The following is a 56,072-nucleotide window of genomic DNA, read 5'->3' on the forward strand; positions in this document are numbered from 1 at the left end:
TGCCGGCCGACGTCACGATCCGGTCATCGCTGGTGAAGAGTACGTCACGCACCACCCGGGCCTTCGGGTAGCGCCTGGCCAGGGCGTCCTGCAGATCGTGGTGGGTGGTGCAGAGCCGGCCGTCGAGGAGACCGGCCTGGCCCAGGGCGTCGGCGCCGGCGCAGACGCTCGCCACCTCGCCCCCGGACGCATGATGGGCACGCAGGCGCTCGGCGGTCTCGGGGGTGAGCCGCGGACCGGCGACGAGGTCGTACGCCGCCTTCCAGCCCGGCACGAGGAGCAGGTCGCCGGGGTCGAGATCGGGCCACTCTCCACGGGCCGCCAGCGGCAGCCCCTGGGCCGAGAGCACCTCCCCCGGCCCGGCGCCCGCGACGTAGGTGAGGTCGTAGGGATGGCCCAGGTTGCCCGCGGCGTGGAACGCCTGTGCCGGCCCGGCGAGGTCGAGAAGATGTACGCCGGGCAGCAGCACGAACACGACGGCGCTCATGCCGCCACACCCGTTGAGGAGAAGAAAGGATACGGGCGTGACGGCATGATGAACACATTGTTCGCTCGCTGACGCTCGTTCACGCCGCAGATGCTGCCACAGCCTCCAGGTCCGCGATCGTCGCGATCTCGGCGAACCGGCCGCTGAGCACGAGTTTCGTACGCTCCACGATCTCCTCCGCCGACAGCCCGCCCAGCGGCTCGGTGGAGACGGCGTCGGCGACATAGGTCACCCGGTAGCCGAGGTCGGAGCCGATCCGGGCGGTGGTCTCGACGCACTGCTCGGCGCGGATCCCGCACACCACGAGCTCGGTGACCCCGTGCTCGGTCAGGATCTGCTGCAGGTTGGTCGTGGTGAAGGCGTTGTGCGAGGTCTTGCGCACCTCGACATCGCCCGGTTGCGGGCCGCTGAGCCCGTCGAGGTAGCGCACGTGACCCGAGTCAGGGTCGAAGGCGCCGCCGCTGCCGGGCTCGGTGTGCAGCACCCAGACGACGAGGTCGCCGGTGGCGCGCGTGAGACTCACCAGCCGGTCGGCGCGCTCGGCGATGTCGGGGTGGAGGGTCTGCTCCCAGGTGTCCAGCCGGCGGAAGGACTCCTGGATGTCGATGACGAGAAGGGCTCGGTTGCTCATACCTCCAGTGTGCGAGCTGCCCGCCCGATGCACGAGGCATCAAGCGGGCAGCATCCGGAACGATCCGGTCAGGCAGCAGCCACCGAGTTCTGCGTGGTGGCACCTCCCTGGGCGGGAGCCAGGGCGCCGCGTACGACATCCCTGACATCGCTCACCAGGTTGATCTTCAGCGCCTGCTTCACGTCGTCGGGCACCTCGTCCAGGTCGGGCTCGTTGCGCTGCGGCACGAAGACCTCGGTCAGACCGGCCCGCTGAGCGGCGAGCAGCTTCTGCTTGAGGCCACCGATGGGCAGCACCCGGCCGGAGAGCGAGACCTCACCGGTCATGCCGACCTCGCTGCGCACCGGACGACCGGTCGCGAGTGAGGTGAGCGCGGTGACCATGGTGATGCCGGCGCTCGGGCCGTCCTTGGGAACCGCACCCGCGGGCACGTGGACGTGGAGCGAGCGGTCGAGCACGGCCGGGTCGACACCGAGCTCAGCGGCGTGCGAGCGGACGAAGGAGAGCGCGATCTGCGCGGACTCCTTCATCACCTCGCCGAGCTGGCCGGTGATGTTCAACCCGGTCTGCCCGTCCGCCGCCGACGCCTCGATGAACAGCACGTCCCCACCGAGCCCGGTGACGGCCAGTCCGGTGGCGACCCCCGGGACCGACGTACGCTCCGCCGACTCCGGCGTGAACCGCGGCCGGCCGACGAGGTCCTTGAGGTTGTCGAGGTCGACCCCGACGTGCTCCGTCCCGGTCGCCAGCCGCGTCGCCGCCTTGCGCAGCGCCTTGGCGAGGAGCCGCTCGAGCTGGCGTACGCCGGCCTCGCGGGTGTAGTTCGCAGCCAGCTCACGCAGGGCGTCGTCGGAAACCGTGACCTCCGCAGGCGTCACCGCGGCCCGCTCGAGCTGCCGGGGCAGCAGGAAGTCGCGGGCGATGGCGACCTTGTCGTCCTCGGTGTAGCCGTCGATGGTGACCAGCTCCATCCGGTCCAGCAGCGCGCCGGGGATCTGGTCGACGACGTTGGCCGTGGCGATGAACAGGACGTCGGAGAGGTCCAGGTCGAGCTCGAGATAGTGGTCGCGGAAGGTGTGGTTCTGCGCCGGGTCGAGCACCTCGAGCAGCGCCGCGGCAGGGTCACCGCGGTAGTCGGAGCCGACCTTGTCGACCTCGTCGAGGAGCACGACCGGGTTCATCGAGCCGGCCTCCTTGATGGCCCGCACGATCCGGCCCGGCAGCGCGCCGACGTAGGTGCGCCGGTGACCGCGGATCTCGGCCTCGTCGCGGACGCCGCCCAGCGCGACCCGGACGAACTTGCGTCCGAGCGAGCGCGCGACCGACTCACCGAGGGAGGTCTTGCCGACTCCTGGCGGGCCGGCGAGCAGCACCACAGCGCCCGAGCCACGGCCGCCGATGACCTGCAGGCCACGCTCGGCGCGACGGGCCCTGACCGCCAGGTACTCGACGATCCGGTCCTTGACCTCCTCCAGGCCGTGGTGGTCGGCGTCGAGCACCTCGCGGGCGGCGGTGACGTCGGTGGAGTCCTCCGTGACCACACCCCAGGGCAGCTCCAGCACGGTGTCGAGCCAGGTGCGGATCCACGCGGTCTCGGGGTTCTGCTCGGAACCACGCTCGAGCTTGTCGACCTCGCGCAGCGCGGCCTCGCGTACGGCCTCGGGGAGGTCGGCGGCCTCGACGCGGGCCCGGTAGTCGTCGGAGCCCTCGGGCTCGCCCTCGCCGAGCTCCTTGCGGATCGCGGCGAGCTGCTGGCGCAGCAGGAACTCCCGCTGCGTCTTCTCCATGCCCTCGCGTACGTCCTCGGCGATCTTGTCGCTGACCTCGGACTCGGCGATGTAGTCCTTGGCCCAGGCGATCACCTTCTCGAGCCGCTCGGTGACGTCCGGCGTCTCCAGCAGCTCGCGCTTGGCCTCGTCGTCGAGGTAGGGCGCGTAGCCGGCCGTGTCGGCGATCTCCGACGGCTCGGTCAGCCGGTTGACCTGGTCGATGACCGGCCAGGCCTCGCGTCGCTGCAGCACCGCGACGACGAGCCGCTTGTACTCCTCGGCCAGCTCGGTCGCGTGCTCCGTGGTGGTCTCGGTGGCGGGCTCGACCTCGACCCACAGCGCCGCACCGGGCCCGGTCACGCCGGAGCCGATCTTCGCGCGGCCGATGGCCCTCAGCACCGCCGCGGGCTCACCACCCCGGAAACGGCCGACGCGCTCAATCGTGGCGACAGCGCCGTACGTCGCGTACCGGTCCCCCAGCCGCGGCGCCACCAGCAGCCGGCTCTCCGAGCCGGCCCGGGCGGCGTCGATCGCAGCCTGCGCGGCCTCGTCGAGCTCGATGGGCACGACCATCCCCGGCAGGACCACGGCGTCCGAGACGAACAGCACAGGAAGCTTGTCCATGCGGACCCTCCTAGAAAAGTTGAGTGATACTGGCTCAACTTCTCAGAGCATCCGGATGTTCCCTCCGGTTATCCTGTTCGCTGTCAGCGGACGGCGCCAGCTGTAACACGCTGTTACACCGACTATCCGGTCGTCCCAATAGGGCGAGTAGTCCTACGAACGACGTGTTACACCGCCGCTCACACCGCCACCGCATCAATCGTCAGCCGCCGCAGCAGCTCCAGCACCCCCTCCGGCCCGGCGACCTCGAGGTCGGCCAGCCCGGCGAGCGGGCCACGGTCGGGCCCGGCGTGGGAGTAGACGAGGAGGGTCGGCGACCCGGTGGTCTTTCCCCAGGCCCTGACGGCCTCGAACGCCTCGATGTCGCCCAGGTCGTCGCCGCCGAAGAGGATCGCGCCGGGCGAGACCTCCGCGATCAGCGTCTCGATCGCAAGACCCTTGTGCATCCCGGGGGCGCGCACCTCGATGACCTGCTTACCGGGCTCGATCATCAGTCCGTGCTCGGCGGCCAGCTCGGTCAGCGGCGGGAGCAGACGAGCGGCGAGATCGTCGGGGTCGGGGAACCGGCGGGTGTGGACACCGACGGCGAGGCCCTTCTCCTCGATGTAGGCCTCGCCGGCGCCGTACGCCTCGAGCACCGCCGGGAGGGCGGCCTCGAAGGCGGCCAGGCCCTCGGGCGGCGGCGGGCCCACGACGACGCGGTCCGAGCCGCTCCAGCGCTGGTTGCCGTACTGACCGAAGACATACAGCTCCTTGCCCAGCTCCGCGAGCGCGTCGGCGATCGCCGCCAGCCCGCCGAGCTCGACGACCTGCCCCGCCGGGCGGCCGGTGACGATGGCGACCGCCTTCACCCGGGCCGCGAGTGCGACCAGGGCCGAGGCCGCGTCAGGATGGATCCGAGCCGCAGCCGGGTCCTCGACGATCGGCGAGAGCGTCCCGTCGAAGTCGAGACCGACGAGGGTCTCGGCGGCAGCAGCCGCGACCGCGGCGTACTTCTGCTCTCCTGCAGTGCCATCAGGCTGGGGTTCGGCCATGCCTCAACTGTGACACGGCAACCACTTCGGAGCGGACCGGGAGGCATGGCCGTGCGACAGATCACACGCCGTCGAGAACGCCCGGAAGCCCTCAGAGAGCCCCGGTCAGGATCACCGTCAGCCGGTCGCCCTTCATCGAGCCTTCGACCGACAGATGGGTGCGTTTGATGCCGAGGTCATCGGCCAGCTGCTGGCCCTCGCGCTTCATCTCGCTCGGGTAGTAGACGGTGTTCTCCGGGACGGAACCCATCCAGTTGTCCTCACCGACGACGTTCCAGCCGACCGTGGTCGCCTTCGCCGCGACGTCGCCGGCAAGGCCGACGACGTTGGACTGGTTGTAGACCTCGACGCTGACCTTGGCCCGGTCGACGGGCGAGGGCACGGCCTTCGCCGGCTTCTTCTCCTCGGCCTTGGCCGCCTTCGGTGATGCGGACACGGAGGCCGAGGGAGTGCCACCGGCCTGGGCGATCTTCTCGTCCCGGCCGTCTCCGTCACCACCGGTGAACCAGAAGACGAGCACGGCGACGACGACGGCCACCACACTCAGCGCGATGACAGGTGTGGGGAGCGCGACGCCACGCTCACCCTTCGAAGGACGTACGCAGCCGGTCATTCAGACCTCGAAGCCCAACCGTCTCGCCGAGCGCTGACGCTGTCGGGCCGCGCGGAGCCTTCGCAGGCGGCGTACCAGCAGCGGGTCGGCCTCGAGGGCCTCCGGCTTGTCGATCAGCGCGTTGAGGACCTGGTAGTAACGGGTGGCGGACATGTTGAACGCCTCACGCACGGCAGCCTCCTTGGCTCCGGCGTACTTCCACCACTGGCGCTCGAAGTCGAGGATCTGCTTGTCGCGCTCGCTGAGGCTCGCGGGGTCCTCACCTGGGCCTGTGACCTGCACGTTGACAGCGCTCATTCCTCGTCCCCCGGTGTCGTCTGCATCTGCCCACAGACTAACGCGCCGAACTACACGGCTGTGGTTCACCCTGCGGCGTGTTACTCGACAGGTATTCCGGCCGAGCCCGGAAAATCGCGAGTGGAACGACTGGGCACCGAACCCGGATCCGGTCCGTTACAGTCGGAGATGTGCAGGCTGACCTGGTAATCGTGGCCAATCGGCTCCCCGTCGATCGAGTGGAGATGCCGGACGGCACGAAGGCGTGGCGACGCTCCCCAGGAGGCCTGGTCAGTGCCCTCGAACCGGTCCTGCGGGCCAACGACGGCGTGTGGATCGGCTGGCCCGGCGGCACCGACGAGGACCTCGAGCCGTTCGAGGACGACGGGCTCCATCTGCTGCCGATGACGATGAGCGCCCAGGACATCGAGGAGCACTACGAGGGCTTCTCCAACGGCACCCTGTGGCCGCTCTACCACGACGTCGTGGCCAAGCCTGAGTTTCACCGGGAGTGGTGGGACGGCTACCAGCGCGTCAACAAGCGGTTCGCCGAGAAGTGCGCCGAGGTCGCTGCCAAGGGCGCGACCGTGTGGGTGCAGGACTACCAGCTCCAGCTGGTCCCGCAGATGCTGCGCGAGCTCCGCCCCGACCTGCGCATCGGCTTCTACCTGCACATCCCGTTCCCGCCGGCCGAGCTCTTCCAGCAGGTCCCCTGGCGGCGCCAGCTCCTCGAGGGCCTGCTCGGGGCCGACCTGGTCGGCTTCCAGCTTCCGCAGGCGGCCCAGAACTTCGTCCGGCTGGTGCGTCAGCGCGTCGGCCACAAGACCCACCGTGACCTGGTCTATCTCCCCGACGGACGCACCGTGCACGCGGCCGCCTTCCCGATCTCGATCGACTTCATCGGCTTCGACGAGATGGCTCACGACGAGAGCGTCAACCAGCGTGCCAAGGAGATCCGCCAGCAGCTCGGCGACCCGAAGAAGATCATGCTCGGCGTCGACCGGCTCGACTACACCAAGGGCATCTACGCCCGGCTGCGCGCCTTCGGCGAGATGATCCGCGACACCGAGCTCGACGTGGAGGACGTGATCTTCGTCCAGGTCGCGGTGCCCTCCCGCGAGCGGGTCGAGCAGTACCGCAAGCTCCGCGACGACATCGACCGCCTCGTCGGCCGGCTCAACGGCGACCTCGGCCGCATCGGCCGTCCCGCGATCTCCTACCTGCACACCTCGCTCCCCCGCGCCGAGATGGCCGCGCTCTACCGCGCCGCCGACATCATGGTCGTCACCCCCTACCGCGACGGCATGAACCTGGTCGCCAAGGAGTACGTCGCCTGCCGCTACGAGGACGACGGCGCCCTCGTGCTCTCCGAGTTCGCCGGCGCGGCCGAGGAGCTGCGCCAGGCCTGGCTCGTGAACCCCTACGACATCAACGGGATGAAGGCCGCGCTGCTCGAGGCCTACGAGGCCGAGCCGAAGGAGCTCACCCGCCGGATGAGGGCGATGCGCAAGCAGGTCGCCTCCAAGGACGTACGTCACTGGGCCGACACCTTCCTCGAGGAGCTCGCCGCGGTGCAGGGCAGCCACAACAAGAGCGTCCTTCCGCCCAACAGCCATTAGCCCCTGGCAGGTGGCTAGAGTCGAGACGTGACCACCAACTCTGACCCGATCAGGTGGGGAATTCTCGGCACCGGCCGGATCGCCCACTCCCTAGCCACCGACCTGATGCTCGTGCCCGACGGCCAACTCGTGGCCGTGGGCTCGCGGAGCAAGGAGTCCGCGGAGACGTTCGCGAAGGAGTACGCCGCCAACAGCCCGGTCCGCGCGCACGGCTCCTATGAGGAGCTGGCCGCCGACGAGGACGTCGACGTCGTCTACATCGCCTCCCCCCACTCCCACCACCTCGAGCACGCCACCCTCGTGCTCGAGGCCGGCAAGCACGTGCTGTGCGAGAAGGCGCTGACGCTCAACGCCGCCGACTCGCAGACCATGGTCGACCTGGCCACCTCCAAGAAGCTGTTCCTCATGGAGGCCATGTGGATGGCGACCAACCCGATCATCCGGCGCCTCGTCGCCGACGTGAGGTCGGGCCGTTTCGGGGTCCCCCGTCACGTACACGCCGAGCTCGGTTTCGTCGCCGACCCCGAGCAGCACCAGCGCCTCCTCGACCCCGCCCTCGGCGCCAGCGCGCTGCTCGACATGGGCATCTACCCGCTCACCTTCGCCCACCTGCTCTTCGGCGAGGCCCGCTCGCTGACGGCTCAGGCCAACCTCGGGGAGGGTGCCGACGGCGGCACGTTCGACCTCGACCTGGTGATGACCGGGAAGTACGCCGGCAACGAGCTCTCGACGATGGTCTCCTCGGTCACCTCCTACTCCTCCCGCGCGGCCGCCATCGCGACCGACCAGGGCCGGATCGAGCTGACCGACTTCCACCACCCGTCCTCGGCGGTCTTCAAGCCCGCCAACGGGGACGAGCCCGTCGAGATCGTCGGCGACGAGCCCGTCATCGGCGCCGGCTACGGCAACGAGATCGCTGAGGTCCAGCGCTGCCTGCGCGAGGGTCTCCTGGAGTCCCCGCTGGTGCCGCACAGCCAGACCCTCAGCCTGATGCGCCAGATGGACATGATCCGCGAGTCCATCGGCGCCCGCTACGCCACCGAGTCCTGACGAGGCGCTCAGGCGGTGGTCGGCTTCTCGTTGAACGTGCGGTGCGGGCGCACGACGTCGAGGAGCTGGCCGGTCACCTCGGGGCCGAGAGCACCCCAGTGGTCCTTGTAGCCGTAGACGCCGGCGAGGGTGCGTGACTCGTAGTCACCGTTCATGACCTCGATGTCGTGCGGCGTGATCAGGCCGGGGTGGGCGACACCGACAGCGGCGGAGACCTTCATCAGCTCCCTGCGCAGGGTCCTGAGATAGCTGGCGCAGCGATCGCCCTTGTCCATCGGGTCGAGACCACCGGAGAGCCACTTGTTCTGGGTCGCGACGCCGGTCGGGCAGGTGTCCTCGTGGCACTTCTGCGCCTGGATGCAGCCGATCGACATCATCGCCTCGCGGCCGACGTTGACCATGTCGGCACCGAGCGCGAAGGCGACGGCGGCGTTCTCAGGCAGGCCGAGCTTGGCCGACCCGATGAAGGTGATGGAGTCGGTCAGACCGAGCTCGGCGAAGGTGCCGTAGACCCGCGAGAAGCCGATCCGGTAGGGCATCGCGACCGCGTCGGAGAAGATCAGCGGCGCCGCACCGGTGCCGCCCTCGCTGCCGTCGACGGTGATGAAATCGACGCCCCGCTCCCCCGACCGCATCGTGCCGGCAAGCTCCTGCCAGAACTCCATCTCGCCGACCGCCGACTTGATGCCGACCGGCAATCCGGTCTCGGCGGCGATCATCTCGACGAAGTCGAGCATCGAGTCGACGTCGCGGAAGGCCGAGTGCCGCGAGGGGGACGCACAGTCCTTGCCGACCTCGATGCCCCGGATCGCGGCGATCTCCGGGCTCACCTTGGCGGCCGGCGGCAGTCCGCCGAGCCCCGGCTTCGCACCCTGGGAGAGCTTGATCTCGATCGCCTTGACCGGCGCGGTCGCGACCCGCTCCTTCAACCGGTCGATCGAGAAGGTGCCGTCGGCGTTCCGGCACCCGAAGTACGCCGTGCCGATCTGCAGCACCAGATCCGCACCACCCTCGAGGTGGTAGGGCGAGATACCGCCCTCGCCGCTGTTGTGCATCGCTCCGGCCCGCTTGGCACCCAGGTTGAGCGCCTTGATCGCCGGCCCGGACAACGACCCGAACGACATCGCCGAGATGTTGACGACCGACTCCGGCCGGAACGCCTTCGCACGCCCGCGCGGACCCCCGAGCACCTTCGCCGACGGGAGCTCGGCGGTCGGGTCGTGGTCGTCGGGCAGGGCGTCGGCGAACGTACGGTGCTTGATGTGGATGTGGCCCTGCGCATGCTCGATGTCGTTGTCGGTGCCGAAGCCGAAGTAGTTGTTCTGTCCCTTGGCCGAGGCGTAGACCCAACGTCGCTGGTCGCGGCTGAAGGGTCGCTCCTCGTCGTTGTCGGCGACGATGTACTGCCGCAGCTCCGGTCCGATCTTCTCCATCAGGTAGCGCGCGTGCCCGATCACCGGGAAGTTCCGCAGGATCGCGTGCTTGCGCTGGGTCAGGTCGCGCGCGGCGACCACGCCGGCGGCGACCGCCGCTCCCCCGAGGAGGGTCGTCATCTTCATGTACGTCTTCCTACCGGCCCGCCACGGCGTTGTAAACGTCCGTGGCGGTGTCGGCAGGCGTCGCTCAGGCGAACTCGGGGAGGACCTGAGACTCGAAGAGCTCGATCGAGGAGCGGTCGTAGGCGGCGTCGCCGAAGTAGGTGATGGCGTACGTCATCCCCAGCTCCTCCATCGCCTTCAGCTTCTCCACGATCTGCTCGGGCGTGCCGGTCAGCCCCTGGCTGCCGCTGCGGCGGGCGTGCTCCGCGCCGGCGGCCTCCCCGAGCGACTTGGTGAGGTGGTCGGCGTACCAGTCGATCCTGTCCTGGACGTCCTTCTCGGTCTCGCCGATGAAGACGTTGTAGTTGGCGGAGCGGGTGATCTCGGCGAAGTCGCGGCCGAGGTTCTCGCAGTGCGCCGCCAGGATGTCGGACTTGGCCGTGAACGTCTCCGGGTCGCCGGCGAAGTTGGTGTAGTCGGCGTACTGAGCGGCGATCTTCAGAGTCACCTTCTCGCCACCGCCCGCGATCCACAGCGGGATCCCGGAGCGACCCTTCTGGATCGGCAGCGGCTGACAGATGGCGCCGTCGACCTGGTAGTACTTCCCGTCGAGGGAGGAGACGCCCGTGGTCCAGGCCTGCTGGAAGATCTGCACGCCCTCGCGGAGCATCCCGAGCCGGTCGCGTGCCTCGGGGAAGCCGTAGCCGTAGGCCCGCCACTCGTGCTCGTACCAGCCCGCGCCGATGCCCATCTCGATCCGGCCGCCGCTGACGTGGTCGGCGGTCGCGGCGACCTTCGCCAGATAGGCGGGGTTGCGGTAGGACATGCAGGAGCACATCTGGCCGAGGCGCACCCGCGAGGTGACCGCACCGAGGCCCGCCATCAGGGTCCAGGCCTCGTGGGTGGCCTGGTCCGAGGGCTCCGGGGTGGTGTGGAAGTGGTCGTAGACCCAGACCGACTCCCAGCTCCCGGCGTCGGCATGGAGGGCCAGGTCCTTCATCGTGTTCCACTGGTCAGCCGGGTCGATCCCGACGAGGTCAAAGCGCCATCCCTGCGGGATGAAGAGTCCGAACTTCATGCACCACAACCTATCCAGCGTCCCTGACGATGGCGAACGATATGTTGGGGGACCATGAGCGAGCGACAGCGAGCGACAACCGGCCTCATGCCGCCACTTCCGTACTCTTCGCCTTGCCCTACGGAAGTGGCGGCATGAGCGCACTGGCAGGACTCGTGGACAAGGGCCTGATGGCTGCCGACTGGGCCGAGGCGCTGGCGCCGGCCGAGCCGCAGATCGAGCAGATGGGCCGTTTCCTGCGCGACGAGCTGGCGGCCAGGCGCCCCTATCTCCCCGACGGCGACCGGATCTTCAACGCCTTCCGGCGCCCGCTGCGGGACGTACGCGTCCTGATCGTCGGCCAGGATCCCTACCCGACCATCGGGCACCCGATCGGGCTCAGCTTCGCGGTCGAGAAGGACGTACGTCCGCTGCCGGCGTCGCTGAAGAACATCTATGCCGAGCTGACCACCGACCTCGACCTGAAGATGCCCGAGCACGGCGACCTCTCGACGTGGGCCGACCGCGGGGTGATGCTGCTCAACACCTCGCTGACGGTGCGGCCCGGCGCGCCCGCCTCACACTCGAAGAAGGGCTGGGAGGAGGTCACCGGGCGGGCGATCGACGTCCTCGGCCGCCGCGGCGGACCGCTGGTCGCCATCCTGTGGGGCCGGCACGCGCAGAACCTCGAGCCGAGGCTCAACGGGGTGCCCGCGATCAAGTCCGTCCACCCCTCGCCGCTCTCCGCACGCCGCGGGTTCTTCGGGTCCCGGCCGTTCTCCCGCGCCAACGCCCTCCTGGTCGAACAGGGCGGTTCTCCGGTCGACTGGTCCCTTCCCGATTAGGATCGGCGCCATCGGCCCATCGACGCGGTGAACGGGGGTCACGTGGGCGAGAACTTCACCGGACCGACGCTGTCGGTGTCACGCCGGCTCAAGATCGCCGGCACCATCGTCGTGGTCCTGCTGGCCGCCTGGGCGGCCCTGCTCGGCGGCAGAGTCCTGCTGGACCGCGCCGGTCCCCCGGAATACCCCGCTGCCGGCGTACGCGACTGGGCGACCTTCGCCGACCACCTCGTCCTGGGCACCGCCGCTGATGACCGGCTCGATGTCACCACCGTCCTGTGGAGCCGGCAGGGAGCCCACCCGATCGGCCGCCGGATCTCGATCGACGCCGACCTGACCGACGGCGAGGCGTACGCGGTGCCGGTGGCCTGGCTCGAGGACGGCGGCGGACGCTGGGTCGCGCTGGCGTCCGACGCGGTGCTCCCTCTCGACGGCGGGCGGATCACCGGGGGCGGTGGCACCTGGGCGGCCGACCACACCGGGGAGTCTCCCCGGGCACTCGCGACCGAGCTCTACGAGACCGGGCCTCACCCCGCCGCTGTCCCCTACCTCTACGGGAGCCTCGAGCAACGACTCGCCGCTGTGGAGCGGTAGGTAGGATTTCGGGCGTGAGCCAGGATTCCCCCACGTCGGCCAAACGCGCCAACTGGCTTCGGGCCGGCGTTTGGTCGCTCGGTTTCGTCGCCCTGCTGTGGGTGCTCGAGGCCACCGACTACATCAGCGGCCACCAGCTCGACTCGCTGGGCATCACCCCGCGCACCGACGCCGGGCTCCTCGGCATCGTGTTCGCTCCGGTGCTCCACTTCGGCTGGGCCCACCTCTACGGCAACACCCTGTTTGCACTCGTCCTGAGCTTCTTGGTGCTCGCCTCCGGATTCGGCCGCGGGATCGCAGCGACGCTGATCATCTGGATCGTCGGTGGCGTCGGCGTCTGGCTGATGTCGCCGCCGGGCAGCATCACCGCCGGCACCTCGATGCTGATCTTCGGCTGGCTGGTCTACCTCATCCTGCGTGGGCTGTTCAACCACCGCGTCGGCGAGATCGTGATCGGCGTGCTCATCTTCCTGGCCTGGGGCAGCCTGCTCCTCGGCGTACTCCCCGGGCAGACCGGTGTCTCGTGGCAGGGCCACCTCTTCGGAGCGATCGGTGGTGCGCTGGCGGCCTGGCTGCTCAACGACCCGCCCAAGAAGCAGGCCTCGAAGAAGGCCCAGAAGAAGGCCGCCTGAGCCGACTGTTGGAGACTGGTTCCATGCAGATCCTCTCCATCCAGTCGCACGTGGCCTTCGGCTACGTCGGCAACTCGGCGGCCGTCTTCCCGATCCAGCGCCTCGGTCACGAGGTCTGGCCGGTGCTCACGGTCAACTTCTCCAACCACACCGGCTACGGCGAGTGGCGCGGTCCGGTCGTGGCCGCCGACCAGGTCGCCGAGGTCATCGAGGGGATCTCCGAGCGCGACGGTCTCGCCACCGTCTCCGCCGTGCTGTCCGGCTACCAGGGCGACCCGGCGGTCGGCGCGATCGTCCTGGATTCCGTACGCCGCGTGAAGGCGCTCAACCCGCGGGCCCTCTACTGCTGCGACCCGGTGATGGGCGACGTCGGGCGCGGGATGTTCGTCCGCGAGGGCATCCCGGAGTTCATGCGCGACGAGGTCGTGCCCGCCGCCGACGTCATCACGCCCAACCACTTCGAGCTCAACTTCCTCGCCGGCGTCGAGTCGACCGACACCCTGCAGGAGGTGCTCGCCGCCGTCGACATCGTCCGCGAGTCCGGCCCGTCGAACGTGCTCGTGACCTCGGTGATCACCAAGGACCCCACCCACATCGACCTGGTCGCGGTCTCCGACGAGGGTGCCTGGTCGGTCACCACTCCGCTGCTCCCGATCTCCCCCAACGGCGGCGGCGACGTCACCGCCGCGGTCTACCTCTCCCACCTGCTCTCGACCGGCTCCACCCCGGCCGCGCTGGGCCGCACCGCGAACACCCTCTTCGCCATCCTCGACCGGACGCTGAAGTCGGGCCGCCGCGAGCTCGAGCTCGTCGCCTCCCAGGACGACATCGCCAACCCGCCGACGACGTACGAGGTCACTCAGCTCCGCTGATCAGTAGGACTTGCCGTCGGCGTATCTCTGCCGTCGCCATGCCCTGCCGCTCCCCCGGTTCTTGGCCTTGTACGTCGGGAGCTGACTGTCGCAGTTCGGGCAGACCAGCCTCAGGTTCTCGCGCTTGTTATTGCTGGCATCGCCGTCGATGTGGTCCAGCACGAAGGCGAGTTCGAGACCGTTCCACTCGGACGGGATCGCGCAGACCGCACAGAGGCCGCCCTGCTGCTGGAGGACGTAGTCGCGGATGTAATGGCGGCGTTTGCTCTGCGCTTTCCCGATCCCGGTGGAGAGCCACTCCTCGACCATGCGCTTCTGCTTCACCTGCATCTGACAGGCGTTGCTGCAGTAGATCTTCTGGTGGCGCTCGGTCAGCTCCCGATCGCATCCCAAGCATCGGCTCATGGCAATGACTGTATGGCCGACCACCGACAGTTCCTGGAGCCGGTGACAGGAGTCGAACCCGCGACATTTCGCTTACAAGGCGAACGCTCTACCAACTGAGCTACACCGGCATGCCGTACGTCTCCGCGACGGCGGGACAATCGTAGCCAGTCGTCCACCGATGTGCGCAGCCGACGCGGCTAACGAGCGGGATCGAGCGGGACGTACTCGTGGGCGGTGAGGACTCCGTTGGTCTCCAGCTCGACGGACTGGATGCCCACGGGCTGCCCGTCGGCGTAGGTGATCAGGCTGACCTCGGCGGTGCGGCGGATCTTCCCCATCGCGAAGGCGTACGCCGCGCCGCCGGTGGTGCCGTTGGTGTAGGTCCAGCCGATGTTGCCGTTCTCACCGGTGACCTCGCCCGGGCCCAGGTGCACGTGACGGTGGCCGCCGACGACGAGGGTCGCGCAGCCGCGGCGCAGGGTCTCGCGGCCGAGGGACGGGTCGTGGACGAGGAGGGTCGCGACCGGCTTCCCGTCCTCCATCGACGCGCAGGCGATGTCGGCCAGCTTCGAACCGGCCTCCTCGAAGCTGACGCTCTTCTCGTCGATCCAGTTGCCGAGGCCGCTGGTGCGCGGGTCGGGAACCCCGAGGAGCGCCGAGCCGCCAGGCCCCTCGACGACCTCGCCGTCGAGCATGGTCCAGCCCTTGTCGGCCAGGTATCTGCCGACCGTCGGCCCGTGGTCGTGGTTGCCGGTGACCGCCCACTTGTCCAGGCCGTCGCTGGCGTCGGTGAGGGAGTCGAGGGAGAAGGTCTCCCAGTCGGACCCCGTCGAGGTGTCGTCGCCGGCGTCGAGGATGCCGGTCGCGCCACCCTCGTCGGCGATCGCGCGGACGACCGAGTCCATACCGACGTTGTCGTGACGATCCGAGACCAAGGCCACCACGGTCTCGTCCTCGGCCGGCTCCCGCAGCGCCAGGTCCGGCACCTTGGCGACCACCTTCTCGTAGAAGGTGCGGCTGGAGTTGTAGGTGTCGACCGCGCTGGCCACGAGCCGGCGGGTCTGGATGGCATAGGCGTCGCCGCGTACCTCCACATCGGCCAGCTCGTCGGGCACGGGGATCTCCGGGCCGAGGAAGCGGGCCAACGGGGTCCAGTCGCCGGCGACCGGCTCACGCTCCTTGCCCGCGGCGGGCGCTCCGGACGCGCCCCAGGGCTGCCAGACCGCGGCCGCGAGCACCGCCGCCGTGACCGCACCGATGCCCGCGGTGGTGAGACCGTGCCGCGTGCGCGCCGCTTCGGCCACGCGTCGACGCAGGTCGGCGCGGCGTTGGGCGCCGGGCAGCCACCACAGCAGGACTCCCCCGGCGACGATCGCCAAGGAGACCGCGGCACCGCGGATCACGGCCGCGACGAGCATCGAGTCGACCTGCTCCACCACGACGGCGCGCTGGCCGTCGGGCGCCGAGCCGAGGACGGCGTAGCGCTCGAAGAGCTCGTCCATCGACCTCAGCTCGGTCTTCCCGAGGGTGACGTCGACACCGATCGGACCCCCGACGTCCAGACGTACGTCGGGCAGCACCGGTCCGGTGTGGATGATCGCCTTCCCCGACAGCGTCGGACGCAGGACCGAGTCGTGGCCGGCCAGGACCACCTGGCGTTCGCTGGACAGGAAGAGCCACGCGCTCGACCCGACGGTGAGCGCGAGCCACAGCACTCCTAGCCCCGCCCAGACGGCGAGGCCACGAAGCAGAGTCCGGCGAGAAGTCAGCGGCGCGCCTCCGCGACCGCGTAGAGCACGACCGACGCAGCGACGCCGGCGTTGAGGGACTCGACGGAGTTGGCCATCGGGATCGACACTATCTGGTCGCAGGTCTCCTGGACCAAGCGCGACAGGCCGTCGCCCTCGGCACCGACGACGATCACCAGCGGACCGTCGGCGAGGCCGTCGGGGGCGCCCAGCTCGGGCAGCGTGATGTCGCCCTCCATGTCGAGCCCGACGACCATGCAGCCGGCGTCCTGGTAGGCCTTCAGCTGCCGGGTCAGGTTGACCGTCTGAGCGACCGGGATCCGGGCCGCGGCACCGGCGGAGGTCTTCCAGGCGGCGGCGGTCATGCCGGCGGCACGCCGCTCCGGGATCACCACACCGTGAGCACCGAAGGCGGCGGCGGAGCGGACGATCGCGCCGAGGTTGCGCGGGTCGGTGACCTGGTCGAGCGCCACGATCAGCGCCTTCTCCCCGGTCTCGGCGGCGCGGTCGATCAGGTCGTCGGCGTGCGCGTACTCGTAGGCGGGGATCCGCGCGGCCAGGCCCTGGTGGCCGTTGAAGCCGGTCAGCCGGTCGAGCTCGACCTTGGTCACCTCGAGCAGCGAGATGCCCTTCTCGGAGGCGAGCATGAACGCCTCGCGCAGCCGCCCGTCACGCTCGGCACCCTCGGCGACGTAGATCCCGTTGACCGGTACGTCCTCGCGCAGTGCCTCGACCACGGAGTTGCGGCCGATGATCCACTCGGCGTCGCCGGCGGCGCGCTTGCGCGGGCCCTTGTGGGCCCGCTGCTCGGCGGCCTGGGCCGCCTTGTGGGCCTTGTGGTAGGGCCGGTCCTTCGCCTTCGGCGTCGGGCCCTTGCCCTCGAGCCCACGACGCCGGTTGCCGCCCGAGCCCGTCGTGGCGCCCTTCTTGCGTCCCTTCGCGATCGCTCCGCGACGCTGGGAGTTGCCTGCCATCAGTTAACGCTCCATTTCGGACCCTCAGGGGTGTCCTCGATCTCGATCCCGGCGTCCTTGAGCCGGTCTCGCAAGGCATCGGCGCGGGCCCAGTCCTTGGCGGCGCGCGCCTCGGCGCGCTCGTCCAGGACCCCGCGGACCAGCACGTCCAGCGCACCGGTCAGCTTCTCGTCCTCACCGCTCGCCGGGCCCCACGACGGGTCGGCGGGGTCCAGGCCGAGGATGTCCAGCATCGCGCGGACGCTCGCGGCGACCCCGCGCAGCGCCGGGCTGTCACCGTCGGCGAGCAGCTTGTTGCCCTCGCGCACGACCTCGTGCAGCGCCGCCACCGCGGCCGGGGTGCCGAGGTCGTCGTCCATCGCGTTGACGAAGTCGGCGCACGCGACACCATCGGAAGGAATCTCACCGATGGCCGACGCGGCGCGCTCCAGGAAGCCTTCGATCCGCTGGAACCCGGCGGCCGCCTCGTCGAGCGCCTCGAAGGAGAACTCGACGTGGGACCGGTAGTGGGCCGCGACCAGGTAGTAGCGCAGCTCGATGCCGCGTACCTTCTTCAGGACCTCCGGGATGACCAGCGAGTTGCCCAGCGACTTCGACATCTTCTCGCCGGAGGTGGTGATCCAGGCGTTGTGCAGCCAGTAGTTCGCGAAGGGCCGGCCGGCGGCGCGGGACTGCGCCTGCTCGTTCTCGTGGTGCGGGAAGCGCAGGTCGATGCCACCGCCGTGGAAGTCGAAGGCGGGACCGAGGTATTTCCCGGCCATCGCCGAGCACTCGATGTGCCATCCGGGACGTCCCAGCCCCCAGGGCGAGGGCCACGAGGCGGTCTCCGGCTCGGAGACCTTCCGCCCCTTCCACAGCGCGAAGTCGCGCGGGTCGCGCTTGCCCCGCGGGTCGGCGTCGGCGGCGGCCTCCATGTCGTCGACCTTCTGCCCGGACAGCTCGCCGTAGGAGGGCCAGGAGCGCACGTCGAAGTAGACGTCGGCCGAGCCGTCCTCGGCGGCGTACGCGTGCCCCTTGGCGATCAGCTCCTCGATCAGCGCGATGATCTCGGGGATGTGACCGGTGGCCAGCGGCTCGTAGGTCGGCCGGGCGACGTTGAGCGAGGCGTAGGCGGCGTCGAGCTCGCGGTGCATGGTGTAGCCGAGGTTGTACCAGGGGCGTCCCTGCTCGGCGGACTTCGCCAGGATCTTGTCGTCGATGTCGGTCACGTTGCGGATGAACGTGGTCTCATAGCCCGACGCCCGCAGCCACCGCTGCAGCACGTCGAAGTTCACCCCGCTGCGCACATGCCCGACATGCGGCTCGCTCTGCACGGTCAGGCCACAGACATAGAGCGACGCCTTGCCGGGCTGCAAGGGGGTGAAGTCACGTACTTCACGGGTCGCCGAGTCGTAGAGCCTGAGTGCCATGCCCCAAGTCTAGGGACGTACGCGTGTTCCCTACCTATCGCGACGCACGATGAGCGAGCGCCAGCGAGCGAACGACGGGTATTTCATCGGGCCATGTCGGTATCCTCGCGCTTGCGCTACCGGCGTGGCGCGATGAGAGCGGTTGCGACGGCGGCGACGCCCTCGCCGCGGCCGGTGAGCCCGAGGCCGTCGGAGGTCGTCGCGGTCACCGTGACCGGCGCGCCCGCCGCCGCGGAGAGCGCCTGGTTCGCCTCGTCCCGCCGCGGACCGATCTTGGGCCGGTTGCCGATCACCTGGACCGCGACGTTCCCGATCTCGAAACCGGCCTCACGGACCCTCCGCGCCGCCTCGGCCAGCAGAACCACCCCGGCCGCGCCGGCCCACTCGGGCTCGGAGGTGCCGAAGTTGGACCCCAGGTCGCCGAGCCCCGCGGCGGAGAAGAGCGCGTCGCAGCAGGCGTGGGCGGCCACGTCCCCGTCGGAGTGCCCGGCCAGACCCTGCGGCTCGTCGGGAAAGGCGAGGCCGGCCACATGCATCGGGACACCGTCGGCAAGGCTGTGTACGTCGGTCCCGATGCCGACCAGAGGAAGCTGCACGCCCGCAGTCTCCCAGATCCCGGCCGACCCGATGCCGTCAGGCCACCTTGCGGTGCCCGACGTGGATGAGCCCGTCGACCACCCGGACCTCATAGGCCGGAATGGTCACGTGCGGGTCGTCCAGGCACTGCCCCGTACGCAGGTCGAACCCGTGCCGGTGAGCCGGTGAGGCCACGAACGGCACCCCGTCGCGGACCCCGACGATCCCTTTGGCGATCACCGACGCCTTGGCGAAGGGATCGTGGTTGCCCAGGGCGTAGACGGCGTTGTCGGGCATCCGGAAGATGGCGATGGCCTGCCCATGGACCAGTGCCGTGGCGCCGCGCTTCACCTCGAGCGCGTCGACCGGGCAGACGGACTGCCAGTCTCCCTGATCGTCCCGCTGCATCGCCGCACTCATGCCGGCGCCTCCGTAGAAGAGGGCCACGAGTACGGACCCGCCGGTCTGAGGCCTGTGGTCGCTCGCTGGCGCTCGCTCATGACGTCGCCGGCCCGAGCCGCTTCGTCGACATTCGTCGGGTCCTCCCTTCGGTGGATTTTGAACGCTATGGGGCGTCGTGGTCACCTCCTGTTTCGCTCTGTTACGGGTGCGTAAACACCATCGCCCGGCCCATCGACCGGCACCTCCCGCCCGGGCGGATAGCCTCCTGGTGTGCCCGCCGCTCTCGTACTCCTGGCCGCCGGATCCGGCACCCGTGTCGGGGCCGCCACCAACAAGGTGCTGCTCCCCCTCGACGGCTCCGACGATCCGGCCTCCTCCGCCCTCGGCCTCTCCCTCCGGGCCGCCCTCGAGGTGGCCGATGTGGCCCGCATCGTCCTGGTCGTACGCAGCGGCGACGAGGAGGCGGTCGCGGCCGTCGCGCAGCCTCTTCTCGGCGAGCGTGAGGTCGCGATGGTCGCCGGTGGCGACACCCGCCACGCCTCCGAGCAGACCGCGCTCGGTGTGCTCCGGGCCGACATCGAGGCCGGCGGGATCGACGTGGTCGCGATCCACGACACCGCCAGGCCGCTGGCCGCTCCCGAGCTCTTCGCCGCGGTCATCGGCGTCGCCCGCGAGCACGGCGGTGCCATCCCCGCCGCGCCGCTCACCCACCTCTCGACGCGCGACCTGCAGCCGGTGCCCGGCGCGCTCGTCGGCGTACAGACCCCGCAGGCGTTCCGGGCCGCCGACCTGCTGTCCGCCTATGCGCAGGCCGCGGCCGACGGCTTCGACGGCACCGACACCGGCGCGACGCTGGAGCGCTACGCGTCCGGCGTACGCATCGTCGCGGTCCCCAGCACGCCGCTGAACCTCAAGGTGACCTTCGCCGACGACCTCGGCGCGGTCACGGCGCTGCTCACCTGATCGCGCCGGCCGAGAGCGCTTCGAGCAGGCGTACGTCCTCCGGCGATGCCACCCGGCGACCGACCGACGGCGCCTCGACCGAGACGACGGGGAACCGCCGGGCCAGCGCACCCGCGATGTCGGCGAAGTCGCCGGAGGGCCACGCGTCCAGGGCGGCGACGACGGCCGGGGGCAGGACGATCGGCGAGGCGACCGAGACCAGCGTGGACCGGTCGACGGTCGCGCCCAGCACCGGCACCCCGTCCTCGAGGGCGAGGTTCTTGACCGTGTCCGTGACCGGGCGTACGCCGACCACGACCGCCTCGCGGGCGAGCGCGGTCGAGACGCAGTGGGCGATGAAGGCCGGCGGGGTCATCGGGCACAGCGCGTCGTGCAGGACCAGGGGCTCCTCGGCGGCGACGATCCCTCCCCAGGAGGTGGTGAAGTCGACCGGCGTCACTCCGGACTCCCCCAGGGACCAGGTGGCCGCGGCGACCAGCGCCTCACCGTGGATCAGCGCGAACGGCAGCGATCCTCGGCCCTCGTCGGCGACGATCCCGAGAGCCGGCGGAACCTCGGCGGACTCGTCGATCTCGTCGTAGTCGGCGTAGGGGTCCTCCATGGGAGTCACCGTATCCGCCCCAGAACGCGAAACAGGCCCCGGGATGACCCGGAGCCTGTAACGCAGACCGAAACCAGCTTCAGCTGGCCAGCACCTCGTCGAGGAGGACTTCAGCCTTGTCTTCGTTGGTGTGCTCGCACAGCGCGAGCTCCGAGACGAGGATCTGGCGTGCCTTGGCGAGCATGCGCTTCTCCCCGGCGGAGAGGCCACGGTCACGCTCACGACGCCACAGGTCACGCACGACCTCTGCGACCTTCATGACATCGCCACTGTGCAGCTTCTCCAGATTTGCCTTGTAACGACGCGACCAGTTGGTCGGCTCTTCGACGTGCTCCGCACGAAGCACCTCGAAGACTCGATCAAGCCCGTCCTTGTCTACGACATCTCGAACTCCGACGAGCTCGAGGTTGTTGGCCGGAACACGCACCACGAGGTCCTGCTGAGCGATGATGCGGAGGACCAGATACTGCCGCTCCTCGCCCTTGATGGTGCGCATCTCGATGTCTTCGATGACGGCCGCGCCATGGTTCGGGTATACGACGGTCTCGCCGACGGTGAAAGTCATATTTTTAGGTACCCCTTCCTAGGGCTCTAAGTCTACCACGGATCTTAGAATTCGGATTCCACGTTTGCGCAGGTCAGGGGCTCAATCTGGGGTTGACAGATCGACAAGTTGTGTGGTTCCGCGCGCGCAGGCCGGTGAAGAGTGGCAGCATGGCTGATTTCGAAACGGGGCCGAAATCTCGTCGTAGCCAGCCTGTTGTCCTGCGCGGCTCGGCCGAGTGCCCGATACTGCCGCCATGGCGAATGCATCGCAGAGCGCCCCCAAGACCATCTTCACCGTGTCGTCGCACGCCCAGGATCAGGACCAGCAAGAGACGCAGCCCAGCGTGTCGGCCGTTCCTGATGCCTCGGCGGGCAGAGAGAGCGTCATGGACAAGATCGGTAACTGGGCCCCGTTCCTCCTCATCCGCTCCGCCCACCCCCGGCAGGCGGTGCTGACCGCCATCGGCCTCTCGGTGGCCGGCGTGCTCGCCGGGCTGACGACACGAGAGGTCACGCTGATCGCGGTCACCGTGCTCGTCGGCCAGGCCGTCCTCGGCTGGCACAACGACCTCGTCGACCAGGTCGTCGACCGTCGTCACGAGCGCGAGGGCAAGCCGATCTCCGACGGCCGCCTCGAACCGGGCGGCGTCTGGTTCGTGCTGTGCTGCGGCGTACTGCTGGTCATTCCGCTCTCGGTCACCTCGGGCACCGTCGCGGGGCTGTTCTACCTGGGCTCGCTGGTGATCGGGATGCTCGCCAACGTACTACTGCGCAGGGGCCTCTTCTCCTGGGTCCTGTGGGCGGCCGCCTTCGCCTGCTACCCCGGATATCTCTCGTACGCCGGCTGGGCCGGTGAGTCCGCGGGCGGACCGCCCCACTGGGCGATGGTCGCGCTCGCCGCGGCGCTCGGTGTCGGCGTGCACTTCCTGACCGCGCTGTGGGGCCTGGTCGCGGACAACCAGGACAGCTGGACGTACCTGCCGCTCAAGGCCGGACTCAAGCTGGGAGCCGGCAAGCTCCTCCTCGTCACGCTGGTCTACATCGGCGTGGTGGTCGGCGCGATGTTGTACGCCGGCAGCGTCGTCGGACTGCGTGCGTGACCGGCGCCTGACCTGCGAGCCTGACCCTTTTCCGAGATCGCCGGATCGGGCGGATAGAGTGTCGCGCGTGACGACCAAGGTTATGCAGAAGAGGCTCGCAATGGTGGGCGCCCTCGTGGCCCTCGGTGTGCCCGCGCTGAGCGCCTGCAACAGCTTCGACTACGCGACCGACCGGCCCAACGAGATCAGCCACGGCGGCTCGACGCTCGACGGCGCCATCCGGATCAACGCGGCTCGTATCGTGACCGCGCAGGAAGGCTCCGGCGTCCTGGTCGGCACCTTCTCGCTCGACCCGGCGATCAACCCGGCGGTCCACGGCAAGGCGCTGCCGTCGGTCACCTCGATCGCCACGGCGGCCGACGCCGAGGAGACGGTCACGCCGGAGTCGTTCACCCCGATCGAGCTGCCCACCGCCGGCATCATCAACCTGGCCGACCCGGCCAACGGTGGCATCGCGGTCACCGGTGACTTCAAGCCGGGCGACAGCATCCCGATGACCTTCACCTTCTCCGAGGGCGAGGAGAAGACGATCTCCGTCCCGGTGGTCACCCAGTGTGGTCCGTACGCCGAGGTCGTCGCCGCCGTCGACGAGACCGCGAAGCCGGGCAAGAAGGGCAAGAACGTCGAGACCCAGGAGTCCGAGGGCGCCACCGGCGAGGAGGCCTCGACGCTTCCGGCCGACACCGAGTCCGAGGGAGCCACCGAGGACGAGGCGCACGCCGAGTCCGCGGGCTCGATCAGCGAGGACCCCTACTCCTGCGAGTTCCCCACGGCCGCCCTGCCCGGCGCCGAGGAAGCCCACTGATGACCTACAAGCTCGTCCTCCTGCGCCACGGCGAGAGCGAGTGGAACGCGCTCAACCTGTCCACCGGCTGGGTCGACGTCGACCTCACCGACAAGGGCCGGGCCGAGGCGGTCAACGGCGGCAAACTGCTGGCCGAGGCCGGGATACTTCCCGACCTGGTCCACACCAGCCTGCTGCGCCGTGCGATCAACACCGCCAACATCGCCCTCGACACCGCCGATCGCCACTGGATCCCGGTGCGGCGCGACTGGCGCCTCAACGAGCGCCACTACGGCGCGCTGCAGGGCAAGAACAAGTCCGAGACGCTGAAGAAGTTCGGCGAGGAGCAGTTCCAGCTGTGGCGGCGTTCCTACGACGTCCCGCCCCCGCCGATCGAGGCCGACTCCGAGTTCTCCCAGGCCGGTGACCCGCGCTACGCCGACATCGACGTGCCCGCCACCGAGTGCCTCAAGGACGTCGTCGCCCGGATGATCCCCTACTGGGAGTCGGCGATCGTGCCCGACCTCCAGACCGGCAAGACCGTCCTGGTCACCGCCCACGGCAACAGCCTGCGCGCGCTGGTCAAGCACCTCGACAACATCTCCGACACCGAGATCGCCAAGCTCAACATCCCGACGGGCCAGCCGCTGGTCTACGAGCTCGACGAGTCGCTGAAGCCGACTGTTCCCGGCGGCACCTACCTCGACCCCGAGGCCGCGGCCGCCGCTGCCGAGGCTGTCGCCAACCAGGGCAAGCAGTAGCAACAAAATCCGCCGAGTCGGCTCGTCATGACGGGGCTGACTCGGCGGGTTTTTACGTCAGAACCAGCCGACTCGGGGCTCAGGAGTCGGCGGGGGTCTCGCCGGTCACCACGAAGACGACCCGGTTGGCCACCGTGACGGCGTGGTCGGCGATGCGCTCGTAGTAGCGACCCAGGAGGGCCACGTCGACGGCGGGCTCGACACCGTGGGTCCATTCCTGGCCCAGCAGCTCGGCGAACGACTTGCGCCGCAGCCGGTCCATCTCGTCGTCGTCGGCGACCAGGTCCTGGGCTGCGGCGACATCGCGGTCGCGCAGGATCTGGCAGGTGCGCTCGACCATCTGCTCGGCCACCTCCGCCATCCGGGCGATGGTCGGCTGAGCCAGCTCGGGGACAGCCTTGTTCGGCGTACGCAGCCGGGCGATCTTGGCGACGTGGACGGAGAGGTCGCCCATCCGCTCGAGGTCGGAGATCATCCGCAGCGCGGCGACGACGACGCGGAGGTCGCCGGCGACCGGGGACTGCAGGCCGAGCAGCTCGAGGGCGTTCTCCTCGATACGCTCGCGGGCGTCGTCGATCTCGGCATCCTTGTCGATCACCTGCTCGGCGAGGTCGTTGCGGGCCTCGAGAAGAGCGGTGGTGGCGTCCCGTACTGCCACGGACACCAGCTCGCAGACACTGGTGAGGTCGGTGAAGATGGCATCGAGATCGTCATGGAAAGCAGCGCGCATGGGCCGATCCTAGACACCCGACATGTACGGATCTTCATCGCGAGTGAACCGATGGTGAACGTTCGGCGCGGAGACGCCCAGAGGCGAAGTTTGGGTGTTTGATGGGCTTACCCTGATCGTGTGGACTCGACGACGCAGGCCTTTCTTGCTGCGCTCCTCGGCGCTGTCGTCGCCGGAGCGGCGGTACTTGCGTGGGCGATGAGCGAACGTTCGCGCCGCCGGGTTCCCGAGGTCGAGCCGCCCAAGGTGCCCTCCGAGGTCGCCGCCGTCCTCTCGGTCCTGCGCAGCAGCGCGGTCGTCGTGGACGAGGACGACACGGTGCTCAAGGCCAGCGCTCCGGCGTACGCCCTGGGTCTGGTGCGCGGCACCTCGCTGGTCTCGCCCGAGCTCTCCGAGCTCGTCCACGGCGTGCGCCGTGACGGCCAGATCCGCGAGACCGAGCTGGTGATCTCACGCGCCAACGGGGCATCACGGCACGTCACCGCGCGGGTCGCTCCGCTGGGCACGCGCCTGGCCCTCGCCCTGGTCGAGGACCGCACCCGCGAGCGCCGCGTCGAGGCCGTACGCCGCGACTTCGTCGCCAACGTCAGCCATGAGCTCAAGACGCCGGTCGGCGCGATCAGGGTCCTGGCCGATGCCGTCACCGAGGCCTCCGACGACCCCGAGGCCGTACGCCGCTTCTCCACCCGGATGATCCACGAGTCCGAGCGCCTGACCGAGCTCGTCCAGCAGATCATCGAGCTCTCCCGGCTGCAGGGTGACGAGCCGCTGGAGGCACCGGTCGCCGTCGACGTCGACAAGGTCATCGCCGCCGCAGTCGACAGCTCGACGGTCGATGCCAGCGCCAAGGGGATCAACGTGGTCAGCGCCGGCACCGCCGGACTGCACGTCTTCGGCAACGACGAGCAGGTCTCGACCGCGGTCACCAACCTGGTCTCCAACGCGGTCGCCTACTCCGATCCCGGCTCGACCGTGACCGTCTCGACCCGCGCGACCGATGGCTCCGTGGAGATCTCCGTGGTCGACCAGGGCATCGGCATCCCGTCCACGGAGATCGACCGGATCTTCGAGCGCTTCTACCGCGTCGACCCGGCTCGCCACCGCTCCACCGGTGGCACCGGGCTCGGCCTCTCGATCGTCAAGCACGTCGCTGCCACACATGGCGGCGAGGTCAAGGTCTGGTCGCAGGAGGGTCAGGGTTCCACCTTCACCCTCACCCTGCCCCAGCACCTACCAACTGCCGGGCAGTCCGGCACAAGCAAGGAGGAACGCCCGTGACCCGGGTACTCGTCGTCGAAGATGAAGCCAGCTACAGCGAGGCGCTGTCCTACATGCTCCGCAAGGAGGGCTTCGAGGTCGCCGTCGCCGAGGACGGCACCGACGCTCTGAAGGAGTTCGACCGCAACGGCGCGGACATCGTGCTGCTCGACCTGATGCTCCCCGGTCTCTCCGGCACCGAGGTGTGCCGGCAGATCCGGGCCACCTCGTCGGTCCCGGTCATCATGGTGACCGCCAAGGACGACGAGGTCGACAAGGTCGTCGGGCTCGAGCTCGGCGCCGACGACTACGTCACCAAGCCCTACTCCCCGCGCGAGCTGGTCGCCCGGATCCGCGCCGTCCTCCGGCGCGGCACCGAGCCCGACACCGCCCCCGCCACGCTCGAGGCCGGGCCCGTCCGGATGGACGTCGAGCGCCACGTCGTGACGGTGGACGGGTCCGAGCAGCGGCTTCCCCTCAAGGAGTTCGAGCTCCTCGAGATGTTCCTGCGCAACCCCGGCCGGGTGCTGACCCGCGGCCAGCTCATCGACCGAGTCTGGGGCTCCGACTACGTCGGCGACACCAAGACCCTCGACGTACACGTCAAGCGCCTCCGCGCCAAGCTCGAGCCGGACCCCTCCGAGCCCAAGTTCCTGGTCACGGTGCGAGGGCTGGGCTACAAGCTCGACCTCTGAGGGCGGGCTGGATGTTCGTCTAGGTATGCAGCCGAACCGTCGCTTCCCAAGCGGAGTTCCGCGCGGGAAGCGACGGTTTCCCTACATACCTTGCTGAGCCACCACCGGCTCCCGCGGCATCACCAGCGACATCAATGCGGCGGCAGCGCACAGCGCGCCGGCGGCGTACCAGACCAGGTCGTAGGAGCCGGTGACGTCGCGTACGACGCCACCGACCCAGGCGACCAGGCCGGCGCCGACCTGGTGGGAGGCGAGGACCCAGCCGAAGACGATCGGGGCGTCCTCGGGCCAGACCTCGCGGCACAGCGCGAGGGTGGGCGGCACGGTGGCGACCCAGTCGAGGCCGTAGAAGACGATGAAGAACACCATCGGGATGTGCACCTCGGGCGCCAGCAGCATCGGCAGGAAGATCAGCGAGATCCCGCGGAGCGAGTAGTAGACGCCGAGCAGCACCACCGGGTTGAAGCGGTCGGTGAGCCAGCCGGAGAAGATCGTCCCGGCGACGTCGAAGATCCCGATCACGGCGAGCAACGAGGCGGCCGCGACGGTGGCCATCCCGTGGTCGTGCGCGGCGGGCACGAAGTGGGTCCTGATCAGCCCGTTCGTGGTGATCCCGCAGATCGCGAAGGCGCCGGCGAGGAGCCAGAAGGCCTTCGTACGCATCGCCATCCCGAGCACGCGCACGGTCCGTAGCGCGGCGCCGGTCGCGGGCGCGGGCCGCGGCACGATCCGGGCGGCGCCGTAGGGCGCCAGGCCGACGTCGGCCGGGTAGTCGCGGAGCAGGAGCAGCACGAACGGGATCACCGCGGCGGCGACCAGGGCGATGGTGACCGAGGCGGCCCGCCAGCCGAACTCCCCGATCAGGATCGCCAGCACCGGCAGGAAGATCAGCTGCCCGGACGCGCCGCCGGCGGTCAGCAGACCGCTGACCAGGCCCTGTCGCTTGTCGAACCAGCGGGTGGTGATCGTGGCGCCGAAGGCGAGCGCCATGCAGCCGCTGCCACCACCGACCAGGACGCCCCAGCCGAGGACGAACTGCCACGACTGGCTCATCCAGACGGTGCCGAGCGAGCCGAGGGTGATCATGGTGAGCGCGACGGCCACCACCGGACGGATCCCGAAGCGGTCCATCAGGGCGGCGGCGAACGGCGCGGTCAGACCGTAGAGTGCGAGCTGCAGCGTGATCCCGGCCCCGATCGTGCCCCGCGACCAGCCGAACTCGTCGTGCAGCGGACCGACCAGGAGGCCGGGTGCCGCGGTGAAGGCGGCGGCGCCGACGATGGTCACGAAGGCGATGGCCGCCACCCACCACGCGGGGTGGATGCGCCGGCGGCGCGCGGCGGTGCGGCCGGCAGGCGGCGGGGTCGTCGTCTGGGTCATGAGGATGATCCTTCCGTGTGCGCGCCGCTCCGGACAGTGGCCTGATTGACATCTATCGATAAGATCCAGCCATGAGTGACGTACGGTTCCCTGCTCCGCACCGGGTGGCGGTCCTGATCCAGGACGGGTTCATCCCGTTCGAGATCGGCATCCCGCACCGGATCTTCGGCAAGGCCCGCGACGGCCGGGACCGGCCGCTCTACGAGGTCGTCACCTGCACCCCGGACGGGCCCGGGCCGGTGCAGTCGGACTCGGACATCGTCGTGATCGCGCCGTACGGACCCGAGGCGCTGGCGAACGCGGACACCGTGGTCATCCCGAAGTTCGGCCGCGACGACCCGACCGTGTCGGACGGTGTGCTCACGGCGCCGCTGAAGGAGGCGCTCGACATGATCCGGCCCGGCACCCGGATCATGTCGATCTGCACCGGAGCCTTCGCGCTCGCCGCCGCGGGCCTCCTCGACGGCCGCCCGGCGACGACCCACTGGGCACACACCGACGACTTCCGCGCGCTATTTCCGCAGGTCAAGATGGACCCTGACGTGCTTTTCGTCGACGACGGCGACGTCCTCACCTCCGCCGGCGTGGCCTCCGGCGTGGACCTCTGCCTGCACGTCGTACGCCGCGACCACGGCGCCGCGGTCGCCAACCGTGTCGCCCGAGCAACGGTCGTACCTCCGCACCGCGACGGCGGCCAGGCGCAGTTCATCCGGCACCACGCGCCTGCCCCGGGCGACACCGGCATCTCGGCCGCGACCGCCTGGGCCCTCGACCATCTCGACCAGCCCCTCACCCTGGAGACGATGGCGGCCCAGGTCTCGATGTCGGTGCGCACCTTCACCAGACGGTTCCGCGACGAGACCGGCGACTCCCCCGGCCGCTGGCTGCAGCGTCAGCGCATCGAGCTCGCCCGCACGCTCCTGGAGACCACCGACCTCTCGATGGATCAGGTCGCCGCGCGCTGCGGCCTCAACACCGCCCAGTCCCTCCGCCTTTACTTCCACGCCGCCCTCGGCGTCACCCCCACCGCGTACCGCCGTACCTTCCGCGGCTGACCCCCCCCCTGCCGAGGCGTCACATACGTCGGTCGAGACGTCACTCCCGTCGGCCGAGTCGGCAGCGCGGTGACGCCTCGGCCGACCTAGGTGACGCCTCGGCGGGGGCGAGATGGCGGGATGTCAAACATGGTTGGCCGTTATCCGCTCGCCTGGAAGCGTACGGATCTCTAGCCTTTTACCGTGACGACGACGATCGACCCCGCCCCCTCGACGACCACGCCGCTCTGGAAGCCGCTGGTCGCGTGCGGGATCACGCTGGTGCTGTGGGCGTCGGCGTTCGTGGGGATCCGCCATCTCGGCGACTCGGTGCCGCCGGGGAGCCTGTCGCTGGGACGCCTGGCGGTGATGGTGGCAGCGCTGGGTGTCTACCTCGCGATCAAGGGCGGGTTCCGGCTGCCGACGCGGCGGGAGTGGCCGCTGGTCGCGCTGGGCGGTGCGTCGTGGCTGGGGATCTACAACCTGGCGCTCAACGAGTCCGAGCGCCGGATCGACGCGGCCACTGCCGCGCTGATCGTCCAGGTCGGGCCGATCGTCGTGGCGCTGCTCGCCGGACTCGTGCTCAAGGAGCGGATCCACAAGTGGATCCTGATCGGCACCGGCGTCGGGTTCGCGGGTGTGGTCGTCATCGGCCGTGCCTCGGCCAACGGTGACACCGGCGACTGGATCGGCGTCGCGCTCTCGGTCGTCGCGGCGCTCACCTTCGCGGTCGGCGTCCTCACCCAGAAGAAGCTGCTGCCGACGATGAGCGCACTGCTCCTGACGTTCTGGTACGCCACGGTCGGCCTCGTCGTCTGCCTGCCGTGGTCGGCCGAGCTGGCCACCACGATCCCCGACATCAGCCTCGCCAACCTCGGCTGGATCGTCTATCTCGGCCTTTTCCCGAGCGCCCTGGCGTTCGTGACCTGGGCTTATGCACTGTCCCACTCAGATGCGGGGAAGTTCGCGCAGACCACGTTCCTGGTCCCGTTCATCACCGCGCTGATGGCCTGGCTGCTGCTCGACGAGGTGCCGCCGGCGCTGGCCTTCCTGGGTGGCGCGATGTGCATCGCGGGTGTGCTGATCACCCGCCGGCACCCACGCTGACTTCTCGGCGTCAGATTCTGACTACTCGGCGGACTCTAGCCAGCCGCGGAAGGCCTCTAGGTTTGCCGTTGACTCGCCGCGCAGTTTGCGCCACTCCCATTCCTTGCGGATCGAGGTCGCGAAGCCGAGCTCTAGGATGGTGTTGAAGGACTCGTCCGCGTACGTCAGGACCGAGCCGAGCAACCGGTCGAGCTCGTCGGCCGAGACCATCGCCAGCGGCAGCCGGCCGTCGAGGTAGATGTCGCCGAGCCGATCGATCCCGAAGGCGACGCCGTAGAGCCGCAGGTTGCGCTCGAGCAGCCAGCGGTAGACGGTCTCGAAGTTCTCGTCGGGGCGGCGGCAGACGAAGGCATGCACGCCCAGTGCGTGCTGCCCCAGGTCGAGCCGGACCGGCGTCTGCAGCTTGCGCTCCCCCGGGAGCGAGAACGAGAAGACCAGGTCGCCCGACGGCAGTGACGCCTCGTCCCAGGTCAGGTCGTTGGACTTCAGCCAGCCGCGTACGACGTCTTCACGTTCGACCTGCGCATCACTCACGCTGTCAGCTCCTCACGCATCAGCATCTTGGCCTCTTCGTAGACCTCGAGCGTATTGCGTGCGGTGAGATCCCAGGAGAAGTCCTGGGCGTGTTCGCGGGCGCCGGCGGCCAGCGCGGACCAGCGCGAGTGGGACGAGATGGCGTTGGTGAGCGCGTCGGCCCACTGCGCCGGGTCGTGCCCGTCGACCAGGAGCCCGCTGCGGCCGTGGTGGACCGCGGTCGTCAGACCGCCGACCGCGGCCGCGACGACGGGGGTGCCGCAGGCCTGGGCCTCGACGGCGACCAGACCGAACGACTCGTTGTAGGAGGGGACGGCGACGACGGAGGCGGCGGAGTACCAGAGCGCGAGCTCGTCCTGGCGCACCGGCGGGACGAACCGGACCACGTCGGATATCCCAAGCTCAGCGGCGAGATCGACCAGCCCGGTCGGGTGCTCCAGACCGGAGCCGGAGGGACCCCCGACGATCGGCACGACGAGGTTGCGGCGCAGCGACGGGTCGCGGGCGAGCATGACCGCGGCCGCCCGCAGAAGTACGTCGGGAGCCTTCAGCGGCTGGATGCGACCGGCGAAGAGGAGCACGTGAGCCCGGGCCGGGAGCCCGAGCGCGGCACGTGCCGCGGCCCGCCCGCGCGGACGGAAGACCCGCAGGTCGACCCCGGGATGCACGACGGCGACACGACCCGGCTCCGCGTCGTACATGTTGATCAGCTGTTTGGCCTCGAGGTCGGTGTTGGCGATCAGCATGTCGGCCGCGTCGACGACCTGCTCCTCGCCGATCACCCGGGCCTCGGGCTCGGGGCTGTCGCCCTCGGCGAGCGCCTCGTTCTTGACCTTGGCCATGGTGTGCATGGAGTGGACCAGCGGCACACCCCACCGGTCGCGGGAGAGGGCCCCGACCTGGCCGGAGAGCCAGTAGTGGGAGTGCACGGCATCGAAGTAGCCCGGCGGGTTGGACGCCTCGGCGCGCAGCACCTCGCGCGCGAACGTGCACAGCTGCCCGGGAAGGTCACCTTTGGCCAGCCCCTCGAACGGACCGGCGTGGACGTGGTGGACCGCCACCCCGTCGTACGCCTCGACGACCTGCGGCAGGCGCGACGAGGTCGCGCGCGTGAAGATGTCGACCGCGATGCCCTGGGTGGCCAGCCGCCGGGAGAGCTCGAGGACGTAGACGTTCATGCCGCCGGCGTCGCCGGTCCCGGGCTGGTCCAGCGGAGAGGTGTGCAGACTCACCATCGCCACGCGGTGGATCATGCCTGCCCCTTTGCTCGTCGAGTTCCAATCCAGGTTCTCAACACGTTGATGTCGCTCGTCATTCCCGACCGCGCGAACATCTTCGATCCTGGGACCCGGTGAGCAATGTCGAGCAGACGAGGAGAGAATGGCTCCATGTCCTCCAAGAACGCTGTCGTCACCGGCGCCTCGAGCGGGATCGGCGCCGCCACCGCCCGCCAGCTCGCCAAGGAGGGCTACCACGTCTTCCTCGCCGCCCGCCGGGCCGACCGGATCGAGGCGCTGGCCGCGGAGATCGGCGGCACCGCGATCGCGACCGACGTCACCTCCGACGACTCCGTCGCCGCGCTCGCCGCAGCGGTGGGCGATCGTCTCGACCTGCTGGTCAACAACGCGGGCGGCGCCTTCGGCGTGGACAAGGTCGCCGACGCCGACCTGGCCAAGTGGCAGGCGATGTTCGAGGTCAACGTGGTCGGCCTGACCCGCGTGACCAAGGCGCTGCTGCCGGCGCTGATCGCCTCCGGAGCGGGCGCGATCATCAACGTCGGCTCGATCGCCGGCCGGCGCGCCTACGAGGGCGGCGCGGGCTACAACGCGGCCAAGTTCGGCACCCGGGCGGTCACCGAGGCACTGCGCCTGGAGATCGTCGACCAGCCGGTGCGGATCATGGAGATCGCCCCGGGCATGGTCCAGACCGAGGAGTTCTCGCTCGTGCGCCTCGGCGGCGACAAGGCCGCGGCCGACGCGGTCTACCAGGGCGTCGCGGATCCGCTGGTGGCCGAGGACATCGCCGACGCGATCGTCTGGATGGCCACCCGCCCGGCTCACGTCAACATCGACGAGCTGGTCATCAAGCCGCGCGCCCAGGCCGCCCCGCACAAGGTGCACCGCGAGGGCTGACCGGCCTCTGACCCGGCCTCTGACCTGGTCTGGTCCACACCCGGAGGGGTGCCGAGGATTCAGTACGCGGCAGCCGACGGTGTCACACTCGAACAGTGCAGACGATCGGACTCATCGGCGGCATGAGCTGGGAAAGCACAGCCGCGTACTACGAGGGACTCAACAAGGGTGTCCAGGAGCGGCTCGGCGGTCTCCACTCCGCCAAGATCGTGCTGGCCTCCGTCGACCTGGCCGAGCTGACCGAGCTTCAGGACAAGGAGTCCTGGGACCAGGTCGCCGAGATCCTGGTCGCCTCCGCGAAGAGCGTGGTCGCCGGCGGCGCCGACCTGATCCTGATGTGCACCACCACCTTCCACAAGGTCTACGACGAGGTGGCGGCCGCCGTCGACGTACCCGTGCTGCACCTGGCCGACGTGCTCGCCGCGAAGGCCAAGGAGCTCGGCATCACCAAGGCCGGCTTCCTCGCCACCCGCTACACCGTGGAGAACGACTTCTTCGCGCAGCGGATCTCCGACCACGGCGTCGACGTGAACCTGCCCGACACCCTCCACGTCGAGATGCTCGACTCGATCATCTACGAGGAGCTCGTCCACCGGAACGTCCTGTCGGGCTCACGCAAGCGCGTCCTCGAGGTCGTCCACGAGCTGTGGGACGCGGGGGCCGACGGCGTCATCCTCGGTGCCTCCGAGCTCAGCCTCCTGGTGCGGCCCAGCGACGTCGACGTACCCATCCTCGACGCCATCACCGTGCACGTCGAGGCCGCGCTCAACCACGCGCTCCCCGCGTAGCCGGCTACTTCTCCAGCAGCTCGTCGGCAAGGGCGTGCAGCTCGGGGGTCAGGTCGCCCTCGTGCACGACGACGGTCCGGCCGTCGACCTCGAACTCGTAGATGTAGCGGTCGGCACCCTTGGGCTTCGACGGAGCACCAGAACCGGCGAGCAGGTGGCGCACGGTGACCACCCCGGCGACCGAGGGCGCGAGCTCGGCGACCCCCTCCTTCGTACGTCCCAGGAAACCGCCGCTGCGGCGCACCCTCACCAGGGTCGGCGCCTCACCGTCGGTGGCGGGGGCACCGGACGCCGGGGTGACCCCGACCTCGGACCAGGCGTTGGTGACCGCCTCGGCCTGCTCGCCGGCCGCCGCGATCGTGGCCGCGGCGAAGCCGGCGAAGTCGGTGTCGGTCGTGACGGTGCCGTTGGTGAGCGCCGCGTACCAGATCTTCCCGGCGCCGTCCCACGAGCTGCCGCCGATCGCCTTGGCGGCGAGGGCGAAGGCGCGGTTGGGGATGCCGGAGTTGATGTGAACGCCGCCGTTGTCGTCGGTGCCGTCGTAGATGTCGTCCATGTGGGCCGGCTGCGGGTCCTTGCCCAGCTCGGGGTCGTCGTAGGCGGTCCCGGGCTCGAGCATGTGGCGCAGCCCGACGCCCTGGACCGACTCGGTGAAGAGGCCCTGGCCGATGACCCAGTCGGCCTCCTCGGCGCTCTGGCCGAGGAGCCGCTGCTTGAGACAGGAGCCGAACACGTCCGACATCGACTCGTTGAGCGCACCGGGCTGGCCCTGGTAGACGAGGCCGGCGGTGTGCTCGGTGACCGCATGGGAGAGCTCGTGGCCGATCACGTCGACGGCCTTCGTGAAGCGCTGGAAGATCTTGCCGTCGCCGTCCCCGAAGACCAGCTGGGTGCCGTCCCAGAAAGCGTTGGCGTAGTCCCGGTCGTAGTGGACGGTCATCACGACCTCGGCGCCTTGGCCGTCGTAGGAGTCGCGGCCGTAGACCTCCTCGAACAGGGACAGCGAGCCGGTGATGCCGGTCGCGGCCTCGTCGACGCTCTCGTCACCCGACTCCGGCTCACCCGCGGCGCGAACCTTCTCACCGGGGAGGTCGGTGCCGTTGCCGGCGGTGTAGACGGTCCAGTCCCCGGCCTCGGCAGCCGTGCTGCCGGCTTCGGGGGCGGGGGCCTGGGCGAGAACCCTGGTCAGGTGCTCCGCCCGGGCGGCACGGAAACCGTCGTCCTGGGTCAGACGACCGGGGTCGAGCCGCTGCATCAGGTAGGGGGGCACGATGTGGCAGACGTGTTTCCGAGAAGTCATGGGTCCAGCCAAGCGTCATCTCCGGATGCGGGTCAAGGAGGTCGCGGCGGATAAGATCAGGCGTCCCGTCCCGCCCCAGAAATCGAGCCGCTTCGCACATGTCCGAGACCCTCAAGGCCAATCTCCGCAACGTCGCCATCGTTGCGCACGTCGACCACGGCAAGACCACGCTGGTCGACGCCATGCTGAAGCAGGCCGGTGCCTTCTCCGAGCACGCCATGGAGTCGGTCGAGGACCGCGTCATGGACTCCGGCGACCTGGAGCGCGAGAAGGGCATCACCATCCTCGCGAAGAACACCGCCATCCACTACACCGGGCCGTCCGCGCCCGAGGGGATGACGATCAACATCATCGACACCCCCGGCCACGCCGACTTCGGTGGTGAGGTCGAGCGCGGCCTGTCGATGGTCGACGGCATCGTGCTGCTGGTGGACGCCTCCGAGGGCCCGCTCCCGCAGACCCGGTTCGTGCTGCGCAAGGCGCTCAACGCCGACATGCCGGTCGTGCTGGTGGTCAACAAGGTCGACCGTCCCGACGCCCGCATCGAGGAGGTCGTCGACGAGACGTACGAGCTCTTTATGGACCTGCTCGACGACTCCCACAGCCAGGACGCGCTCGACTTCCCGGTGATCTACGCCTCCGGCAAGGCCGGCGTGGCGAGCCTCGAGCAGCCGGAGAACGGCACCCTGCCCGACTCCAAGGACCTCGAGCCGCTCTTCTCCACGATCCTGGACACGATCCCCGCCCCGACCTACGTGGCCGGTGCGCCGCTGCAGGCCCACGTCACCAACCTCGACGCCTCCCCGTTCCTGGGCCGCCTCGCGCTGGTCCGCATCCACCAGGGCAACCTGAAGAAGGGCCAGACCGTGGCCTGGATGCAGCGCAGCGGCGAGACCAAGAACGTACGCATCACCGAGCTGCTCATCACCGACGGCCTCGAGCGCAAGCCCGGCGAGGAGGCCGGCCCCGGCGACATCGTCGCCGTCGCGGGCATCCCCGAGATCATGATCGGTGAGACGCTGGCCGACCCGGAGAACCCGGTCGCGCTGCCGCTGATCCACGTCGACGACCCGGCCATCTCGATGACCATCGGCACCAACACCTCCCCGCTGGTGGGCAAGGTGAAGGGCGCCAAGGTGACCGCGCGCATGGTCAAGGACCGCCTCGACCAGGAGCTGATCGGCAACGTGTCGCTGCGCGTGCTGCCGACCGACCGTCCCGACGCCTGGGAGGTGCAGGGCCGCGGTGAGCTGGCGCTGGCGATCCTGGTCGAGCAGATGCGTCGCGAGGGCTACGAGCTGACCGTCGGCAAGCCGCAGGTGGTCACCCGCGAGGTCGACGGCAAGCTCCACGAGCCGTTCGAGCGCCTCACCATCGACGCCCCCGAGGAGTTCCTCGGCACGATCACCGAGCTGCTCGCCAACCGCAAGGGCCGCATGGAGGGCATGACCAACCACGGCACCGGCTGGGTCCGGATGGAGTTCGTCGTCCCCTCCCGTGGCCTGATCGGCTTCCGCACCGACTTCCTCACCGAGACCCGCGGCACCGGCATCGCCCACCACATCTCCGAGGGCTACTTCCCGTGGGCCGGCGAGATCCGTTCGCGCAACAACGGCTCCCTGGTCGCCGACCGCGCCGGTGCTGCCTCGGCCTACGCGATGACCTCGCTCCAGGAGCGCGGCGTCCTCTTCGTCGAGCCCACCACCGAGGTCTACGAGGGCATGATCGTCGGCGAGAACTCCCGCCAGGACGACATGGACGTCAACATCACCAAGGAGAAGCAGCAGACCAACATCCGGTCCGCCACCTCCGACAACTTCGAGAAGCTGATCCCGCCGAAGAAGCTCTCCCTCGAGCAGTGCCTGGAGTTCTGCCGCGAGGACGAGTGCGTCGAGATCACCCCGGACCAGATCCGCATCCGCAAGGTCATCCTCGACCAGAACGAGCGGGCCAAGATTGCCAGCCGGGCCCGTAAGGCCAACAAGTAGGTCCGACACCTCTCGTACGACGGCCGCCGCCCCCTCCGGGTCGGCGGCCGTTTCGTTGTGATCTGTCCTGCGACACTTCCACCATGATGCGTACGCATGTGGAGGCCGAGTGACCCTCACGACCACGGCCGCGCTCGTCGGCGCGGCGTACGAGGCAGGCCGCGGTGTCGCCGCCTTCAACGCGATCAACCTGGAGACCGTCGAGGCGATCGCGGCCGGGGCCGAGACCGCGAACGTGCCGGTCATCGTGCAGATCAGCGAGAACGCGGTGCGCTACCACGGCGGCCTGGCCCCGCTGGCACAGGCCGCGATCGCGGTCGCTTCGAACGCCGCGATGCCGATCTCGCTCCACCTGGACCACGCGACCGACGAGCGCCTGGTCGGGATCGCGGTCGACCTCGGCTTCTCCTCGGTGATGTACGACGCCTCCCAGCTGGCCTACGAGGAGAACCTGACCCGCACCGCCGCCGTCGCCCGCCGCTGCCACGACCGCGGCGCCCACGTCGAGGCCGAGCTCGGCGAGGTCGGCGGCAAGGCGGGCGTCCACGCACCCGGCGTACGCACCGACCCGGACGAGGCGGCCGCGTTCGTCGCCGCCACCGGCGTCGACGCCCTCGCCGTCGCGGTCGGCTCGAGCCACAAGATGACCACCCGCGACGCGGCCCTGGACGAGACGCTGATCGCGGAGCTCCGGCGCACGGTCCCGGTGCCCCTCGTCCTCCACGGCTCCTCCGGCGTGAGCGACGAAGGCCTTAGGTCGGCCATCGCCGCCGGCATGACCAAGATCAACATCGCCACCCAGCTCAACAAGGCCTTCACCGCCGCGGTCCGCGAGACCCTCGCCGCCGACCCTTCCCTGGTCGACCAGCGCCGCTATCTCGGTGCGGGCCGAGACGCCATGGCCGCCGAGGCCGCACGCCTGCTGACGGTGATTTCCACCCGCTAGAAGTGGAAGCGCTCCCACAATTCGAGTACGAGCTGTCCACGCCTCTTGACACGCCATTGTGAACAGCCTCACACTCTCCCCATGCCCCGAGAGTGGAAGCGCTCTCACTCCCCACATCGACGTGCAGGAGCACCCGTGTTCAAGATCTCCACCACCGTGCGCCGTGGCCTCGCCACCAGCGCCGTAGTCGCCCTGACCGCGGGCCTGGTCGCGGCCTGCGGCACCGACTCCGAGGAGTCGGCCGATCTCGGCAAGAACGACACCCTGACCATCACCACCTTCAGCGAGTTCGGCTACGACGACCAGATCAAGAAGTGGAACGCCGACCCCGAGCGTCCCTTCAAGATCAAGCAGACCAAGATCGCCGAGTGGGACACCTGGAAGGAGTCGATGACCAAGGCCCTCCAGGCCGGCACCGAGCTCCCCGACGTGATCGCGGTCGAGGGTGACGCCATGGCGGCGCTGCTTGCCGAGGGCGCCAACGAGCAGTTCGCCGACATCTCCGACCCCGAGCTCGACGGCCGCTGGGTCGAATATGCCTACAAGGCCGGCCAGACCACCGACGGCAAGCAGATCGGCTACCCGACCGACATCGGCCCCGAGGCGATGTGCTACCGCGCCGACCTCTTCGAGAAGGCCGGGCTCCCGAGCGACCCCGCCGGTGCCGCAGCCCTCTTCAAGGACTGGGACACCTACTACAAGACCGGCGAGCAGTTCACCAAGAAGCTCCCGAAGACGAAGTGGTACGACGCCTCCGGCTCGGTCGCGCAGGCCATGCTCAACCAGGTCGAGTTCCCGTTCCAGACCGAGGACCAGAAGGTCAACGTCGAGAACGACGAGCTGAAGGCGGTCTACGACACGGTCGCGAAGTACTCCCCGACCCTGTCCACCAAGGTCGTCCAGTGGGGCGAGGACTGGCAGGCGAACTTCACCAACGACGGATTCGCGACGATGCCGTGCCCGGGCTGGATGTTCGCCAACATCAAGTCCTCGGCACCGGACGTGAAGGGCTGGGCGATCGCTGACGCCTTCCCGGGTGGCGGCGGCAACTGGGGCGGTTCGTTCCTCGCGGTCCCGGCCAGCGGCGAGCACACCAAGGAGGCCCAGGAGGTCGCCAACTACCTGACCAACGCCGAGTCGCAGGTCTCCGCATCCAAGGCTGCCGGCAACTTCCCGGGCAACCTCGAGGCGCAGAAGACCCTCCAGGCCGAGAACGCCGAAGACCCCTACTTCGGCAACGCCAAGACCACCGAGATCCTGACCAACCGCGCCGCCGCGGTCACGCCGGGCGTCCCGTTCAAGGGTGACAAGTACTCCGACGTACTCGGCCTCTTCCAGACCGCGATCCAGCGTGTCGACGAGGGTGAGGACCCCGAGAAGTCCTGGCAGACCTTCGTCGGGGCCGTGGACAACCTCTGATCTGACGATGCTCAACAAATCTCCCCTGGCGAGCCGCTCGTCGCAGGGCCCCTCGGCCCTGCGGCAGCGGCTCGGCCGCTGGGACGTGAAGTACGCGCCGTACCTCTTCGTCGCGCCGTTCTTCATCGTCTTCGCGGCGATCGGCCTCTACCCGCTGCTCTACACGGGCTACCTGTCCTTCTTCTCCTGGCCGCGATTCGGCGGCGCCGTCGGTGACCCGGTCGGCTGGGCGAACTACGTCCACGTCATCACCGACCCGGTCTTCCGCAAGTCCCTGGTCAACACGGTCGCGATCTTCCTGCTCTCCTCGGTGCCGCAGGTGATCGTCGCGACGATCATCGCGGCGCTCCTCGACACCAACCTGCGTGGACGCTCCTGGTGGCGGATGTCGGTCCTGCTGCCGTACGTCGTCGCCCCCGCCGCGGCCGCGCTCATCTGGAGCGCGATCTTCGCCGACAAGTCCGGGCTCGCCAACCAGCTGCTCGGCGTGATCGGGATCGACCCGATCGGCTGGCACACCGACCGCTTCGCCAGCTGGACGGCGATCGCGACGATGGTCAACTGGCGCTGGACCGGCTACAACACGCTGATCCTCCTGGCGGCGATGCAGGCGGTCTCCCGCGACCTCTACGAGTCCGCCTCCCTCGACGGGGCCAGCAGCGCACGCCAGTTCTGGAACATCACGGTGCCCTCGATCCGCCCGACGATGATCTTCGTGATCGTCACCTCGACGATGGGCGGTCTGCAGATCTTCACCGAGCCGCGGCTCTTCGACACCAACCTGCAGCACCAGGGCGGAGCGAACTACCAGTTCCAGACCCTGACGATGTACGTCTTCAACACCGCCAACAGCGCGACCGACCCCTATCCCCGGGCGGCCGCCGCGGCCTGGCTGCTGTTCCTGCTCATTGTCGGGATCGCCCTGCTCAACTTCATGGTCACCCGCGCGATCCAGAACAGAGGTGCCCGATGAGCGAGCGTCAGCGAGCGAGCATGGGATCTTTCATCGGGCCGCGTCCGTACTCTGGCGCTTGCGCTACGGAGGTGGCCCGATGAGCGGCAAGATGCACAGCATCAACAAGCCGGGCTTCCTGGTCTACGCGCTGCTCGCCGCGTTCGTCCTGGGCTCGGTCTTCCCCCTCTACTGGTCGTACGTCATGGGCACGGTCACCAAGGAGAGGACCCTCCAGTCGCCGCCCCCGCTGGTGCCGGGCGGTCACTTCATCGACAACGCCAAGCGGGTCTTCGACCAGATCGACTTCTGGTCTGCGCTGCTCAACTCGGTCATCGTCTCGAGCCTCGGGGCGCTGTCGGTGGTGGCCTTCTCGACGCTGGCGGGCTACGCGTTCGCGAAGCTCCGGTTCAAGGGGTCCAACATGCTGATGGCGTTCATCGTCATGACGCTGGCGGTCCCGACCCAGCTGGCGCTGGTGCCGATGCTGAAGCAGTTCAGCAACCTCGGCCTCGACGGCACCCTCACGGCCGTCACGCTGCCGTGGCTGGTGACCGCATTCGGGGTGTTCTTCATGCGGCAGTACCTCGTCGACGCGATCCCCGACGAGCTGATCGACGCGGCCCGCGTCGACGGCTGCTCTCAGATTCGCATCGTCTGGACGGTTGCCGTCCCGGCAGCACGTCCGGCGATGGCGATCTTGGCGCTGTTCACGTTCATGAGCGTCTGGACGGACTTCATGTGGCCCCTGCTGGTGCTGCAGAACTCCGACGTAGCCACCCTCCAGACCGCGCTCGACAAGCTCAAGATCGCACCCGGACAGGGCCTGAGCGACCTCGCTCTGCTCCAGGCCGGGACCATCATGGCGACGATCCCGTTGCTGCTGTTGTTCATCGCCACCGGCCGCCATCTGGTGTCCGGCATCATGCAAGGAGCCGTCAAGGGATGACTTCCTCGACACACCCAGTCCACCCCGCACGTACGTTCCCCCAGGGCTTCCTCTGGGGCGCGGCCACCGCGTCCTACCAGATCGAAGGGGCCATCGACGAGGACGGACGTACGCCCAGCAACTGGGACACCTTCTCCAAGGTTCCGGGGGCGATCCTCAACGGCGACACCGGTGAGGTGGCCTGCGACCACTACCACCGGGTGCCCGAGGACGTCGCGCTGATGAAGCGCCTCAACCTGGCCTCGTACCGGTTCTCGACGGCGTGGCCGCGGATCCGGCCCGACGGCGGCAAGGTCAACCAGGCGGGGCTCGACTTCTACAGCCGGCTCGTGGACGAGCTGCTCGAGGCCGAGATCGCGCCGTGGATCACGCTCTACCACTGGGACCTGCCGCAGGCGCTGGAGGACCAGGGCGGCTGGACCAGCCGGGACACCGCCTACCGGTTCGTGGAGTACGCCACGACCGTCTACGACGCGCTCTCCGACCGGGTCGACAACTGGACGACCCTGAACGAGCCGTGGTGCTCGGCGTTCCTCGGCTACTCCGGTGGCCAGCACGCGCCGGGTCGCCAGGAGGGCGTGGCCGGCATCGTCGCCGCCCACCACCTCATGCTCGGGCACGGCCTCGTGGTCAACGAGCTGCGCAGCCGCGGCGCGACGCCGGAGAACGGGAAGCACCTCGGCATCACCCTCAACCCGACGGTCGTCGACCCCTACGACGCCGACCGTCCCGAGGACGTCGACATGACCCGACGGATCGACGGCCTGCACAACCGGGTCTTCTTCGAGCCGCTGTTCCGAGGCAAGTACGCCGACGACCTGGCCGCCGACACCGAGGGGCTGACCTTCCAGGGCCGGCCGTGGCAGGACTGGGTGCTCGAGGGCGACCTGGAGGTCATCTCCGCGCCGCTCGACGTGCTCGGCATCAACTTCTACTTCGGCAACGCCATCGCGGCGAAGCCGTTCGAGATCGACCCCGACCAGGTGCTGGGCAGCCGGCTCGTGCACTCCGACATGCCGCGGGGCAACCCGTACCCCGGCGCCGAGTTCGTCACCCCGCGCACCGGTCGCGCCACGACCGCCCGCGACTGGGAGATCGACCCGGTATGGCTGACCCGGCTGCTGACCCGGCTCAGCGACGAGTACGGTGCCCCGCCGATCTACATCACCGAGAACGGCGCCTATTATGACGACGTGGTCGAGGATGGGGCAGTGCACGACACCGCTCGTCTCGACTACATCGACCAGCATCTGCGCGCGACCCTCGACGCGATCGAGCAGGGTGCGGACGTCCAGGGTTACTTCGCCTGGTCCCTGCTCGACAACTTCGAGTGGAGCTACGGCTACGCACACCGGTTCGGGATCGTGCACGTGGACTTCGAGACCCAGGTACGCACCCCGAAGGACAGCGGCCTCTGGTTCGCCGATGTCGCCGCCAACAACCGGGTGCCGGCCCGCCCGTGAACATGCCCACGCTCGACGAGGTCGCCCGGCTGGCTGGTGTCAGCCGGGCGACCGCGTCGCGTGCCATCAACGGCGGCTCGCGCGTCTCGGCGAAGGCCGCCCAGGCCGTGGCCGAGGCCGTGCAGACGCTGGGCTACGTCCCCAACCCGGCCGCGCGCTCCCTGGTGACCCGTCGGACCGACACGGTCGCGATGGTCGTGCCGGAGTCTGACGAGCGCGTCTTCGCCGACCCGTTCTTCGCCCGCACCCTGCACGTGGTGACCCAGGCTCTCGCCCAGCGCGACCTGCAAGTCGTGCTGCTGATCGCCCAGCCGGGCGAGGAGGTGCAGCGGTCGCTGCGCTACCTGCGGGGCGGGCACGTCGACGGCGCGATCGTCGTCTCCCACCACCGCAACGACGCTCTCGCCGACCACCTCGCGGCCATCGGGCTGCCGGTCGCGTTCATCGGCCGGCCGTTGACGGGCGCGGACAAGGTCTTCTACACCGACCCCGACAACATCGCCGGCGCTCGCGAGGTCACCAACATCCTGATCGAGCGTGGCTGCCGCCGCATCGGCACCATCACCGGCCCGATCGACATGAGCGCCGGCACCGACCGGGCCGCCGGCTGGCGAGCCGCTCTCGACGCTGCCGGGCTGGCCACCGACGCGGTCGTCGAGGGCGACTTCACCGAGGACGGCGGCGAGGCCGCCTGCGAGATCCTGCTGCGCGACCATCCCGACATCGACGGCCTGATGGTCGCCTCCGACCTGATGGCCGCCGGCGCACTCCGTGCGCTCGGCCGGGCCGGCCGCCGCGTCCCCGACGACATCGCTGTCGTGGGCTACGACGACCTCGGCATCGCCGAGCGCACCACTCCCCCGCTCACCACGGTCAAGAACCCGATAGGAGACATGGCCAGGGAGGCCGTCCGGCTCCTCCTCGCCCAGCTCGACGGCGGCACCACCATCCCCCGGCGGGTCGTCTTCGCGCCCGAGCTGGTGCGGCGTACGTCTGCCTGATCCGGCCGACCTGACGGACGCGCAACTCAATACGCCGCCGTATCGGAGTGCGGACTCGCCCCGGGCCTTACCTTCTGCACCCTGTTAGCGTCGTTCGGCGATGCCACATCGCAATTCGACTGGCAGCGTGCCCCGCCCGAAGTCGGCTACCCGAGTCGACTTCCGCTCACCGGACCTCGAGGACGGTCAGCATCTGTGGCGGATGGCACGGGACTCTCGGGTACTCGACGTCAACACCTCGTACGCCTACCTGCTGTGGGCGCGCGACTTCGCGGCGACCTCGATCGTCGCGACCGTCGATGACGATCCAGGAGGATTCGTCATCGGTTACCGGCGCCCGGACGAGCCGGAGACCCTGATGATCTGGCAGGTCGCCGTCGACGAGCGGCACCGCGGCCAGGGTCTGGCCCGCCGGATGCTCGATGAGCTCGTCGACCGCCTCCCCGGCGACCAGGGCGTACGCCATCTGGAGACGACCATCACCGCGGACAACCGGGCCTCCATCGCCCTGTTCACCTCGTTCGCGGACGCACGCAGTGCTCCGATCGAGCGCACGCCGCTCTTCGAAGCCGCGATGTTCCCCGACGGGCACGACGCGGAGCTGCTGTTCCGCATCGGCCCGTTCTCGACCACACGCTCGCGATCGACGACACCCGGAGGTGTCATGTCCATGACGACGACCACCGAACCCGCCACCGCGATCTTCGACTCCCTGGAGTCGCAGGTCCGCAGCTACTGCCGCAGCTGGCCCGCCGTGATGACCCACTCCCAGGGCTCCACCGTCACCAGCGAGGACGGGACCGAGTTCCTGGACTTCTTCGCCGGGGCCGGCGCGCTCAACTACGGGCACAACAACCCCGCACTGCTGGATCCGCTGCTCGACTACCTGCGCGAGGGCCGCATCCTGCACTCGCTGGACATGCACACCAGCGCCAAGCGGGACTTCCTGCAGGCCTTCTCGGACCTGATCCTCGAGCCACGCAACCTCGACTACAAGGTGATGTTCCCCGGCCCGACCGGGACCAACTCCGTCGAGGCCGCGCTCAAGCTGGCCCGCAAGGCGACCGGGCGCCAGCACGTGCTGTCCTTCACCAACGCGTTCCACGGGATGACGCTCGGTTCGCTGGCAGTGACCGGCAACTCGATGAAGCGCCGGGGCGCCGGCATCCCGCTGACCAACAGCTCGAAGATCCCCTACGACGACTACTTCAACGGAGCCGTCGACGACTTCATGTGGCTGGAGCGGGTGCTCCAGGACAGCGGCTCCGGCGTCGACAAGCCGGCCGCGATCATCGTGGAGTCCGTCCAGGGCGAGGGCGGCCTCAACGCCGCCCGGCTGGAGTGGCTCAAGGCGCTCTCGGACCTGTGCCGCGAGCACGACATCATCCTCATCCTCGACGACGTGCAGGCCGGCTGCGGCCGGACCGGCACCTTCTTCAGCTTCGAGGAGGCCGGGTTCACCCCCGACATCGTCTGCCTGTCGAAGTCGATCTCCGGCTTCGGCCTGCCGATGGCGCTGACCCTGATCCGGCCCGACCTGGACCAGTTCGAGCCCGGCGAGCACAACGGCACCTTCCGCGGTCACAACCTCGCCTTCGTCACTGCTCGGGTGGCGTTGGAGACGTACTGGGCAGACGAGACCTTCCAGAAGGAGGTCCAGGCGAAGGCCACCGACCTGCGCGCGGGGCTCACGGCGATCGCCGAGCGGTACCAGGGCGCGGCCGTCCGCGGTCGCGGTCTGCTGACCGGCATCGCCTTCCCGGACGCCAGCGCCGCCGGGAAGATCGCGACGGCGGCGTACGAGCACGGCCTGCTGGTCGAGACCTCCGGCCCCGAGGACGAGGTGCTCAAGACGATGCCGCCGTTGACCATCTCCGACGAGGAGCTCGCCCGCGGTCTCGCCATCCTCGAGGAGGCCACCGCGTCCGTCCTCGGCGACGGCGTCCCGGCCTGACCTCCCCGACAACCGAAACGAGACATCATGCGCGTCACCTATTTGGAAGACCTCGACGACACCGATCGCGACGTACGCGTCGAGTCCGAGCACGGCACTTGGCGCAGCCGCCGGATCGTACTGGCCCGCGAGGGGGTCGGCTTCTCCTTCCACGAGACCACCATCCCCGCCGGGACGACGAACGAGTTCTGGTACGCCAACCACATCGAGTGCGTCTACTGCGTCGGCGGCGAGGGCGAGCTCCTCGACCGCGAGACGGGAGAGACGTACGAGATCCGGGACGGGATGTGCTACCTGCTCGACAAGCACGACAAGCACACCGTCACCGCCACCACCGACCTGCGGCTGATCTGCACCTTCAACCCGCCCGTCACCGGTCGCGAGGTGCACGACGACGACGGCGTCTACCCGCTCCTCACCGAGACCAAGGAGGTAACTGCATGACCGCTACCACCGAACACACCGAGGACGTGTACCCCACCCGCCTCGAGGAGGGCTTCGCCACGCTCCCCCGACAGGACCAGGTCGTCTGGGGCACCGCGGCCGACGGTCCCATCGACCAGGTCACGCTCGACTCCTACGACGAGCGCGGCTACCTGACCGTCCCCGACCTCATCACTCCCGAGGAGGTCGAAGAGCTCCGCGCCGAGCTGCGCCGGCTCAGCACCGACCCGGAGACCCGGGCCGACGAGCGCACCATCATCGAGCCCGCCTCGCAGGAGGTGCGCTCGATCTTCGAGGTGCACCGGACCAGCGACGTCGTCGCCCGGCTGGCGGCCGACCCGCGCGTGGTCGGGCGAGCCCGGCAGATCCTGGGCTCGGACGTCTACATCCACCAGAGCCGGATCAACTTCAAACCCGGCTTCGGCGGTGGTGACTTCTACTGGCACTCCGACTTCGAGACCTGGCACGCAGAGGACGGTCTGCCTCGGATGCGGACCGTCAGCATCTCCATCTCGATGACCGACAACCACTCCTTCAACGGGCCGCTGATGATCATGCCCGGCACGCACAGGACGTACGTCTCGTGCGGCGGTGCCACGCCTGGGGACAACTACAAGTCCTCGCTGGTGATGCAGGGCGCCGGCACTCCCGACCAGGAGACGGTCACCAAGATGGCGGACACCTACGGGATCGACGTGCTGGCCGGCGCCGCCGGCAGCGCGGTCATGTTCGACTGCAACTGCATGCACGGCTCCAACGGAAACATCACGCCGTACCCGCGCTCGAACGTCTTCCTGGTGTTCAACAGCGTGGAGAACACCGCGGTCGAGCCGTTCTCGGCCCCGAGGCCGCGGCCCACGTTCATCGGGGCGCGCGACTTCACCCCGGTGGGCTGAGCGCTCCGCGGCGCCCGAGCTGGTGCGGCGTACGTCTGCCTGGTCTTCGCCTACCCCTAGGCTGAGCCCATGACACGCACCCGCGCCTTCTCGGGCGCCCTGACCGGCGCGGCTCTGCTCGCCCTGGCCTTGACGGCCTGCGGCTCGAGCAAGGACTACGTGCAGGAGAAGACGGTCGAGCGGATCGCGACCGAGCAGCTCACCAACGCCATCGGCGTCACCCCGGAGGGCCTCGACTGCCCCGGTGACCTCGAGGGCAAGGTCGGCACGGAGATGACCTGCGTCCTCACCTCCGAGGGCGAGAAGTACGACGCGATCCTCACCGTCGACGACGTCGACGGTGGCCGGGTCCACTTCAAGATCGACGTGCCGCCCAACGCCACGGAGTGAGCCCACAGAGTCCCCAGAGCAGATAACCTGTTGAGTCGTGTCCCCTCATGCGAGGCCCTTCTTCGACCATGTCGCGCGCGTGTGCGACGGCACTCCCTACAAGGCGACCGAGACGGCGCGCGGGTTCGACGTGGAGATCGACCTGGCCGACGAGCGCTGGCACCCCCTGCTGCAGGCCGCCAAGCTGAACTGGGTCTTCACCTACCACGTCTCGATGCCGACGCGGAGCTCCTACGCGATCATCGAGGACACCCGCAGCATCGTCTGGTTCGGCGACGTGCCGCACACCCAGAAGACCGGCGTACGCCGCATCGAGGCCGATGACGAGCAGACCGACCAGGGCGTGTGGACCGTGCACGACCCCGAGGCGGTGCCCGACCAGGACCAGTACCGTTTCGACGCCGAGGAGGGGCGCACGCTGATCACCAGCGTCGCCCGGCTCTACGCGCTGCAGCAGCGCGGCACCCGGCACGAGGGGACGGGCTTCTCCGTCGCCGTCGGCCTGGTCGTGACGCTGTCGGTGATCGCGACCGTCATCGGCGTGGCGGTGATTCTCAACCTGCTCGGGACGTTCGGCGCACCCTCGTAAAGGTTTCTGTGTGATGCTGGCCCGCATGGATCCGATCCGCGAGGCGCAACGGCAGTGGATCGCGCACGGCTGGGCCGACGCCGCCGACGGGATGGCGCTGGTGACCTCGCTCGTGCGCGTGCACCAGCTGGTCATGGAACGCGTCGACGCCGCACTGCGCCCCCACGACCTCTCCTTCGCCCGCTACGAGGTGCTCCGCCTCCTCTCCTTCACCCAGGACGGCCAGCTCCCGATGGCCAAGCTCGGCTCCCGTCTCCAGGTCCACCCCGCCTCGGTGACCAGCGCCGTGGCCCGGCTGGAGAAGCAAGGATTCGTACGCCGCAGCCGCACCGCCGACGACGGCCGCGTGGTCCTCGCCGCGATCACCGACACCGGCCGCGAGGCGGTCGAGGCGGCCACGGTCTCGCTCAACAGCGAGGTCTTCGAGAAGCCGGGGATCGAGGACGTGCATGGCCTGACCGCGCTGCTCAGCCAGGTCCGCGCGGCCTCCGGGGACACGGTCGGCTGAGACGACTACGTCGCGTACTGGCGAGTATGTGATTCGCGACCTATCCTGGAAATACTTGGACGTCCAACTATTCCCTGGGAGCACCGCCCATGTCCGACCTCCACATCCCTCAGCACCACGTGCGGATCGTGACCGCGAGCAGCCTCTTCGACGGTCACGACGCCGCGATCAACATCATGCGCCGGATCTTCCAGGCGCAGGGATGCGAGGTGATCCACCTCGGCCACAACCGCTCGGTGACCGAGATCGCCGACGCCGCCGTCCAGGAGGACGCCCACTGCGTCGCGGTCTCCTCCTACCAGGGCGGCCACGTGGAGTTCTTCGAGTATCTGGTCTCCGCGCTCAAGGAGCGCGGCGCCGGCCACGTCAAGGTCGTGGGCGGGGGCGGCGGCGTGATCGTTCCCTACGAGATCGAGCGGCTGGCCAACTCCGGCGTCAAGATCTTCTCCCCCGAGGACGGCCAGCGGCTGGGGCTCCCGGGGATGATCAACACGGTCGTACGCGACATCGACCGCGACCTGTGGCCCACCTTCCCCATCACCCCCAACGGCGTGATCGCGGGCTACGGGCTCTCCATCGGACGCGCGATCACCGGTGCCGAGCAGGGCCGGCTCCCCGAGGACTTCCTGGCCCGGCTGCGCGAGGCCGACCAGGCCGTCGTGCTCGGCGTCACCGGCACCGGCGGCTCCGGCAAGTCCTCGCTGACCGACGAGCTGGTCCGGCGGCTGCGCACCGACCAGGAGGACAAGATCCGCATCGGCGTGCTCGCGATCGACCCGACCCGGCGACGCGGCGGCGGTGCGCTGCTGGGCGACCGGATCCGGATGAACTCGCTGGCCGCGATGCACGACGGCGGCTCGACCACGTTCTACCGCTCGCTGGCCACCCGCGGCGGTCACGAGGTGCCCGAGCACTTCGCTGACGTACTCGCGGTGATGAAGTCCGCGGTCGACCTCGTCATCGTCGAGACGCCCGGCATCGGCCAGGGCGACACCGGGATCAGCGACTTCGTCGACGTCTCGCTCTACGTGATGACGCCCGAGTTCGGCGCCGCGTCGCAGCTGGAGAAAATCGACATGCTCGACTTCGCCGACGTCGTGGCGATCAACAAGTTCGAACGGCGCGGGGCCGAGGACGCACTGCGCGACGTGTCCCGCCAGCTCGTCCGCAACCGGGAGGCGTTCACCTCCTCCCCCGACGACATGCCGGTGTTCGGCACCTCGGCCGCTGCCTTCGACGACGACGGCGTCACCGCGCTCTACCAGCACCTGCGCGGGCTCCTCGCCGAGGCGGGGCTCGCGGTCGGCGAGGGCGTGCTCCCCCGCGTCTCGACCCGCCACTCGACGGGTCTGCACCCGATCATCCCCGAGAAGCGGGTTCGCTACCTGGCCGAGATCGCCGAGGACGTACGCGACTACCACGCCCGCACCGTCGAGCTCATCGCCGCGGCGCGGAAGGAGCAGGCCTACGAGATCGTCGCCGCGGACCACCCCGAGCTCGAGGCTCCCGCCTCCGACCTCCCCGACGACCTGCGGACGCAGCTCTCCTCGTGGGAGGAGACCAAGGAGACGTACGCCGCCGACGAGAGCGGCCGGACCTCGCTGGCCGGCAACCACATCCCGAGGGTGGCGACGCCGCGCTACACCGACCGCGGCGAGCTGACCCGGTTCCTGCGCAACGAGAACCTGCCCGGGTTCTTCCCGTTCACAGCCGGCGTCTTCCCCTACAAGCGGGCCAACGAGGATCCGGCGCGGATGTTCGCCGGTGAGGGCGACCCGTTCCGCACCAACCGCCGCTTCAAGCTGCTCTCCGAGGGCCAGCCCGCGACCCGGCTCTCGACCGCGTTCGACTCGGTCACCCTCTACGGCCGCGACCCCGGCGAACGGCCCGACATCTACGGCAAGGTCGGCACCTCCGGTGTCTCGGTGGCGACGCTGGACGACATGAAGGCGCTCTACGACGGCTTCGACCTGCTCGCCCCGACCACCTCGGTGTCGATGACGATCAACGGGCCCGCGCCGACGATCCTGGCGTTCTTCCTCAACACCGTGATCGACCAGGCGAAGGAGCGTGGCGTCGACCCCGCGAAGGCGCTGCAGACGGTCCGCGGCACCGTGCAGGCCGACATCCTCAAGGAGGACCAGGGTCAGAACACCTGCCTGTTCTCCACCGAGTTCTCCCTGCGCTGCATGGCCGACATCCAGGAGTGGTTCATCCAGAACGGGGTGCGCAACTTCTACTCGGTCTCGATCTCGGGCTACCACATCGCCGAGGCCGGGGCGAACCCCATCTCCCAGCTCGCGTTCACCCTGACCAACGGGTTCACCTACGTGGAGTCCTACCTGGCCCGCGGCATGTCGATCGACGACTTCGCACCGAACCTGTCGTTCTTCTTCTCCAACGGGATGGACCCCGAATACTCCGTCATCGGCCGGGTCGCGCGCCGGATCTGGGCGATCGCGATGCGCGAGCGCTACGGCGCCTCGGAGCGCTCCCAGAAGCTCAAGTACCACATCCAGACGAGCGGGCGTTCCCTGCACGCGCAGGAGATGGACTTCAACGACATCCGCACCACGCTGCAGGCGCTGATCGCGATCTACGACAACGCCCAGTCCCTGCACACCAACGCCTTCGACGAGGCCGTGACGACCCCGTCGGAGGAGTCGGTGCGCCGCGCGTTGGCGATCCAGCTGATCATCAACCGTGAGTGGGGCCTGGCGTTCAACGAGAACCCGCTCCAGGGCTCCTTCATCATCGACGAGCTCACCGACCTGGTCGAGGAGGCCGTGCTGAAGGAGTTCGACCGCATCTCCGAGCGCGGCGGCGTCCTCGGCGCCATGGAGACCGGCTACCAGCGCGGCAAGATCCAGGACGAGTCCATGCTCTACGAGCACCGCAAGCACGACGGCACCCTGCCCATCGTCGGCGTCAACACCTTCGTCCGCGACACCAACGGGACCCCCGCCGGCCCCGTCGAGCTCGCCCGTGCGACCGAGACCGAGAAGAAGTCCCAGCTCGACCGCGTCCACGCCTTCCAGGCCGCCCACTCGGCTGAGGCGGAAGCCGCGATCGTACGCCTCAAGCAGGCCGCCACCTCCGACGAGAACATCTTCGCCGCCCTCATGGACGCGGCCCGGGTCTGCTCGCTCGGGCAGGTCACCGAGGCGTTCTTCGAGGTCGGCGGGCAGTATCGGCGGAACGTCTGATGGATGTTCGTCTAGGTATGCAGCCGAACCGTCGCTCCCCTGGCGGAGTTCCGCAAGGGGAGCGACGACCGACCTGCATACCTTGATGAACATGCGCGACGACCTAGGCACCCCGTACGACGGCCCGCGACCGGCGACCCGGGTGGTCTCGCTGGTCCCGTCGCTGACCGAGGCTCTCGCCTCGGTCGCGGCGGACCGGCTGGCGGGAGCCACGGACTGGTGCACGCATCCGGCAGAGCTGGACGTGCCACGCGTGCGCGGCACCAAGAACCCCGATCTGGCCGCGATCGCGGCGCTGACACCGGACGTGGTGGTGGCCAACAAGGAGGAGAACCGAGAGCTGGACGTACGCCGCCTGCGGGAGCGGGGCATCCGGGTCTGGGTCACGGACATCGAGACGGTCCCGCAGGCGGTCGCGTCGATGGAGCAGCTCCTCGACGGTCTCGGTTGGGACCGGCCTGCCTGGCTCGCGGAGGCCCGGGAGGTGTGGTGCGGGCCGCTCCCCCCGGTCACCCGCCGGGTCGTGGTGCCGATCTGGCGCGACCCGTGGATGGTGGTCGGCTCACGGACCTTCACCGGTGACCTGCTGCGGCGGCTGGGCTGGGAGAACGTCTACGACTCCCATCCGGAGCGCTATCCCCACGTCGACCTGGCCGATCTCGACGCCGCGGGCGCCGATGCGGTGCTGCTCCCCGACGAGCCGTACGTCTTCACCGCCGAGGACGGCCCGGAGGCCTTCGCCCGGACGCCGACGGAGCTGGTCAGCGGCCGGCTGATCACCTGGTACGGGCCGAGTCTCCTCGAGGCACATCGGTGGGCAGCCGACTGATCGCCGGCACCTGAGCCAGGCCGTTGATGACGACCGAGAAGACCAGCAGCGCGAGCGCCCATCCCGGCTGACCCGCATCGAGGAGTGCCAGCGAGGCGAGCCCGAAGACGATCACCTTGGCGACCGGCCGGATCACGGGACCACCGCGAGGCGCCTTCGGCGAGGCGAACGACCACCAGACGAACATCGCCGCCAGCGGCAGCAACCAGACCAGCAGCCACCGCGGCTCGTGCTGCCAGCCCCACACGCCGAAGGCGGCCATCGCCAACAGCTCATCGACGAAAACCAGAGTCATCACGAACCAGCCGAAGACCACCACGGCGGTCATCGTAGGGGCATCGCCCCGCCTCAACCAGCGGTTAAGACAGCCAGGTCACGTGCGGCATAGCGGTGGTGCTCGGCCTCCTCGGCGAGCACCACCTTGAGGCAGCGGCGCACGGAGTAGTCGGCCTCGGGGTCGTTGCCGATCGGCTTGCGGGTGCAGAGCCGGTCGAGATCCGCATCGGTGACCCTCGAGACGAACTCGCGCATGGTGCCCATCCGGGCGAGGCGTGGCTCCAGGATCTCCTCCAACGACGGGTCGGCATCGACGGTGAGTCCGGCAACTCCGTCTGGGTCACCGCCCGGACCGAACCCGAGCGGGTGGTAGGGCGAGTCCTCCTCCAGGACCGGGTTGCCGAGCCACTTGTCGCTGGCGTGGAGCAGGTGCCGCAGGGTCTCGATGAACGACCACTCGTCGTCGACCCGCCGGCGGTGCAGCTCCTCGGGCAGCTCCCGCACCCGGGACACCGTCGCCGCCCAGGTCTCTTCGATCGCCGCCCACGCCGCACGGATCTCGTCAGCGGTCCGGGCCTCGCGGGCCAGCACCCGATTGGGCTCGGCACGGTCGAGCTCGGCCTCGACGTACGCCGTCACGTCGACGTCGTTGACCACGATCCGCCCGATCGCCCCGGCGAGATAGACCTCGGGGCCCCAGCAGTCGACGATCTTCACCCGCTCCTCGAACCAGCAGTCCCGGATCTCCAGGCCACCGACATCGCTCTGCGTGATCAGCGCGCCGCGGAAACGGTCACTGTCGACGTACGTCTTGGTCTGCTCGGAAGGCATGGGTCATCGTCCGTCACCCCGATACGCAGGTCAAACGTTTTGCCAGGGCTCTCCTCGTATCGGCTGCTCGTTCTGAGCGCGGCGCTCGTTGTCGCGGAACCGGGGTTCGTAGTGGGCGAAGAAGACCTTGCCGACGAGGTCGCGGCGACTGTGGACACCGGTCTTGTCGAAGATGCTCTTCAGGTGTTGCTGGACGGTGTGCGCCGAGAGCACCAGGTCGGCGGCGATCTGGGTGGTCGAGCTGCCTTGCAGAACGAGTCTGGTGATGTCCTTCTCGCGTTCGGTCAACCCGTAGGCGGACATCAACAGCGGGTACAGCCGTCCGGGATTGGCCGGCTCGATGATGATCGCGATGCGCGGGTCAGCGGTCGACGTCAGGCGCGCGCCGTGCAGGACGACCCAGATGCCGGTTCGCGACAGGACCCGGGACACGGCGATCTCTCCTCGGTCAGGATTCTCGGCCATGCCCAGCACCCGGCCGGCGAGGGTGAGCACCGAGGACGGCAGGCGACCGGCGTCCCAGTCGCCGTCGGGCAGCTCGGACAACCAACGCTCGACGCCCGGGGTGGCGGAGTCGACGTTCCAGCCGCGGTCGAGGATGAGCAGCCCTGGGGAGTCGGCGAAGTCCGGCTCCCGCGCCTGCCCCATCAGCAGCGCCGCCCGGGCACCTTCGGCGAGGACCGGTGCCACCGACCTGACGAAGGCCTTCTCGACCTCGGTGAACATCGCCTCCCGCGGTTCGCGATAGAGGCCCAGAGCTCCCCAGACCTCACCCGAGCGGGTGCGGAGCCTGGCGATGAGCTCCTGGTCCCCTCCCATGGCCATGTTCCGGTGCCACCGCGGGCTCGAGGATGGATCGCCGTCGGTCGCCTCGTGCAGGGTCGAGATGCCCGATGCCGAGCGCGCCACATCGGCGAGCTGGTGGACGTCGTCGGCGTAGTACTCGGCGGCGAGCCACTCGCCGGGAAACTCGGCAAGACCGAGGTGGAAGTGGCTGGTCATCAACAGCGAGCTCGGATCCAAGGTGTAGAAGCACGGCGTCCAGAAGTGCGGGACGACCCGGTGGAGGACCTCGGTGGTCTCCTGCCACAGCGACACGAGATCGCGCGGCTCCGCACAGAGCCGGGCGATCTTCTCCGCGCCCCGCTGCATCGTGTCGGCGCTCATCCACCCACCGTAGGCTCAACCGAGCGGCCCCGGAATGCCAGATTGGTGGTATATCGCGCCGTTCGGCGTCTTCTTAGCATCGTCGCAGGACGAGTGCGAGGAGCGCGCCATGACACGGACACAGACGACGACACGGCCGGCGAGGGTGCGGTTGGCCCCACCGCCACCGGCCCTGATGCGGATGGTCAATCCGCTGGTCAGGCGGGTCCTGACCGACCCTCGGCTGGGGCCACGCATCGCCCTGAAGGCGCTGCTGGAGTTCACCGGCCGGCGCAGCGGCAGGAAGCTCCGGGTGCCGGTGTGCCTGCACACGATCAACGGCGTCCCGACGGTGTTCACCGAGCGGCCGTGGCGGTTCAACTTCACGGATCCGGCACCGGTGACCGTGACCCAGCGGGGCCGCGTACGGCACGGCCGAGCCGTCCTCCTGCAGACCACGCCGCTGGAGGTCGGCACGGCTCTGCGCGCGGCCCTGGACAACGGTGCGTCCCCGTTCGAGCTCGGGCTGAAGATCAGCGGCTCCCAGGAGCCGACGATCGCGGACCTGTCCGCCATCGAGCGCAGCGTGATCCGCATCGACTTCGACGACGAGGGGTGACGTCGTCGTGACGCCTAGCGGAAGGCGGGCTTCTCCTTGGCCAGGAACGCACGGACGCCTTCCTTGAAGTCCGCGCCGGTGTAGACCTCGCGCAGCAGCTCCTCGTCGCCCTCGGGCGAGGCCTCGGTGCGGGCGGCGTACGCAGCGAGCTGGCTCTTCGTGGCCCGGACGGTGACGCCGGAGAGCGCCAGGATGCCCTCGACCAGCGTGTCGACCTCCTCGACCAGGGAGTCGGTGACAGCCGTGAGAGCCCCGGTCGCGTAGGCACGGTCCGCGTTGACGAGCCGGGCGGCGAGGAGCATCTCGCGCACGATCGGCTCACCGAAGACGGCGACCGCGCGGTAGACGATGGAGGCCGCCAGCGCGTTGCCGAGCGTCTTCGCGATCGGGTAGCCGAAGCGCGAGTGCGGCGTCGCGACCCGCAGGTCGCAGTGGGTCGCGACCGCGAGCCCGCCGCCGACGCAGACCCCGTCGACCGCCGCGATGGTGACCTGCGGGAGAGCGAACAGCTTCTCGAGCAGTGCGCGGATCCAGTCCTCGTAGTCAACCGCGTCGCGGGAGAGGAAGTCGGAGATCTCGTTGCCGGCGGCGAACGCCCGCCCGCCGGTCCCGGTCAGCACCAGCACCTTCACCGACTCGTCCGTGGCGAGCTCGTCGCACAGCTCGTGCAGCGCGGCGTACATCGCGTGCGTGAAGGCGTTGTGCTTCTGCGGTCGGTTGAAGGTCACCTGTACGACGCCCGGGCGCCGCTCCACCACCAAGTCTTCGCTCACGAGAACCGAGCGTAGGGCACCCCGCGGTGTGCCCTACGCGGGTG

The 56,072-nt window shown here is 69.3% G+C and carries 57 protein-coding genes and 1 tRNA gene (1 of these 58 cut by a window edge); 32 read left to right on the forward strand and 26 right to left on the reverse strand.

Annotated features, from left to right (window positions below; all coding sequences use genetic code 11):
- The 6 genes from ACIA03_RS01430 to ACIA03_RS01455 form a co-directional block, all read right to left on the reverse strand.
- A protein-coding gene (locus tag ACIA03_RS01430) for a GlxA family transcriptional regulator (RefSeq protein ID WP_396978521.1) crosses the window boundary here: on the reverse strand, positions 1–487 show its 5' portion. Its footprint begins 425 nt before the window's first position; the window shows 487 of its 912 coding nt (coding positions 1–487); the start codon lies at positions 485–487; its stop codon lies beyond the left edge, outside the window.
- Positions 488–566: 79 nt separating this feature from the next.
- The gene (locus ACIA03_RS01435) at positions 567–1,118 is read right to left on the reverse strand and encodes an isochorismatase family protein (protein WP_396978523.1); all 552 of its coding nucleotides are present in this window, start codon (positions 1,116–1,118) and stop codon (positions 567–569) included.
- 68 nt (positions 1,119–1,186) lie between these two features.
- Positions 1,187–3,511 carry an endopeptidase La gene (gene lon / locus ACIA03_RS01440; protein WP_396978525.1) on the reverse strand — a complete coding sequence of 775 codons (2,325 nt, stop codon included), beginning with the start codon at positions 3,509–3,511 and terminating at the stop codon, positions 1,187–1,189.
- Between the two features lie 179 nt (positions 3,512–3,690).
- Positions 3,691–4,545, reverse strand: coding sequence for a trehalose-phosphatase (otsB, locus tag ACIA03_RS01445; protein WP_396978527.1), 855 nt, complete (start codon positions 4,543–4,545; stop codon positions 3,691–3,693).
- 91 nt (positions 4,546–4,636) lie between these two features.
- Positions 4,637–5,158, reverse strand: coding sequence for a LytR C-terminal domain-containing protein (locus ACIA03_RS01450; RefSeq protein ID WP_396978529.1), 522 nt, complete (start codon positions 5,156–5,158; stop codon positions 4,637–4,639).
- A complete protein-coding gene (locus tag ACIA03_RS01455; protein ID WP_091046051.1) occupies positions 5,159–5,455 on the reverse strand; it encodes a DUF3263 domain-containing protein in 297 nt (98 codons plus the stop codon).
- 146 nt (positions 5,456–5,601) lie between these two features.
- Here ACIA03_RS01455 and ACIA03_RS01460 point away from each other — a divergent pair, with 146 nt between their 5' ends.
- Together ACIA03_RS01460 and ACIA03_RS01465 are read left to right on the forward strand one after the other, a co-directional pair.
- Positions 5,602–7,053 carry a trehalose-6-phosphate synthase gene (locus ACIA03_RS01460; RefSeq protein ID WP_396979872.1) on the forward strand — a complete coding sequence of 484 codons (1,452 nt, stop codon included), beginning with the start codon at positions 5,602–5,604 and terminating at the stop codon, positions 7,051–7,053.
- A gap of 27 nt (positions 7,054–7,080) precedes the next feature.
- Positions 7,081–8,103 (forward strand): Gfo/Idh/MocA family protein, encoded by a 1,023-nt coding sequence (locus tag ACIA03_RS01465; protein ID WP_396978531.1) that lies wholly within the window; start codon positions 7,081–7,083, stop codon positions 8,101–8,103.
- 8 nt (positions 8,104–8,111) lie between these two features.
- On the opposite strand, the gene ACIA03_RS01470 is transcribed toward ACIA03_RS01465, so the two are convergent.
- Positions 8,112–9,662, reverse strand: coding sequence for an FMN-binding glutamate synthase family protein (locus ACIA03_RS01470; protein WP_396978533.1), 1,551 nt, complete (start codon positions 9,660–9,662; stop codon positions 8,112–8,114).
- A gap of 64 nt (positions 9,663–9,726) precedes the next feature.
- The gene (locus tag ACIA03_RS01475) at positions 9,727–10,719 is read right to left on the reverse strand and encodes an LLM class F420-dependent oxidoreductase (RefSeq protein ID WP_396978535.1); all 993 of its coding nucleotides are present in this window, start codon (positions 10,717–10,719) and stop codon (positions 9,727–9,729) included.
- A gap of 134 nt (positions 10,720–10,853) precedes the next feature.
- Between ACIA03_RS01475 and ACIA03_RS01480 the strand changes: the two genes are divergently transcribed.
- The 4 genes from ACIA03_RS01480 to pdxY are packed head-to-tail and all read left to right on the forward strand — an operon-like array spanning position 10,854 to position 13,641.
- The gene (locus tag ACIA03_RS01480) at positions 10,854–11,543 is read left to right on the forward strand and encodes a uracil-DNA glycosylase (protein ID WP_396978536.1); all 690 of its coding nucleotides are present in this window, start codon (positions 10,854–10,856) and stop codon (positions 11,541–11,543) included.
- Between the two features lie 42 nt (positions 11,544–11,585).
- Positions 11,586–12,137 (forward strand): hypothetical protein, encoded by a 552-nt coding sequence (locus ACIA03_RS01485; RefSeq protein ID WP_396978538.1) that lies wholly within the window; start codon positions 11,586–11,588, stop codon positions 12,135–12,137.
- Between the two features lie 14 nt (positions 12,138–12,151).
- Positions 12,152–12,769 carry a rhomboid family intramembrane serine protease gene (locus tag ACIA03_RS01490; protein WP_396978540.1) on the forward strand — a complete coding sequence of 206 codons (618 nt, stop codon included), beginning with the start codon at positions 12,152–12,154 and terminating at the stop codon, positions 12,767–12,769.
- 23 nt (positions 12,770–12,792) lie between these two features.
- Positions 12,793–13,641: a pyridoxal kinase PdxY gene (gene pdxY / locus ACIA03_RS01495; protein WP_396978542.1), complete on the forward strand. Its 849-nt coding sequence runs from the start codon at positions 12,793–12,795 to the stop codon at positions 13,639–13,641.
- Here pdxY and ACIA03_RS01500 read toward each other — a convergent pair whose 3' ends face one another.
- The 7 genes from ACIA03_RS01500 to nirD all read right to left on the reverse strand — a co-directional run bounded on the left by ACIA03_RS01500 (position 13,642) and on the right by nirD (position 19,155).
- Positions 13,642–14,046: an HNH endonuclease gene (locus tag ACIA03_RS01500; protein WP_396978544.1), complete on the reverse strand. Its 405-nt coding sequence runs from the start codon at positions 14,044–14,046 to the stop codon at positions 13,642–13,644.
- A 34-nt stretch (positions 14,047–14,080) separates the two neighbouring features.
- A tRNA-Thr gene (locus ACIA03_RS01505) sits at positions 14,081–14,156 on the reverse strand.
- Between the two features lie 69 nt (positions 14,157–14,225).
- Positions 14,226–15,743: a metallophosphoesterase gene (locus tag ACIA03_RS01510; RefSeq protein ID WP_396978546.1), complete on the reverse strand. Its 1,518-nt coding sequence runs from the start codon at positions 15,741–15,743 to the stop codon at positions 14,226–14,228.
- A 50-nt stretch (positions 15,744–15,793) separates the two neighbouring features.
- A complete protein-coding gene (gene rlmB, locus ACIA03_RS01515; protein ID WP_396978548.1) occupies positions 15,794–16,750 on the reverse strand; it encodes a 23S rRNA (guanosine(2251)-2'-O)-methyltransferase RlmB in 957 nt (318 codons plus the stop codon).
- Positions 16,750–18,159: a cysteine--tRNA ligase gene (gene cysS / locus ACIA03_RS01520; RefSeq protein WP_396978550.1), complete on the reverse strand. Its 1,410-nt coding sequence runs from the start codon at positions 18,157–18,159 to the stop codon at positions 16,750–16,752. The genes rlmB and cysS overlap by 1 nt, the downstream gene beginning before the upstream one ends.
- A gap of 116 nt (positions 18,160–18,275) precedes the next feature.
- A complete protein-coding gene (ispF, locus tag ACIA03_RS01525) occupies positions 18,276–18,755 on the reverse strand; it encodes a 2-C-methyl-D-erythritol 2,4-cyclodiphosphate synthase (protein WP_396978552.1) in 480 nt (159 codons plus the stop codon).
- A 37-nt stretch (positions 18,756–18,792) separates the two neighbouring features.
- Positions 18,793–19,155, reverse strand: coding sequence for a nitrite reductase small subunit NirD (gene nirD / locus ACIA03_RS01530; RefSeq protein ID WP_396978554.1), 363 nt, complete (start codon positions 19,153–19,155; stop codon positions 18,793–18,795).
- A 252-nt stretch (positions 19,156–19,407) separates the two neighbouring features.
- On the opposite strand from nirD, the gene ACIA03_RS01535 reads away from it, so the two are divergent.
- Positions 19,408–20,100, forward strand: a complete 693-nt coding sequence (locus tag ACIA03_RS01535; protein ID WP_396978556.1) for a 2-C-methyl-D-erythritol 4-phosphate cytidylyltransferase — start codon at positions 19,408–19,410, stop codon at positions 20,098–20,100.
- Here the strand turns inward: ACIA03_RS01535 and ACIA03_RS01540 are convergent.
- Positions 20,093–20,701, reverse strand: a complete 609-nt coding sequence (locus ACIA03_RS01540; protein ID WP_396978558.1) for a hypothetical protein — start codon at positions 20,699–20,701, stop codon at positions 20,093–20,095. The genes ACIA03_RS01535 and ACIA03_RS01540 overlap by 8 nt on opposite strands.
- Positions 20,702–20,780: 79 nt before the next feature.
- Positions 20,781–21,266: a CarD family transcriptional regulator gene (locus ACIA03_RS01545; protein WP_008360791.1), complete on the reverse strand. Its 486-nt coding sequence runs from the start codon at positions 21,264–21,266 to the stop codon at positions 20,781–20,783.
- A gap of 235 nt (positions 21,267–21,501) precedes the next feature.
- Here ACIA03_RS01545 and ACIA03_RS01550 point away from each other — a divergent pair, with 235 nt between their 5' ends.
- From ACIA03_RS01550 to ACIA03_RS01560, 3 genes are all read left to right on the forward strand, one after another.
- Positions 21,502–22,347, forward strand: coding sequence for a hypothetical protein (locus tag ACIA03_RS01550; protein WP_396978561.1), 846 nt, complete (start codon positions 21,502–21,504; stop codon positions 22,345–22,347).
- A gap of 67 nt (positions 22,348–22,414) precedes the next feature.
- On the forward strand, positions 22,415–23,152 hold the full coding sequence (locus tag ACIA03_RS01555; RefSeq protein ID WP_396978563.1) for a hypothetical protein: 738 nt from the start codon (positions 22,415–22,417) through the stop codon (positions 23,150–23,152).
- Entirely contained in the window at positions 23,152–23,892 is a 741-nt protein-coding gene (locus ACIA03_RS01560) for a phosphoglyceromutase (protein ID WP_396978565.1), read from the forward strand. Before ACIA03_RS01555 ends, ACIA03_RS01560 begins: the two co-directional genes overlap by 1 nt.
- Before the next feature lie 79 nt (positions 23,893–23,971).
- On the opposite strand, the gene phoU is transcribed toward ACIA03_RS01560, so the two are convergent.
- Positions 23,972–24,622 (reverse strand): phosphate signaling complex protein PhoU, encoded by a 651-nt coding sequence (gene phoU / locus ACIA03_RS01565; protein ID WP_396978567.1) that lies wholly within the window; start codon positions 24,620–24,622, stop codon positions 23,972–23,974.
- A gap of 120 nt (positions 24,623–24,742) precedes the next feature.
- Here phoU and ACIA03_RS01570 point away from each other — a divergent pair, with 120 nt between their 5' ends.
- Together ACIA03_RS01570 and ACIA03_RS01575 are read left to right on the forward strand one after the other, a co-directional pair.
- Positions 24,743–25,900 carry a sensor histidine kinase gene (locus tag ACIA03_RS01570; protein ID WP_396978569.1) on the forward strand — a complete coding sequence of 386 codons (1,158 nt, stop codon included), beginning with the start codon at positions 24,743–24,745 and terminating at the stop codon, positions 25,898–25,900.
- A complete protein-coding gene (locus tag ACIA03_RS01575; RefSeq protein WP_141795017.1) occupies positions 25,897–26,574 on the forward strand; it encodes a response regulator transcription factor in 678 nt (225 codons plus the stop codon). The genes ACIA03_RS01570 and ACIA03_RS01575 overlap by 4 nt, the downstream gene beginning before the upstream one ends.
- Positions 26,575–26,655: 81 nt before the next feature.
- Here ACIA03_RS01575 and ACIA03_RS01580 read toward each other — a convergent pair whose 3' ends face one another.
- Positions 26,656–27,954 carry an MFS transporter gene (locus ACIA03_RS01580; RefSeq protein WP_396978571.1) on the reverse strand — a complete coding sequence of 433 codons (1,299 nt, stop codon included), beginning with the start codon at positions 27,952–27,954 and terminating at the stop codon, positions 26,656–26,658.
- A 71-nt stretch (positions 27,955–28,025) separates the two neighbouring features.
- Between ACIA03_RS01580 and ACIA03_RS01585 the strand changes: the two genes are divergently transcribed.
- Both ACIA03_RS01585 and ACIA03_RS01590 read left to right on the forward strand, forming a co-directional pair.
- Complete coding sequence (locus tag ACIA03_RS01585) at positions 28,026–29,009, forward strand: GlxA family transcriptional regulator (protein ID WP_396978573.1); 984 nt, start codon at positions 28,026–28,028, stop codon at positions 29,007–29,009.
- A gap of 183 nt (positions 29,010–29,192) precedes the next feature.
- Complete coding sequence (locus ACIA03_RS01590) at positions 29,193–30,095, forward strand: DMT family transporter (RefSeq protein ID WP_396978575.1); 903 nt, start codon at positions 29,193–29,195, stop codon at positions 30,093–30,095.
- A gap of 21 nt (positions 30,096–30,116) precedes the next feature.
- Here the strand turns inward: ACIA03_RS01590 and ACIA03_RS01595 are convergent, their stop codons facing one another.
- Both ACIA03_RS01595 and mshA read right to left on the reverse strand, forming a co-directional pair.
- Positions 30,117–30,629, reverse strand: a complete 513-nt coding sequence (locus tag ACIA03_RS01595; RefSeq protein ID WP_396978577.1) for a YbjN domain-containing protein — start codon at positions 30,627–30,629, stop codon at positions 30,117–30,119.
- Complete coding sequence (gene mshA / locus ACIA03_RS01600; RefSeq protein ID WP_396978579.1) at positions 30,626–31,882, reverse strand: D-inositol-3-phosphate glycosyltransferase; 1,257 nt, start codon at positions 31,880–31,882, stop codon at positions 30,626–30,628. The genes ACIA03_RS01595 and mshA overlap by 4 nt, the downstream gene beginning before the upstream one ends.
- Before the next feature lie 135 nt (positions 31,883–32,017).
- Between mshA and ACIA03_RS01605 the strand changes: the two genes are divergently transcribed.
- Positions 32,018–32,761 carry an SDR family NAD(P)-dependent oxidoreductase gene (locus tag ACIA03_RS01605; RefSeq protein ID WP_396978581.1) on the forward strand — a complete coding sequence of 248 codons (744 nt, stop codon included), beginning with the start codon at positions 32,018–32,020 and terminating at the stop codon, positions 32,759–32,761.
- 95 nt (positions 32,762–32,856) lie between these two features.
- The gene (locus tag ACIA03_RS01610; protein ID WP_396978583.1) at positions 32,857–33,549 is read left to right on the forward strand and encodes an aspartate/glutamate racemase family protein; all 693 of its coding nucleotides are present in this window, start codon (positions 32,857–32,859) and stop codon (positions 33,547–33,549) included.
- A 4-nt stretch (positions 33,550–33,553) separates the two neighbouring features.
- On the opposite strand, the gene ACIA03_RS01615 is transcribed toward ACIA03_RS01610, so the two are convergent.
- Complete coding sequence (locus ACIA03_RS01615; protein WP_396978585.1) at positions 33,554–34,849, reverse strand: M4 family metallopeptidase; 1,296 nt, start codon at positions 34,847–34,849, stop codon at positions 33,554–33,556.
- A gap of 98 nt (positions 34,850–34,947) precedes the next feature.
- On the opposite strand from ACIA03_RS01615, the gene typA reads away from it, so the two are divergent.
- The 15 genes from typA (at position 34,948) to ACIA03_RS01690 (ending at position 52,383) form a co-directional block, all read left to right on the forward strand.
- Positions 34,948–36,837, forward strand: a complete 1,890-nt coding sequence (gene typA, locus ACIA03_RS01620) for a translational GTPase TypA (protein WP_396978588.1) — start codon at positions 34,948–34,950, stop codon at positions 36,835–36,837.
- A 109-nt stretch (positions 36,838–36,946) separates the two neighbouring features.
- Positions 36,947–37,783 (forward strand): ketose-bisphosphate aldolase, encoded by an 837-nt coding sequence (locus ACIA03_RS01625; RefSeq protein WP_396978590.1) that lies wholly within the window; start codon positions 36,947–36,949, stop codon positions 37,781–37,783.
- A 135-nt stretch (positions 37,784–37,918) separates the two neighbouring features.
- Positions 37,919–39,202, forward strand: a complete 1,284-nt coding sequence (locus ACIA03_RS01630; protein ID WP_396978592.1) for an ABC transporter substrate-binding protein — start codon at positions 37,919–37,921, stop codon at positions 39,200–39,202.
- Positions 39,203–39,209: 7 nt separating this feature from the next.
- On the forward strand, positions 39,210–40,175 hold the full coding sequence (locus ACIA03_RS01635; protein WP_396978594.1) for a carbohydrate ABC transporter permease: 966 nt from the start codon (positions 39,210–39,212) through the stop codon (positions 40,173–40,175).
- 79 nt (positions 40,176–40,254) lie between these two features.
- Complete coding sequence (locus ACIA03_RS01640) at positions 40,255–41,103, forward strand: carbohydrate ABC transporter permease (protein WP_396978596.1); 849 nt, start codon at positions 40,255–40,257, stop codon at positions 41,101–41,103.
- Positions 41,100–42,566, forward strand: coding sequence for a glycoside hydrolase family 1 protein (locus ACIA03_RS01645; RefSeq protein ID WP_396978598.1), 1,467 nt, complete (start codon positions 41,100–41,102; stop codon positions 42,564–42,566). Before ACIA03_RS01640 ends, ACIA03_RS01645 begins: the two co-directional genes overlap by 4 nt.
- 2 nt (positions 42,567–42,568) lie before the next feature.
- A complete protein-coding gene (locus ACIA03_RS01650) occupies positions 42,569–43,567 on the forward strand; it encodes a LacI family DNA-binding transcriptional regulator (protein ID WP_396979874.1) in 999 nt (332 codons plus the stop codon).
- Between the two features lie 127 nt (positions 43,568–43,694).
- Positions 43,695–45,521 (forward strand): diaminobutyrate--2-oxoglutarate transaminase, encoded by a 1,827-nt coding sequence (gene ectB, locus ACIA03_RS01655; protein ID WP_396978600.1) that lies wholly within the window; start codon positions 43,695–43,697, stop codon positions 45,519–45,521.
- Positions 45,522–45,548: 27 nt separating this feature from the next.
- Positions 45,549–45,965 carry an ectoine synthase gene (locus ACIA03_RS01660; protein WP_396978602.1) on the forward strand — a complete coding sequence of 139 codons (417 nt, stop codon included), beginning with the start codon at positions 45,549–45,551 and terminating at the stop codon, positions 45,963–45,965.
- Positions 45,962–46,861: an ectoine hydroxylase gene (gene thpD, locus ACIA03_RS01665; protein WP_396978603.1), complete on the forward strand. Its 900-nt coding sequence runs from the start codon at positions 45,962–45,964 to the stop codon at positions 46,859–46,861. Before ACIA03_RS01660 ends, thpD begins: the two co-directional genes overlap by 4 nt.
- Before the next feature lie 69 nt (positions 46,862–46,930).
- Complete coding sequence (locus tag ACIA03_RS01670) at positions 46,931–47,251, forward strand: DUF4333 domain-containing protein (RefSeq protein WP_396978605.1); 321 nt, start codon at positions 46,931–46,933, stop codon at positions 47,249–47,251.
- Positions 47,252–47,288: 37 nt separating this feature from the next.
- Positions 47,289–47,840: a hypothetical protein gene (locus ACIA03_RS01675; protein WP_396978607.1), complete on the forward strand. Its 552-nt coding sequence runs from the start codon at positions 47,289–47,291 to the stop codon at positions 47,838–47,840.
- 25 nt (positions 47,841–47,865) lie between these two features.
- Positions 47,866–48,348: a MarR family winged helix-turn-helix transcriptional regulator gene (locus tag ACIA03_RS01680; protein WP_396978609.1), complete on the forward strand. Its 483-nt coding sequence runs from the start codon at positions 47,866–47,868 to the stop codon at positions 48,346–48,348.
- Positions 48,349–48,437: 89 nt separating this feature from the next.
- Positions 48,438–51,554, forward strand: coding sequence for a fused isobutyryl-CoA mutase/GTPase IcmF (icmF, locus tag ACIA03_RS01685; RefSeq protein ID WP_396978611.1), 3,117 nt, complete (start codon positions 48,438–48,440; stop codon positions 51,552–51,554).
- Positions 51,555–51,645: 91 nt separating this feature from the next.
- Positions 51,646–52,383 (forward strand): helical backbone metal receptor, encoded by a 738-nt coding sequence (locus ACIA03_RS01690; RefSeq protein WP_396978613.1) that lies wholly within the window; start codon positions 51,646–51,648, stop codon positions 52,381–52,383.
- Here the strand turns inward: ACIA03_RS01690 and ACIA03_RS01695 are convergent.
- Genes ACIA03_RS01695 through ACIA03_RS01705 form a run of 3 tightly spaced genes read right to left on the reverse strand, consistent with a single transcriptional unit; the run spans position 52,331 to position 54,657 of the window.
- On the reverse strand, positions 52,331–52,711 hold the full coding sequence (locus ACIA03_RS01695; RefSeq protein ID WP_396978615.1) for a YrdB family protein: 381 nt from the start codon (positions 52,709–52,711) through the stop codon (positions 52,331–52,333). The genes ACIA03_RS01690 and ACIA03_RS01695 overlap by 53 nt on opposite strands.
- A 20-nt stretch (positions 52,712–52,731) precedes the next feature.
- A complete protein-coding gene (locus ACIA03_RS01700; RefSeq protein ID WP_396978617.1) occupies positions 52,732–53,490 on the reverse strand; it encodes a DinB family protein in 759 nt (252 codons plus the stop codon).
- A 30-nt stretch (positions 53,491–53,520) separates the two neighbouring features.
- Positions 53,521–54,657, reverse strand: coding sequence for a LuxR C-terminal-related transcriptional regulator (locus ACIA03_RS01705; protein WP_396978619.1), 1,137 nt, complete (start codon positions 54,655–54,657; stop codon positions 53,521–53,523).
- Positions 54,658–54,766: 109 nt separating this feature from the next.
- Between ACIA03_RS01705 and ACIA03_RS01710 the strand changes: the two genes are divergently transcribed.
- On the forward strand, positions 54,767–55,255 hold the full coding sequence (locus ACIA03_RS01710; RefSeq protein WP_396978621.1) for a hypothetical protein: 489 nt from the start codon (positions 54,767–54,769) through the stop codon (positions 55,253–55,255).
- Between the two features lie 14 nt (positions 55,256–55,269).
- Here the strand turns inward: ACIA03_RS01710 and ACIA03_RS01715 are convergent, their stop codons facing one another.
- The gene (locus ACIA03_RS01715; RefSeq protein ID WP_396978623.1) at positions 55,270–56,028 is read right to left on the reverse strand and encodes an enoyl-CoA hydratase-related protein; all 759 of its coding nucleotides are present in this window, start codon (positions 56,026–56,028) and stop codon (positions 55,270–55,272) included.
- Positions 56,029–56,072 lie beyond the last annotated feature (44 nt).

Source organism: Nocardioides sp. NPDC051685, from assembly GCF_044453405.1.
GTDB lineage: Bacteria > Actinomycetota > Actinomycetes > Propionibacteriales > Nocardioidaceae > Nocardioides.

Coding starts and splice junctions, on each gene's coding strand:
- ACIA03_RS01560 (WP_396978565.1), top strand. CDS start 23,152: ATGACCTACAAGCTCGTCCTCCTGCGCCACGGCGAGAGCGAGTGGAAC.
- ACIA03_RS01480 (WP_396978536.1), top strand. CDS start 10,854: ATGAGCGCACTGGCAGGACTCGTGGACAAGGGCCTGATGGCTGCCGAC.
- ACIA03_RS01450 (WP_396978529.1), bottom strand. CDS start 5,158: ATGACCGGCTGCGTACGTCCTTCGAAGGGTGAGCGTGGCGTCGCGCTC.
- mshA (WP_396978579.1), bottom strand. CDS start 31,882: ATGATCCACCGCGTGGCGATGGTGAGTCTGCACACCTCTCCGCTGGAC.
- ACIA03_RS01650 (WP_396979874.1), top strand. CDS start 42,569: ATGCCCACGCTCGACGAGGTCGCCCGGCTGGCTGGTGTCAGCCGGGCG.
- ACIA03_RS01705 (WP_396978619.1), bottom strand. CDS start 54,657: ATGAGCGCCGACACGATGCAGCGGGGCGCGGAGAAGATCGCCCGGCTC.
- ACIA03_RS01690 (WP_396978613.1), top strand. CDS start 51,646: ATGCGCGACGACCTAGGCACCCCGTACGACGGCCCGCGACCGGCGACC.
- ACIA03_RS01645 (WP_396978598.1), top strand. CDS start 41,100: ATGACTTCCTCGACACACCCAGTCCACCCCGCACGTACGTTCCCCCAG.
- ACIA03_RS01550 (WP_396978561.1), top strand. CDS start 21,502: ATGGCGAATGCATCGCAGAGCGCCCCCAAGACCATCTTCACCGTGTCG.
- ACIA03_RS01540 (WP_396978558.1), bottom strand. CDS start 20,701: ATGGAGGACCCCTACGCCGACTACGACGAGATCGACGAGTCCGCCGAG.
- ACIA03_RS01585 (WP_396978573.1), top strand. CDS start 28,026: ATGAGTGACGTACGGTTCCCTGCTCCGCACCGGGTGGCGGTCCTGATC.
- rlmB (WP_396978548.1), bottom strand. CDS start 16,750: ATGGCAGGCAACTCCCAGCGTCGCGGAGCGATCGCGAAGGGACGCAAG.
- pdxY (WP_396978542.1), top strand. CDS start 12,793: ATGCAGATCCTCTCCATCCAGTCGCACGTGGCCTTCGGCTACGTCGGC.
- lon (WP_396978525.1), bottom strand. CDS start 3,511: ATGGACAAGCTTCCTGTGCTGTTCGTCTCGGACGCCGTGGTCCTGCCG.
- thpD (WP_396978603.1), top strand. CDS start 45,962: ATGACCGCTACCACCGAACACACCGAGGACGTGTACCCCACCCGCCTC.
- typA (WP_396978588.1), top strand. CDS start 34,948: ATGTCCGAGACCCTCAAGGCCAATCTCCGCAACGTCGCCATCGTTGCG.
- ACIA03_RS01615 (WP_396978585.1), bottom strand. CDS start 34,849: ATGACTTCTCGGAAACACGTCTGCCACATCGTGCCCCCCTACCTGATG.
- ACIA03_RS01710 (WP_396978621.1), top strand. CDS start 54,767: ATGACACGGACACAGACGACGACACGGCCGGCGAGGGTGCGGTTGGCC.
- ACIA03_RS01680 (WP_396978609.1), top strand. CDS start 47,866: ATGGATCCGATCCGCGAGGCGCAACGGCAGTGGATCGCGCACGGCTGG.
- ACIA03_RS01635 (WP_396978594.1), top strand. CDS start 39,210: ATGCTCAACAAATCTCCCCTGGCGAGCCGCTCGTCGCAGGGCCCCTCG.
- ACIA03_RS01470 (WP_396978533.1), bottom strand. CDS start 9,662: ATGAAGATGACGACCCTCCTCGGGGGAGCGGCGGTCGCCGCCGGCGTG.
- otsB (WP_396978527.1), bottom strand. CDS start 4,545: ATGGCCGAACCCCAGCCTGATGGCACTGCAGGAGAGCAGAAGTACGCC.
- ACIA03_RS01475 (WP_396978535.1), bottom strand. CDS start 10,719: ATGAAGTTCGGACTCTTCATCCCGCAGGGATGGCGCTTTGACCTCGTC.
- ACIA03_RS01670 (WP_396978605.1), top strand. CDS start 46,931: ATGACACGCACCCGCGCCTTCTCGGGCGCCCTGACCGGCGCGGCTCTG.
- nirD (WP_396978554.1), bottom strand. CDS start 19,155: ATGAGTGCGGCGATGCAGCGGGACGATCAGGGAGACTGGCAGTCCGTC.
- ACIA03_RS01435 (WP_396978523.1), bottom strand. CDS start 1,118: ATGAGCAACCGAGCCCTTCTCGTCATCGACATCCAGGAGTCCTTCCGC.
- ACIA03_RS01700 (WP_396978617.1), bottom strand. CDS start 53,490: ATGCCTTCCGAGCAGACCAAGACGTACGTCGACAGTGACCGTTTCCGC.
- ACIA03_RS01500 (WP_396978544.1), bottom strand. CDS start 14,046: ATGAGCCGATGCTTGGGATGCGATCGGGAGCTGACCGAGCGCCACCAG.
- ACIA03_RS01640 (WP_396978596.1), top strand. CDS start 40,255: ATGAGCGGCAAGATGCACAGCATCAACAAGCCGGGCTTCCTGGTCTAC.
- ACIA03_RS01580 (WP_396978571.1), bottom strand. CDS start 27,954: ATGACCCAGACGACGACCCCGCCGCCTGCCGGCCGCACCGCCGCGCGC.
- ACIA03_RS01605 (WP_396978581.1), top strand. CDS start 32,018: ATGTCCTCCAAGAACGCTGTCGTCACCGGCGCCTCGAGCGGGATCGGC.
- ACIA03_RS01545 (WP_008360791.1), bottom strand. CDS start 21,266: ATGACTTTCACCGTCGGCGAGACCGTCGTATACCCGAACCATGGCGCG.
- ACIA03_RS01455 (WP_091046051.1), bottom strand. CDS start 5,455: ATGAGCGCTGTCAACGTGCAGGTCACAGGCCCAGGTGAGGACCCCGCG.
- phoU (WP_396978567.1), bottom strand. CDS start 24,622: ATGCGCGCTGCTTTCCATGACGATCTCGATGCCATCTTCACCGACCTC.
- ACIA03_RS01660 (WP_396978602.1), top strand. CDS start 45,549: ATGCGCGTCACCTATTTGGAAGACCTCGACGACACCGATCGCGACGTA.
- ACIA03_RS01695 (WP_396978615.1), bottom strand. CDS start 52,711: ATGACCGCCGTGGTGGTCTTCGGCTGGTTCGTGATGACTCTGGTTTTC.
- cysS (WP_396978550.1), bottom strand. CDS start 18,159: ATGGCACTCAGGCTCTACGACTCGGCGACCCGTGAAGTACGTGACTTC.
- icmF (WP_396978611.1), top strand. CDS start 48,438: ATGTCCGACCTCCACATCCCTCAGCACCACGTGCGGATCGTGACCGCG.